Raw genomic sequence first — 55,111 nt, 5'->3', positions numbered from 1 at the left:
CGTCTACCGGTCCTCCGGGCCCGGCGGCCAGTCCGTGAACACCACCGACTCCGCCGTGCGCATCACGCACATCCCCACCGGCGTCGTCGCCTCCTGCCAGAACGAGAAGAGCCAGCTGCAGAACAAGGAGCAGGCGATGCGCATCCTGCGCTCCAGGCTGCTGGCGGCCGCGCAGGAGGAGGCGGAACGGGAGGCCGCGGACGCCCGCCGCAGCCAGGTCCGCACCGTCGACCGCTCCGAGAAGATCCGCACGTACAACTTCCCGGAGAACCGCATCTCCGACCACCGGGTCGGCTTCAAGGCCTACAACCTGGACCAGGTCCTGGACGGCGAGCTCGACGCGGTGATCCAGGCCTGCGTCGACGCGGACTCCGCCGCCAAGCTCGCGGCCGCGTAACGCGTAAGAGGCACCCACGTACGAGGACGACACGGAGGACGAGCGTGCAGCGATCCATTGGGGGGCGACCCCCGAGCCCCCGCAGTCTGCTGCTCGCTGAGGTAGCTCAGGCCACCCAGCGGCTGGCCGACGCCGGCGTGCCCTCGCCGCGCACCGACGCCGAGGAACTCGCCGCGTTCGTGCACGGTGTGAAGCGCGGCGCGCTCCACACCGTGCACGACTCCGACTTCGACGCCCGGTACTGGGAGGTCATCGCCCGGCGCGAACAGCGCGAGCCGCTCCAGCACATCACCGGGCGGGCCTACTTCCGCTACCTGGAACTCCAGGTCGGCCCGGGGGTGTTCGTGCCCCGCCCGGAGACCGAGTCCGTCGTGGGGTGGGCCATAGACGCCGTGCGCGCCATGGACGTCGTCGAGCCGTGCATCGTCGACCTGTGCACCGGCTCCGGCGCCATCGCGCTCGCCCTCGCCCAGGAGGTCCCGCGCGCCGGCGTGCACGCCGTGGAGCTGTCCGAGGACGCCCTGGTGTGGACCCGCAAGAACGTCGAGGGGTCCCGCGTCGACCTGCGCCAGGGCAACGCCCTCGACGCCTTCCCCGACCTCGACGGACAGGTCGACCTGGTCATCTCCAACCCGCCGTACATCCCGCTCACCGAGTGGGAGTACGTCGCCCCCGAGGCCCGGGACTACGACCCCGACCTCGCCCTGTTCTCCGGCGAGGACGGACTCGACCTCATCCGGGGCATCGAACGCACCGCACACCGGCTCCTGCGCCCCGGCGGCGTCGTCGTCATCGAGCACGCCGACACCCAGGGCGGCCAGGTGCCGTGGATCTTCGCCGAGGAGCGGGGCTGGGCCGACGCGGCCGACCACCCCGACCTCAACAACCGCCCCCGCTTCGCCACGGCCCGCAAGGCGATGCCGTGAGCGCCACCCACACTCTCGACCGGCAGTACGTGCACGAGGAGGCCCGCTAGACATGGCTCGGCGATACGACACCAACGACGCGACCGACCGCGTGACCGGTCTGCGCGAGGCCGCGTCCGCCGTCCGCCGTGGCGAGCTCGTGGTCCTGCCCACGGACACGGTGTACGGCATCGGCGCGGACGCCTTCTCCTCGGAGGCGGTCTCCGACCTGCTGGAGGCCAAGGGACGGGGCCGCAACATGCCCACCCCCGTGCTGATCGGCTCCCCGAACACGCTCCACGGTCTCGTCACCGACTTCTCCGAGCTGGCCTGGGAACTGGTCGACGCCTTCTGGCCGGGCGCGCTCACGCTCGTCGCCAAGCACCAGCCGTCCCTCCAGTGGGACCTGGGCGACACCCGCGGCACGGTCGCCGTGCGCATGCCGCTGCACCCGGTCGCCATCGAGCTGCTCACCGAGGTCGGCCCGATGGCGGTCTCCTCCGCGAACCTCACCGGGCACCCCGCGCCGGAGAACTGCGACTCCGCCCAGGAGATGCTCGGCGACTCCGTCTCCGTCTACCTCGACGGCGGCCCGACGCCCGGCATCGTGCCCTCGTCGATCGTCGACGTCAGCCGCGAGGTGCCGCTGCTGCTGCGCGCGGGCGCGATCTCCGCGGACGAGCTGCGCAAGGTCGTACCCGACCTCGAGGTGGCGAATTGACAGCCCCTGACGCGGGGCGTGGCATAGGCAACGGGGTCAGGCCCGCGGAGGAGACGACGACGTTCGGGTTTCCCCGCGACACCTTCCGCATCCTCCACGTCAGCACCGGCAACGTGTGCCGCTCGCCGATCACCGAGCGGCTGACCCGGCATTTCGTGTCGCAGCGGCTCGGGGTGCTGGCCGGCGGGCTGATCGTGGAGAGCGCGGGCACCTGGGGCCACGAGGGCGCGCCGATGGAGGCCAACGCGGAGGCCGTGCTGGCCGACTTCGGCGCGGACGCGTCCGGGTTCACCGGCCGGGAGCTGCTCGACGAGCATGTGATCCGGGCGGACCTGGTGCTGACGGCCACGCGTGATCACCGGGGGCAGGTCATCTCCATGGGGCACTCGGCGGGGCTTCGCACGTTCACGCTCAAGGAGTTCACCCGGCTGGTCAACGCGATCGACCCGGCGACGTTGCCTCCGCTGGAAGAGGGCGTCGTGATGCGGGCCCGGGCACTGGTGCGGGCGGCCGCGGCGCTGCGCGGCTGGCTGCTCGCGCCCACGGCGGAAGCCGACGAGGTGTACGACCCGTACGGCGCGCCGCTGCCGTTCTTCCGGTCGATCGGCGACGAGATACACCAGGCGCTGGACCCCGTGGTCACGGCGCTCACCGGGGTGCCCGCGCGGATGTAGCGGGCCCTACGGCCGGGCGGTGATGGGCGGGCCCGGGACGGGCGGCCTACATTGGACGTACGGCATCGTCGACGGTCCGGAGTGCGTCATGTCGCTCACCCATGTCAGCGCGGCCGCCGATGCGCTGCGGCGGCAGGACCCCGAGCTCGCCGGGGTGTTGCTGGGGGAGCGGGAACGGCAGGCGTCGACGCTCCAGTTGATCGCCGCCGAGAACTTCGCCTCGCCCGCCGTGCTGGCCGCGCTCGGCTCGACGCTCGCGAACAAGTACGCGGAAGGGTATCCGGGGGCCCGCCACCACGGCGGCTGCGAGATCGTCGACGTCGCCGAACGTCTCGCCGTGGAGCGCGCCAAGACGCTCTTCGCCGCCGAACACGCCAACGTCCAGGCGCACTCGGGATCGTCGGCGGTGCTGGCCGCGTACGCGGCGCTGCTGCGTCCCGGCGACACCGTGCTCGCCCTCGGCCTGTCCTGCGGCGGTCACCTCACGCACGGTTCGCCCGCCAACTTCTCCGGCCGCTGGTTCGACTTCGTGCCCTACGGGGTGGACGCCGGGACCGGGCTCATCGACCACGGGCAGGTGCGGGCGCTGGCCCGCGCCCACCGGCCCAAGGCGATCGTGTGCGGGTCCATCGCCTACCCGCGCCACATCGACTACGCCTTCTTCCGGGAGGTGGCCGACGAGGCCGGCGCGTACCTCATCGCCGACGCCGCCCACCCCATCGGCCTGGTCGCCGGCGGAGCGGCGCCCTCGCCGGTGCCGTACGCCGACGTCGTCTGCGCCACCACGCACAAGGTGCTGCGCGGGCCGCGGGGCGGGATGCTGCTGTGCGGCGGCGAACTCGCCGAGCGCGTCGACCGGGCGGTGTTCCCTTTCACACAGGGCGGTGCGCAGATGCACACGATCGCCGCGAAGGCGGTGGCGTTCGGGGAGGCCGCGACACCCGCGTTCGCGGTGTACGTCCATCAGGTGGTCGCCAACGCGCGGGTGCTCGCGGCCGGGCTGGCGGGGGAGGGTCTGGCCGTCACGACCGGCGGCACGGACACGCATCTGATCACCGCCGACCCCGCGCCCCTGGGCCTCGACGGGCGCACCGCGCGCGGCCGGCTCGCGGCGGCGGGCCTGGTGCTGGACTGCTGCGCCCTGCCGCACGCCGAGAGCCGCGGTCTGCGTCTGGGCACGGCCGCGCTGACCACGCAGGGCATGGGGGAGGGGGAGATGGGGCGGCTCGCCAAGGTGATGGCGGGCGTGCTGAGGGACGAGGTGGAGCTGAAGAGGGCGCGTGAGGAAGTGAGGGAGCTCGCAGGGGCGTTTCCGCCGTATCGGGACTGAACCGGGGTAGGCGCGCTCCCGTACACAGCCACACATGCAACCATCGTGGCTACCCGTAAGTCCCCAACCATATGCGGCCGTCGCTAGGGTGTGGGGCTGTGATGGCCAGCGAGACCTGTGGGGAAGCCCGTGCGTGAATACCTGCTGACGCTCTGCATCACGGCCGCGGTGACGTATCTGCTGACAGGGCCGGTGCGCAAATTCGCGATCGTGGCCGGAGCGATGCCGGAGATCCGGGCACGTGACGTGCACCGGGAGCCCACTCCGCGGCTCGGCGGGATCGCGATGTTCTTCGGCCTGTGCGCCGGACTGCTGGTCGCCGACCATCTGACGAACCTCAACGAGGTCTTCGACAAGTCCAACGAGCCGCGGGCGCTGCTCTCGGGGGCGGCCCTGATCTGGCTGATCGGCGTCCTGGACGACAAGTTCGAGATCGACGCCCTGATCAAGCTGGGCGGTCAGATGATCGCCGCCGGTGTGATGGTCATGCAGGGTCTGACGATCCTGTGGCTGCCTATCCCGGGCGTCGGCAACGTGGCGCTCACCCAGTGGCAGGGCACGCTGCTGACGGTGGCGCTGGTCGTCATCACGATCAACGCGGTCAACTTCGTGGACGGCCTGGACGGTCTGGCCTCCGGCATGGTGTGCATCGCCGCCACCGCGTTCTTCCTGTACGCCTACCGCATCTGGTACTCGTACGGCATCGAGGCCGCCGCCCCGGCGACGCTCTTCTCGGCGATCCTGATGGGCATGTGCCTGGGCTTCCTGCCGCACAACATGCACCCGGCGCGGATCTTCATGGGCGACTCCGGCTCGATGCTGATCGGGCTGGTGCTGGCCGCCGGCGCGATCTCCATCACGGGGCAGGTCGACCCGGACGTGATGAACCTGTTCTCCGGTTCGGAGCGCGAGACGGTGCACCAGACGGTGCCGGTCTACATCCCGCTGCTGCTGCCGCTGACGATCATCGCGATCCCGGCCGCGGACCTGATCCTGGCGATCGTGCGCCGTACCTGGCGGGGCCAGTCGCCGTTCGCGGCGGACCGCGGGCATCTGCACCACCGGCTGCTGGAGATCGGTCACTCGCACAGCAGGGCTGTGCTGATCATGTACTTCTGGTCGGCGCTGATCGCCTTCGGCGCGCTGGCCTACTCGGTCAACTCGGCGTCCATGTGGATCGTCCTGGGCGTGGTGTTCCTCAGCGCGATCGGTCTGGGGCTGCTCCTGCTGCCGCGGTTCACCCCGCGCGCCCCGCGCTGGGCGGAGGCGTTCGTGCCGCCGCGCTACCGGCGCCGCAAGGTCCTGCCGGCCCCCGCGGCGACGCTCGCCGCGGGCTCGGGGGAGCCGGGGGCCTCCGGGGAGTCGGGCGAGGGGGAAGAGCAGGAGCCGCGAACTCCTGTGACGATCGGGGTCTCCGGGGTCAACGGGGCGACTGCCGTGGGCCCTCGTTCGCGTACGGCAAGGTAAGAATCTGACGAGAGCATTGCCAAGTCGTGGGGAAGCGGACGGGTGGCAAAGCGCCCAATACCAGACAAGTGGGCGCGGTTTCTGCACAGACGCGCACTGTCACTCTCATGTGTGACAGCAAGCACACCATCCAGGTAAAGACCTCATCAAATAGTTTGTGATACGGTTCACGAGAACCCGGGATAGAGCCGAAGGACCGCAGTGCGACGGTCCATTGGTGTGAGGTCTTCACCCTGTCGGACCGGGACTACGCTCGTCCATGACGACACCCTGCCCCCTGCGAAAGCGGAGTTGCCGCCATGCCGTCCAATGACGTCCGGATCCTGGCCCAGGCCGCCGTGCCCACAGTTGCCGCCGGCGCGATCGCAGCCGTCGTCAGCGGTGTGGTCGCGGGCGGAAAGGGAGCCATCGGCGCCGTCGTCGGCACGGTCATCGTGATCGCCTTCATGGGGATCGGTCTCTACGCCCTGCAGCGCACCGCCAAATCGCTTCCGCAGCTGTTCCAGATGATGGGCCTGATGCTCTACGCGGCTCAGATCCTGCTGCTGTTCGTCTTCATGGCCGCGTTCAAGAACACGACGCTGTTCAACCCCCGGGCCTTCGCCATCACGCTCGCCGTCGCCACGATCGCCTGGATCGCCGCGCAGACCCGTGCGCACATGAAGGCCAAGATCCTTTACGTCGAACCCGATTCGGTCTCCTCCTCGCGTTCCTCGAAGAGCGAGAAGCCCGAAAAATCGGGGCACTCGTCGTGAGGGGTAGGGCCGGGATAAAGACGTCTGAGATCTCCTGCTATCGTCCGGTGCCAACTGCGGCATCGCGGGCGCGGGCATCCCAGCTGACGCCTGCTCAAGCGCGAGGCGAGATGCCCCTCAGCCGCCCCCACATCCGAAACACCAGTCCCGTGCCGAAACGCGGCCGTGCGCCGCGCCGACACAACGAGGTTGCCGTACCTATGCGCCACGACGAAGGAGCCCGCGGTGAGTGCTGACCCGACGCAGGTGCTCGCTTTCGAGACCGACTGCCACCTGTTCGACGGTTGTGGCTTCCCGGCTCCGGGCCTGCACTCGTTCCTGTTCGAGCCGCTCTTCGGCGACGCGGACGGCAACTCGTACTTCAACAAGACGATGCTGCTGGCGCTGCTCGGCTCGATCATCATCGTCGGCTTCTTCTGGGCCGCCTTCGCCAAGCCGAAGGTCGTCCCCGGCAAGCTCCAGATGGTCGCCGAGGCGGGCTACGACTTCGTCCGCCGCGGCGTCGTCTACGAGACCATCGGCAAGAAGGAAGGCGAGAAGTACGTCCCGCTCATCGTCTCGCTCTTCTTCTTCGTCTGGATGATGAACCTCTGGTCGATCGTTCCGGTCGCCCAGTTCCCGGTCACCGCGATCATCTCCTACCCCGCGGTCCTCGCCGGTATCGTCTACATCCTGTGGGTCTCGCTGACCTTCAAGCGCCAGGGCTTCGTCGGCGCCTGGAAGAACTTCACCGGCTACGACAAGTCCCTCGGTGGGGTCCTCCCGCTGTCGATGACGATCGAGCTGTTCTCGAACCTCCTCGTGCGGCCGTTCACCCACGCCGTGCGGCTCTTCGCGAACATGTTCGCGGGTCACACCCTCCTGCTGCTCTTCACGATCGCCAGCTGGTACATGCTGAACGGCATCGGCATCGCCTACTCCGCCGTCTCGTTCGTGATGGTCATCGTGATGACGGCCTTCGAGCTCTTCATCCAGGCGGTGCAGGCGTACGTCTTCGTCCTGCTGACCTGCAGCTTCATCCAGGGCGCGCTCGCCGAGCACCACTGAGCACTCCCGACCCCCAACCAGACATCCGGTGGCCAACCCCCACCGGTCCTTGAAAGAGAAGGAAGAACCGGCATGTCCGCTCTCCAGACCCTTGCCGCCGGCGTCGAGATCAAGGGCAACCTCGGCTCGATCGGTTACGGCCTCGCTGCGATCGGCCCGGGCGTCGGCGTCGGCATCATCTTCGGTAACGGCACCCAGGCGCTCGCCCGTCAGCCCGAGGCTGCCGGTCTGATCCGCGCCAACCAGATCCTCGGCTTCGCCTTCTGTGAGGCGCTCGCCCTGATCGGTCTGGTCATGCCGTTCGTTTACCCGACCACCGTCTCCTGATCCGTCGGACTGCCCCTTTCGACGAAAGGCACTGATATGAGCCCCCTGGTCCAGCTGGCGGCCGAGGAAGCGGAAAACCCGCTCATCCCGCCGATTCCGGAGCTCGTGATCGGCCTGATCGCCTTCGTCATCGTCTTCGGCTTCCTCGCCAAGAAGCTCCTCCCGAACATCAACAAGGTTCTGGAAGAGCGTCGCGAGCAGATCGAGGGCGGTATCGAGAAGGCCGAGGCCGCTCAGACCGAGGCCCAGAGCGTGCTCGAGCAGTACAAGGCTCAGCTCGCCGAGGCCCGCCACGAGGCCGCGCGCCTGCGCCAGGAGGCTCAGGAGCAAGGCGCCACGCTCATCGCGGAGATGCGCGCGGAAGGCCAGCGGCAGCGTGAGGACATCGTCGCCGCCGGTCACGCCCAGATCGAGGCCGACCGCAAGGCCGCCGCGTCCGCGCTGCGTCAGGACGTCGGCAAGCTCGCCACCGAACTGGCCGGCAAGCTCGTCGGAGAGTCCCTCGAGGACCACGCCCGGCAGAGCCGCGTCATCGACCGCTTCCTCGACGAGCTCGAGGAGAAGGCCGAGGCGTCGCGATGAACGGAGCGAGCCGCGAGGCCCTGACAGCCGCACGCGAGCGTCTCGACGCGCTGACGGACTCCACGTCCGTGGACGCGACGCGGCTCGCCGCCGAGCTGGCGGCCGTCACCGCGCTGCTCGACCGCGAGGTGTCGCTGCGTCGGGTCCTCACCGACCCGGCGCAGGACGGCGAGGCCAAGGCCGGACTGGCTCAGCGCCTGCTCGGCAGCCAGGTCAGCGGCACCACCGCCGACCTGGTGGCCGGACTGGTGCGCTCCCGCTGGTCGCAGTCGCGCGACCTGGCGGACGCGCTGGAGGAGCTGGCGAACACCGCCGACCTCACAGCCGCGCAGAAGGCCGGCACGCTCGACGACGTCGAGGACGAGCTGTTCCGCTTCGGGCGGATCGTCACCTCGAACACCGAGCTGCGCGCCGCGCTGACGAACCGGAAGGCCACCGCCTCTGCCAAGGGCGAGCTGCTGCGCAGCCTGCTGGGTGGCCGTGCGGACGCGGCCACCGAGCGTCTGGTGACGCGCCTTGTGACCGCGCCGCGAGGCCGTAGCCTGGAAGCGGGACTCGAGTCCCTGTCCAAGCTCGCCGCAGAGCGCCGCGACCGCGTCGTGGCCGTCGTCACGTCGGCCGTGCCGCTGAGCGACACGCAGAAGCGACGCCTCGGCGCCGCCCTCGCGAAGCTCTACGGCCGCCAGATGCACCTCAACCTCGACGTGGACCCCGAGGTCCTCGGAGGGATCCGGGTGCAGGTCGGCGACGAGGTGATCAACGGCTCCCTCGCGGACCGCATCGAGGACGCCGCCCGCCGCATGGCGAGCTAGCAGCAAGAAGACCGCAGTACGTACGCAAGCGGCCCTGGTTGGGCCGTGCAGAGGATTCACCTCTTTCAGGGGGGAGTCCGGGATTCAGACATCCCCCCAAAGTGAAACTTCGGGCCCAACAAGGAGAGCAGGGAACCCAGATGGCGGAGCTCACGATCCGGCCGGAGGAGATCCGGGACGCGCTGGAGAACTTCGTCCAGTCGTACAAGCCGGACGCGGCCTCGCGCGAGGAGGTCGGTACGGTCACCCTTGCCGGCGACGGCATCGCGAAGGTCGAGGGCCTGCCCTCGGCCATGGCCAACGAACTGCTGAAGTTCGAGGACGGCACCCTCGGCCTCGCGCTCAACCTGGAAGAGCGCGAGATCGGCGCCATCGTCCTCGGTGAGTTCAGCGGCATCGAGGAGGGTCAGCCGGTCACCCGTACCGGCGAGGTCCTGTCCGTGGCCGTCGGCGAGGGCTACCTCGGCCGCGTCGTCGACCCGCTCGGCAACCCGATCGACGGCCTCGGCGAGATCGAGACGACCGGCCGCCGTGCCCTGGAGCTTCAGGCTCCCGGTGTCATGGCCCGTAAGTCGGTGCACGAGCCGATGGAGACCGGCTACAAGGCCGTCGACGCGATGACGCCGATCGGCCGTGGCCAGCGTCAGCTGGTCATCGGTGACCGCCAGACCGGCAAGACCGCCCTGGCCGTCGACACGATCATCAACCAGCGCGACAACTGGCGCTCGGGCGACCCGAAGAAGCAGGTCCGCTGCGTCTACGTCGCCATCGGCCAGAAGGGCTCGACCATCGCCTCCGTGCGTGGCGCCCTCGAAGAGGCCGGCGCGCTGGAGTACACGACCATCGTCGCCGCCCCGGCGTCCGACCCGGCCGGCTTCAAGTACCTGGCGCCGTACACCGGTTCGGCCATCGGTCAGCAGTGGATGTACGAGGGCAAGCACGTCCTCATCATCTTCGACGACCTGTCGAAGCAGGCCGACGCCTACCGCGCCGTGTCGCTGCTGCTGCGCCGCCCGCCGGGCCGCGAGGCCTACCCGGGTGACGTCTTCTACCTGCACTCCCGTCTGCTGGAGCGTTGCGCGAAGCTCTCCGACGAGCTGGGCGCCGGCTCGATGACCGGTCTGCCGATCGTCGAGACGAAGGCCAACGACGTCTCGGCGTTCATCCCGACCAACGTCATCTCCATCACCGACGGCCAGTGCTTCCTGGAGTCGGACCTGTTCAACGCCGGTCAGCGTCCCGCGCTGAACGTCGGTATCTCGGTCTCCCGCGTCGGCGGCTCGGCCCAGCACAAGGCGATGCGCCAGGTGTCCGGCCGTCTCCGCCTCGACCTGGCCCAGTACCGCGAGCTGGAGGCGTTCGCCGCCTTCGGTTCCGACCTGGACGCCGCGTCGAAGTCGCAGCTGGAGCGTGGTCAGCGACTGGTCGAGCTGCTCAAGCAGCCGCAGTACCAGCCGATGCCGACCGAGGACCAGGTCGTCTCCGTGTGGGCCGGCACCACCGGCAAGATGGATGACGTCCCGGTCTCCGACATCCGCCGCTTCGAGAAGGAGCTGCTGGAGTACCTGCACCGCAAGGAGCAGGGCCTCATGACCTCCATCAAGGAGGGCGCGAAGATGTCGGACGACACCCTCACCGCTGTGGCCGACGCGATCGCCGAGTTCAAGAAGCAGTTCGAGACCTCGGACGGCAGGCTTCTCGGCGAGGACGCCCCCGCCGCGGCCAAGTGACGTAGGAAGGGACCTGACTCATGGGAGCCCAGCTCCGGGTCTACAAGCGTCGCATCCGATCCGTCACCGCGACCAAGAAGATCACCAAGGCGATGGAGATGATCGCCGCCTCGCGCGTCGTCAAGGCGCAGCGCAAGGTGGCGGCCTCCACGCCGTACGCGACCGAGCTCACCCGCGCGGTCACGGCGGTCGGCACCGGCTCGAACACCAAGCACGCGCTGACCACGCAGGCCGAGACGGTCGTGCGGTCCGCGGTGCTGCTCCTGACGAGCGACCGCGGTCTCGCCGGCGCCTTCAACTCCAACGCCATCAAGGCCGCGGAGCAGCTGACGGCGCGCCTCGAGGCCGAGGGCAAGCAGGTCGACACGTACATCGTCGGCCGGCGTGGTCTCGCGCACTACAACTTCCGTGAGCGCAAGGTCGCCCAGTCGTGGTCGGGCTTCACGGACGAGCCGACGTACGCGGACGCCAAGAAGGTCGCGGCCCCGCTGATCGAGGCCATCGAGAAGGAGACGGCGGACGGCGGCGTGGACGAGATCCACATCGTCTTCACCGAGTTCGTCTCGATGATGACGCAGACGGCGCTCGGCGACCGTCTGCTGCCCCTCAGCCTCGACGAGGTCGCCAAGGAGGCCGCCCCCAAGGGCGAGATCCTCCCGCTGTACGACTTCGAGCCGTCGGCGGAGGACGTCCTCGACGCCCTTCTGCCGCGCTACGTCGAGAGCCGCGTCTACAACGCGCTCCTCCAGTCGGCAGCCTCGAAGCACGCCGCCACGCGGCGCGCGATGAAGTCGGCGACCGACAACGCGGGAGAGCTCATCGAGACGCTCTCACGCCTTGCCAACGCGGCCCGCCAGGCCGAAATCACCCAGGAAATCAGCGAGATCGTCGGTGGCTCCGCAGCCCTGGCCGACGCGACCGCGGGGAGTGACAGGTAATGACGACGACAGTTGAGACGGCCGTTGCCACGGGCCGCGTCGCCCGGGTCATCGGCCCGGTCGTCGACGTGGAGTTCCCCGTCGACGCCATGCCGGAGATCTACAACGCCCTTCACGTCGAGGTGGCCGACCCGGCCCAGGACGGCGCGAAGAAGACGCTGACCCTGGAGGTCGCCCAGCACCTGGGTGACGGACTGGTCCGCACCATCTCCATGCAGCCCACCGACGGTCTGGTCCGCCAGGCCCCGGTCACCGACACGGGCACGGGCATCACCGTCCCCGTCGGCGACTTCACCAAGGGCAAGGTGTTCAACACCCTCGGTGAGGTGCTGAACGTCGACGAGCAGTACGACGGCGAGCGCTGGTCCATCCACCGCAAGGCCCCGAACTTCGACGAGCTCGAGTCGAAGACCGAGATGTTCGAGACCGGCGTCAAGGTCATCGACCTTCTCACCCCGTACGTCAAGGGTGGAAAGATCGGTCTGTTCGGCGGCGCCGGCGTCGGCAAGACGGTGCTCATCCAGGAGATGATCTACCGCGTCGCCAACAACCACGACGGTGTCTCCGTGTTCGCCGGCGTCGGTGAGCGCACCCGTGAGGGCAACGACCTCATCGAGGAGATGGCCGACTCGGGCGTCATCGACAAGACCGCCCTGGTCTTCGGTCAGATGGACGAGCCCCCGGGCACCCGTCTGCGCGTGGCCCTCGCCGGTCTGACCATGGCGGAGTACTTCCGCGATGTGCAGAAGCAGGACGTGCTGTTCTTCATCGACAACATCTTCCGCTTCACCCAGGCCGGTTCCGAGGTGTCGACCCTGCTCGGCCGTATGCCCTCCGCGGTGGGCTACCAGCCGAACCTGGCCGACGAGATGGGCCTCCTCCAGGAGCGCATCACCTCGACCCGTGGTCACTCGATCACCTCCATGCAGGCGATCTACGTCCCCGCGGACGACCTGACCGACCCGGCCCCGGCCACCACGTTCGCCCACCTCGACGCGACGACGGTTCTCTCCCGTCCGATCTCCGAGAAGGGCATCTACCCGGCCGTGGACCCGCTGGACTCCACGTCCCGCATCCTGGACCCGCGCTACATCGCGGCGGACCACTACGCCACCGCGATGCGGGTGAAGAACGTCCTGCAGAAGTACAAGGACCTCCAGGACATCATCGCCATCCTCGGCATCGACGAGCTCGGCGAGGAGGACAAGCTCACCGTCCACCGCGCCCGTCGTGTGGAGCGCTTCCTGTCGCAGAACACCCACGTCGCCAAGCAGTTCACCGGCGTCGACGGGTCGGACGTCCCGCTGGACGAGTCGATCACCGCGTTCAACGCGATCATCGACGGCGAGTACGACCACTTCCCGGAGCAGGCGTTCTTCCTGTGCGGTGGTATCGAGGACCTGAAGAAGAACGCGAAGGAGCTGGGCGTCTCCTGAGCTGACAGCTCTTGAGTGGGCCTCGCGCTCACGCCCGTGAGCCGGAGGCTCACACCGGAGGGGGCGGGCTTCGTCCCGCCCCCTCTTTCACGCCCCTTAGACTTGTAACCAACACCCGGCAGACGCGCCGGGTGGTGACCCGAGGAGCCACCTTGGCTGCTGAGCTGCACGTCGCGCTGGTCGCGGCCGACCGAGAGGTCTGGTCCGGCGAGGCCACCCTGGTCGTCGCGCGCACCACGTCCGGCGACATCGGCGTCATGCCCGGTCACCAGCCGCTGCTCGGTGTGCTGGAGTCGGGCCCGGTGACCATCCGTACGAGTGACGGTGGGACGGTCGTCGCCGCGGTGCACGGCGGTTTCATCTCGTTCGCGGACGACAAGCTGTCGCTGCTGGCCGAGATCGCCGAACTGTCGGACGAGATCGACGTCCAGCGCGCGGAGCGCGAGCTCGAGCGTGCGAAGGCGGAGGGCGATGCCACCGCCGAGCGCCGCGCGGACGTACGACTGCGCGCAGCGGCGGCGAGCTGATCCAGCTCACCGTGTGATGACGTCACTCAGCCGCGGCCGGCACCGGAGCGATCCGGAGCCGGCCGCGGCTGAGGCAGATCTGGATGTTTTTTCCGTTCCGTTACCTGTCGAAGGTACCTAGGAGACGAGGAGGTCGGTGTCGATGGTCCTCGCTCTGACTGTGTGCGGAATCGTCGTGGCGCTGGTGGCGCTGGGGCTGTTCGTCTTCGGCCTGCGCCGCAGACTCATCCAGCGCTCCGGCGGCACCTTCGACTGTTCCCTGCGCTGGGACGTGCCGGAGAAACCGGACCCGAGCGGAAAAGGCTGGAGCTACGGCGTCGCCCGCTACAACGGCGACCGCATCGAGTGGTACCGCGTCTTCTCCTACGCCTACCGTCCGCGCCGCGTCCTGGAGCGTGCCTCGATCGAGGTGGCCGGCCGCCGCCTTCCCGAGGGCGAGGAGGAGCTGGCGCTGCTGTCCGACGCGGTGATCCTCGCCTGCGTCCACCGAGGCACGCGACTGGAACTCGCGATGAGCGAGGACGCGCTGACCGGTTTCCTCGCATGGCTGGAGGCGGCCCCGCCCGGACAGCGAGTGAATGTGGCGTAGCCGCATCCACTCGCTGGGTGGGGTCTCCCCCGGACGGTGGTCCGGGGGAGCGTCGACGTCGCTCGAGCGACTACAAGTTGTTGCTGATGGCGTTCACGAGTTCGCCGTTCGCGGTGTCGCCGCTGAACTCCCAGAAGAACGCGCCGCCCAGGCCCTGGTTCTTCGCCCAGTTCATCTTCGTGGCGATGGTGGCCGGGGTGTCGTAGGACCACCAGTTGCCGCCGCACCTCGCGTAGGCCGTTCCGGCGATCGTGCCGGTGGCCGGGCAGGACGTCTTGAGGACCTTGTAGTCCTCGATGCCCTGCTCGTAGGTGCCCGGGGCCGCTCCCGTGGCGGTGCCGCCCGGCGCGTCCTGGGTGACGCCGCTCCAGCCGCGGCCGTAGAAGCCGATGCCGATGAGCAGCTTGTTCGCCGGTACGCCCTTCGCCCTGTACTTGGCCATCGCGTCGGCCGTGGTGAACCCGGCCTGCGGGATGCCGCTGTAGGAGGTGAGCGGCGAGTGCGGGGCCGTCGGTCCCTGGGCGGCCCAGGCGCCGAAGAAGTCGTACGTCATCACGTTGTACCAGTTGACGTAGGCCGCGGCGCCCCCGTAGTCGGCGGCGTCGATCTTGCCGCCGGAGGAGCCGTCGGCCGTGGTGGCCGCGGTGACCAGGTAGTTCGCGCCGAACTCGGCGCGCAGTGCCGCCATCAGGTTCTTGAAGGCCGCGGCGCCCGAGGTGTCGCAGGACAGCCCGCAGGCGTTGGGGTACTCCCAGTCGATGTCGATGCCGTCGAAGACGTCGGCCCAGCGCGGGTCCTCGACCAGGTCGTGGCAGGACCGCGCGAACGCGGCGGGGTTGGCGGCGGCCTGGCCGAAGCCTCCGGACCAGGTCCAGCCGCCGAAGGACCACAGCACCTTGATGTGCGGGTACCTGGCCTTCAGCTGGCGCAGCTGGTTGAAGTTGCCGCGCAGCGGCTGGTCCCAGGTGTCGGCGACGCCGCTGACCGACTGGTCGGCGGTGAAGGCCTTGTCGTGGTCGGCGAAGGAGTCGCCGATCGCGCACCGGCCGTTCGTGACGTTGCCGAAGGCGTAGTTGATGTGGGTGATCTTGGCGGCCGAGCCGGATGTGACCAGGTTCTTGACGTTGTAGTTGCGGCCGTAGATGCCCCACTCGGTGAAGTAGCCGAGCTTGACCTTGTCGCCGGTGGGCGGGGGCTCGGTGGTGCCGCCGGTGGTGCGCACGGCGCGGGCGCCGCTGACCGGGCCGCTCTGGTCGGCGGTGTCACGGGCGCGGACGGTGTAGGAGTAGTCGGTGCCGGCCGTCAGCCCGTTGTCGGTGTAGGCGGTCGTCGTGACGGTGGCGACCTTGGCGCCGTCACGCAGCACGTCGTAGTTCTTGACGCCCTTGTCGTCGGTGGCGGCCGACCAGCTCAGTCGCACCGAGGTGTCGGTGACCGAGGAGGCCGTGGGGGTGCCCGGGGCGGAGGGGGGTGCGTCGCCGGGGACCGAGCCGCCGTCGCAACTGCCGCCGTTGAGCTTGCAGCCGGCGGGGGATCCGGAGCCGGTGCCGTTGAACCCGAAGGAGACGGAGGCGCCGGGGGCGAGGGTGCCGTTCCAGGACTTGTTCTTCGCGGTCCAGTGGGCGCCGGAGGAGGTGACGTCGGCGTCCCAGGCGGAGGTGACGGACGTGCCGGAGGGGAAGTCCCACTCGACGGTCCAGGAGGTGAGGGTGGTGGTGCCGGTGTTCTTCACCGTCCACTTGCCCTCGAAGCCGGTGCCCCAGTCCTGGGGCTTGGCGTAGGAAGCGGTGGCGGACGGGGCCGCCTCGGCGGGGCTCGCGAGAGCGACCAGTCCGGCGAAGGGGAGCAGCAGGGTGACCAGCCCTGCCGCGACTCGGTTCCTGAAGCGCATCGTGCGCCTCCTCGGGGGGAGTTGTGGGGGGCGTGACTGAGCCTCACGCCACGGTGCCGCGAGAATAGAAAGGTCTGGACCACAGGTCAATAGGTCTGGACCACTCTGCTCAGGCCGGTCGTATCCCGGGCCTAGATCCCCAACTCCTGCGCCAGCACGGCCGCTTGCACTCGGCTGCGCAGTTCCAGCTTCGCCAGCAGCCGGCTGACGTGCGTCTTCGCCGTCGCCTCGGCCATGTCCAGCCGCTCGGCGATCCCCGCGTTCGACAGCCCCTCGCCCAGACAGGCCAGCACCTCGCGCTCGCGCCGGGTCAGTGACTCCAGCATCGCCGGATCGGCCTTCGGCGGCCGGGCCGGCCGGGCCGCGAACTCGGCGATGAGCCGGCGTGTGACGGCCGGCGCGACGACGCCCTCGCCTGCCGCGACGGTCCGTACCGCCGTGATCAGGTCCTTGGCCTCGGTGTTCTTCAGCAGGAACCCGGCGGCCCCGGCGCGCAGCGCCCCGAACACGTACTCGTCCAGGTCGAAGGTGGTCAGCACCAGGACGTCCGCGAGGCCCTCCGCGACGACCGCACGGGTCGCCGACACCCCGTCCATCCGCGGCATCTGAACGTCCATCAGCACCACGTCCGGTCGCAACTCCCGTGCCAGCGCGAGCGCTTGCTCCCCGTCCGCCGCCTCTCCGACCACCTCGACGTCGGGCGCGCTGCGCAGGATGAGGACGAGTCCGGCGCGTACGGCGGACTGGTCCTCGGCGACGAGCACGCGGATCATGCGGGGCCTCCTCGGACGGCGGTGCGGGCGGGGTCGGTGGTGGCGATCGTGTCGGTGAGGGGCAGGGCGGCGCGCACCGACCAGAGTCCGCCGTGAGCGGCCGTGGCCGGGCCGGCCTCGAAGGTCCCGCCCAGCAGTTCCGTCCGTTCCCGCATCCCGATCAGCCCCGCGCCCGAGCCGGGGGCCCGCGGCCCGTCCCGGTCGCCGTACGGACTCGTCACCTCCACGGTGAGCGAGCCGTCCCGCCGGGTGAGACACACGGTCACACGGCCGGGACAGGCGTGCTTGAGGGCGTTGGTGAGGGACTCCTGCACGATCCTGTACGCCGCCAGCCCCACCGGGGCGGGGACAGGTTCGCCGGCGGCGTCCGGGGCGGCGCCGAACTCGACGTCCAGGCCGTTGGCGCGGGCGCCATCGACCAGCGAGCCGAGGCCGTCGAGGGTGGGCGCCGCGACCGGTTCCAGGTCACCGCCGCTGTCGCGCAGGATCCCGATCAGCCGCCGCATCTCCGCCAGTCCCTCGACGCTGTTCTCCCGGATCACGCCGAGGGCCTCCCGGGAGGTCTCAGGTCTGTCGATGGAGAGCGCGGCCGTGGAGTGGATGGCGATGGCGGACAGGTGGTTGGCGACCATGTCGTGCAACTCCCGGGCCATCCGGGCCCGCTCGGCGCCCACCGCCTGCGCCCGGTCCATCTCGGCGAGCAGCGCGGTCTGTTCGGCGCGCAGCCGGGCGGCCTCGGCGGCGTCCCGGTGATTGCGGACGATCAGGCCGGTGGACGCGGGCGCGAAGGACACGACCCCGACGGCCACGCCGATCAGCAGCGCCTCGGGCACCCGCCAGACCGCGAACGGCACCACCGTCGCGAGCACCGTGACCAGCCCGGTGATCCACGGGATGCGCCGCGCCGAAGCGGGCGTGCCGTACAGCACGGCCGCGTACACCACGTCCGTGAACATCAGCAGGGTGCCGAGGCTGCCCTGGGTCATCGTGTCCAGGGTCAGCGCGGCCGTGGCGGTCAGCAGGGCGACGCGCGGCGCGGTCCGGCGCAGCAACTCGCAGCCCGCCGTCACGAAGAGCGGCAGGAGGACGGGCCAGCGCCCGTCGAGAAGGACGATGGGGTCGCTCGCCCGCCGGGTGCCCAGCCCGATGCCCCACAGCAGCAGCCCGCCGAGCAGCCCGCCGGCCGCCGCGTACACGTCGAGCCGGTGCGGATGGGGGAGTCGGCGGGTCATGTCTCCATCCAACACGGCCCACCGCATCGGCGGGTGATGCCTCGGAAGGGTCCGGGACTGCATCGTTCGATGTATCGAAGGTTCGTCACCGGTGACGAGGAGGACCGCGGATCCCGACGGGAGCCTGGAAGGGTGACCGAAGGGAGTCCGTCGTGATCGTCGCGTTGATCGTCGCCTGTGAGGTCGGCTTCTGGGTGCTGCTGGCCCTCGGCCTGGCCGTGCGCTACCTGCTGGGGTGGCGCCGGACCAGCGTGGCCCTGCTGCTGTGCGAGCCCCTGCTGGAGGTGGTCCTGTTCGTCGTTACGGCGATCGACCTGAGGAACGGCGCCGAACCGAGCTGGGAGCACGGCCTGGCCGCGCTGTACATCGGCTTCACCGTCGCCTACGGCCACTACATGATCCGTTGGCTCGACGGCCACGCCGCCCACCGGCTGTCCGGAGCGCCCAAGCCCACGGGACCCCCGCGCCACGGCCGGGCCCGCGCCCGCCATGAGGCTGGGCTGTGGCTGCGCGCGGTCCTCGGCGCGGCCGTGGCCCTCGTCCTGCTCCAGCTCGCCGTCTGGTACGTCGGTGACTCCGGGGACGTCAGTTCCCTGCGGGGCTTTCAGTGGGTGGCCCTGCGCACGGTCGGCATCTACGGGCTGATCACCCTGTCGTACACGATCTGGCCGAGGAAAGGCCCGGCCGGCGAGCCGGAACGGAGCGAGCCCCGGAAGGAGAGGGCCGGCCGATGAACCGCGCGTCGAGGAACCTGCTGGAGGGCGCCGCCACCTTTGCCGTCGGCCTGGTGCTGTGGCGGTTCACCGGGGGAGTGGAGGTCCCGGTGGTCACCCTGACGAAGGTCGGTGTGGCGATGATGTGCGTCGGGGCCGCACTGGCCGCGACGGGCCTGTACCAGGCGACCCGCCGCTGAGGTCAGTGCTCCCCACCCGGCACCCGGCGACGCCCGGACCCCCGGCAGGGGGCCGGTTTCCTCAGCGTTCGCCGCCGGGCACCCACAGCACGTCACCCTCGGCCTTGTTCGCCGTCCTCGCCAGAATGAACAGCAGGTCCGACAGCCGGTTGAGGTAGGTCGCGGTGAGCGGGTTCATCGCCTCGCCGTGGACCTCCAGCGCGGCCCACGTCGAGCGCTCCGCGCGGCGGACCACCGTGCACGCCTGGTGCAGCAGGGCCGCACCGGGCGTGCCGCCGGGCAGGATGAAGGAACGCAGCTTCTCCAGCTCCGCGTTGAAGCGGTCGCAGTCCGCCTCCAGCCGGTCCACGTAGAACTGCTCGACCCGCAGGGGAGGGAACTCGGGGTTCTCCACCACCGGTGTCGACAGGTCCGCGCCCACGTCGAAGAGGTCGTTCTGCACGCGGGTGAGGACGGCGACGACCTCCGCGTCGAGCCCGCCCAGCGCGATCGCCGTGCCGAGCACCGCGTTCGCCTCGTTGGCGTCCGCGTACGCGGCGATCCTCAGGTCGGTCTTGGCGACCCGGCTCATGTCGCCGAGGGCGGTCGTGCCCTGGTCGCCGGTCCTCGTGTAGATGCGCGTCAGATTGACCATGCGGCCAATCTAGTGCCCCGGCAGACCGTCCCCGCCGATCCGTTCCGTCGTCTTCGTCACCCCTGCTCAGCACGGGGTCAATCGGTGCGAATCAGACAGGATTTGACGACGTGACCGGTGTCTCACGCGCTGAGACGTGAAACGCGTTACTAACCGGTCACACAGCGCCTCAGGCCCGCTAGTGTCCGGCCGAGAGCCGTGAGGAAGCGGTCGATGCGCCGGATGGCTGACGCCGGTGACATCGGGCGTGCGAGCGGGCAGGGCTTCTACAGGCACGGAATCCGCACAGGCCTCACCGGCCTCACCCCTGCGGGTGAATCTGCTATCGGTTCGCTCACAGACGGCAACCTCCGACCGCTTCACGCAGTCAGAGGGGGCAACACCGGACATCACACCGCGGAGCACGAGACGCACGCTTAGGGGAGCGCTATGTACATCAGGGGCGACCACGCCGAGCTGGTCGTCGGGGGCCGTCTCGACGTCCGCACCGCGGCGGACGCCCGTACGGCCCTGCACACGGCGGTGGACGGCGGCGTAGGCGACCTCGTGCTCGACCTGTCCGCGCTGGACTCCTGGGACGCCACCGGCCTCGGCGTCATCATGGGCGCCCACCGCCGCGCCGGCCGCTGCGGCCGCCGCCTCGTCCTGCGCGGCGTACCGCCCCAGATGCAGCGCCTGCTGGTCGCCACCCGGCTGCACCGCATCCTCGCCATCGAGGGCGGCATCGGAGTGGAGTCCCTGCCCCGGGTGTGAAACGCGCCGACGGGGGACCCGGAACAGGGCGCGCGGACCGGCACGGTTGCGGTCGCTGACCTCTGCGTGACGAACCGCGCGCCGCACGCAATCCTCACCGGACTGTGACGTCTCGGGCGGCGCGGCCCCCCGGACTGTCGTAGATACTGTGCGAAGGTTTACGGTTCGTCTGCCCGCCGCGCGCATCCCTCAGGCGGGCACCGGACCAGAAGCGACAGCGCAGTGTGCAGCAAGGCCGGGAGGGGCTACGCCACACGACGCTTTTGGGGGGACCCATGGACCCGACGAACCGGGGACCCGAGGAGTACGGCCACGACGACGCCGAAGGCTCCCGCCCGGCCGACGCCGACACCGGGCAGGGCCACGCGCCGCGCCCGCGCTCCTCCAGGGACCCCCTGGCGCCCGACTTCGCCCCGCACGGCCCGGCGCCCGCCCGCACCGCGCGGCTGCACACAGGCGAGCACCTCCTGACCGTCAACCCCGTCGACGGCAGCGAGATCGAGCTGTGCCCGCCCACCGAACGGCCCGAGCCGCCCGCCAGGCGCACCCTCGAGGAGCGCGCCGAGGCCGACCGCGCCGCCCGTCCCCCCGCACCGGCGGGAACCAATCGCACCCCCGCACAGCCCCTGCTCGGTCGCCAGGACGAACGCGAACAGCTCGTCCGCCTGCTCGCCCGGGGCCGCACCGTCCGCCTCACCGGCCCCTCCGGCTCCGGCCGCACGAGTCTGCTGGATCTCGTCGCCGAGGACTGCGAGGACCTCGCGCCCGACGGCGTCGTCCGCCTCACCGGCTACCGCCGCACCCCCTCCGACCTGCTGCACGACCTCTTCCACACCGTCCACGACGCCCCCCGTCTGCGCCCCGAGGACGACGAGCTGCTCGCCCACGTGCGCGAGATCGGCGCGGTCGTCGTCGTCGACGACCTGGAGTTCGGCGGCGCCGCCCTCGACGAGCTGCTCGACGCGACACCCGAGTGCGCCTTCCTCCTCGGCGCCACCCCCGACGTGCCCACCCCCTCCGCGGGCTCCGCCGTCGAGGAGGTCGTCCTCGGCGGCCTCGACCGCGCCGGCGGCGTCGAGGTGATCGAGCGGGCCGTCGGCCGCGTCCTCACCGAGGAGGAGGCCAACTGGGCCGGCGACCTCTGGTTCGAGTCCGAGGGCCTGCCCCTGCGGTTCGTCCAGGCCGGCGCTCTGCTGCGCCAGCGCGACCAGCTCCGGGCCGGCGTCGACGCGGTCGACGAGTTCGGCGTCTTCGAGGACGCCCGCCCCTTCACCGCGTCGCTGGACGCCGGTGCGGGCGAGGCCGAGGAGATACCCCTGCCCTCCCTCGGCGAGGCCGCCGCGCCCGCCCCCCTCCTCGCCGCACGTCTCAGCGCCTCCGCCCGCACCGCCCTGCGCTTCGCCGTCGCCCTCGGCGGCGAGGTCCCGCACCAGGCCCATCTGCCGGCCCTGATCGGCGACACCCACGCCGACGCCGCCCTCGGCGAACTCGCCGCCTGCGGGCTCGTCTCCCCGGTCGGCCCCCGCTACCGGCTCGCCGCCGGCGTCCGCGCCCAGCTCGAGGCCGCCGGATACGCCGACGACGTCGACGGCCGAGCCCACACCGCCGCCGAGCACTACGCCTGGTGGGCCGCACACCCCTCGGTCACCCCGGAGCGGGTGTGCGCCGAGGCCGACGCCGTCCTCACCGCCCTCGCCCTGGTCGTGCCCGGCACCACCCGGCCCGCCGAGGGCGAGGACGAGCCCACCTCCGTACGACTGGCCCGCGCCGCCGCGCCCGCGTTCGCCGCCGGGCTGAACTGGAGCGCCTGGGAGCAGGCCCTGCACGAGGGCGCCGAGGCCGCCCGCCTGGCCGCCGCCCCGGCCGACCGGGCCTACTTCCACCACGAACTGGGCGTCCTCGCGCTCTGCGCCGGACAGCTCGACCGGGCCCGCTCCGAACTGGAGGCCTCCCTCGCCCTGCGCGGCGCCCTCGCCGACAAGCGGGGCACCGTCGCGGGCCGCCGCGCTCTCGCCCTGGTCGCCGACCGCTCGGGCGACGTGCCGGGCCTGGCCGCGCTCATGGCCGTCGAGGAGGGGACCGAGGCCCGCCGTGAGGAGCCCGGGTCACCGCCGCGCGGCGTCCCCGCGGCCGCGCCCTCTCCGACGCCCACCGCCCCGACCCTCGTCACCGGTGTGCCCTCCGCCGCCCCGGCGTCCGCCCGCCACGGCCGCGGCGGCTTCAGGGCCCTGGCCAAGCGCAACCTCGTCGCGGCCGGCGCGGGCGCCGTGCTCGTCGCGGTGCTCGGCACGGTGGTGACGCTCGGCGCGACCTCCGAGAACGACGCGAACACCCCCGCCGACCGGGTCGGCGTCCGCCCGTCCGTCAGCGCGGGCACCGACGACGGCTCCACGGGCGAGGAGACGCCCGGTGACAACACCGGCCCGGGGGACGCGGGGCCGGTGACCAGCAGGCCGACGGATCCCGGTCCGGACGGCACGATGGGCACCGCCGACGACCCGACGCCGACGGGAGAGGCGACACCGGAGCCGTCGGGGGACCCGAGCGGCACGCAGGGGCCTGGAGGCGGCGGCCCGACCGGGACGCCCAGGCCGTCGTCGTCCAGTTCCACGTCCAGGCCGCCGTCGACGCCGACGGAGGACCCGACCCCCAGCGACGACCCGACGACGCCGACGCAAGAACCGACCACGCCGTCCACGGACACCCCGACCACGCCGTCCAGCACCGCCCCCTCCACGTCGAACTCGGCCAGCGGTTCCGCCTCCACCCCGGGCGGCCCGCAGAGCAGCGGCACAGGCACCCCCAGCGCCGCCGGCTCCCCGCTCGTGTCCCCGGACACGATCATCTGAGCCGAGGGGGTCGCGCCGCCGGCGCCGGCAGGCACGCCGGAGGGCCGGGTCCCGCACGGGACCCGGCCCTCCTCGTCGCTCGGCGTCGTGCCGACGTTCAGAACAGGCGCAGCTTGTCGTCCTCGATGCCGCGCAGCGCGTCGTAGTCAAGGACCGTGCAGCCGATGCCGCGGTCCGTGGCCAGGACGCGGGCCTGCGGCTTGATCTCCTGGGCCGCGAAGACGCCCCGCACCGGCGCCAGATGCGGGTCGCGGTTCAGCAGCTCCAGATAGCGGGTGAGCTGCTCGACGCCGTCGATCTCCCCGCGCCGCTTGATCTCCACCGCGACGGTCTGTCCCTCGGCGTCCCGGCACAGGATGTCGACGGGGCCGATGGCGGTCATGTACTCGCGGCGGATGAGGCTGTAGCCCTCGCCGAGCGTCTCGATGCGGTCGGCGAGCAGCTCCTGAAGGTGCGCTTCCACGCCGTCCTTGATCAGACCGGGGTCGACGCCCAGTTCGTGCGAGGAGTCGTGGAGGACTTCCTCCATCGTGATGATCAGTTTCTCGCCCGCTTTGTTGACGACGGTCCACACGCCGGCGTCGTCGCCCGTGCCCTCCTTCAGCGTGCAGGGCGGGGACATCCAGTTCAGGGGCTTGTAGGCCCGGTCGTCCGCGTGGATCGAGACGCTGCCGTCCGCCTTCACCAGGATGAGACGGGGGGCGGAGGGGAGGTGGGCGGTGAGCCGGCCCGCGTAGTCCACGGAGCACCGGGCGATGACGAGACGCATGGCAGGCAACGCTACTCGACGCCCCGCACGCCACGCGATTCGCCCGAGCGTCACCCTGCACCGGGCTGCACGGGAGCCCGTGGAGCCGCACCTTTTGATCTGGAAAACGTGAGTTCGACAGTGGCCGATTGTGTGCCCACCAGGATTTCCCTATGTGCCCGTTCTCCTGGTGCGGTCACGGGCCGTTGCCTACCGTAGGAACGGGAGGTCGCGATGCGTGTACTCAGCGTGCTCGCATTTCCCGGTGTCTGTGCACTGCGAACTCCCTTTCCCTGTCCGGCAACCCCTGCGCGTCGGGGGTGCGAGAGGAGAACCCATGTCGCTCGACGTCTCACCGGCCCTACTCGAACAGGCCGAGCGAGGCGAGGTCGACGAAGCAGAATTCGTCGACTGCGTCCGGACCTCCCTGCCCTACGCATGGGAGATGGTCAGCTCCCTGGTGGCCCAGCTGAAGGTGGACGGCGGAGACTTCGCCGACAACCAGACGCCCCCGCCGGACGAGCAGGCACGCGGGCAGCTGCTGCGAGCGCTGGCGAGCGACGCCATTCGCGGCGCGCTGCAGCGCCACTTCGGCGTGCGGCTGGCCTTCCAGAACTGCCACCGGGTGGCGGTGTTCCCGTTGGACTCATCGGTCGACGAGAAGCTGTCCCGTTTCACCTCGGTCCGCAGTCAGGTGCTGAATCAGTCTCCGGAGTTCCGGGACTGCTGAGGCGATGTGAGCCTGTCGCTTGCCGCTCCTCGCGCAAGGCGTCGCACAAGGCGCCGATCGGTACGGGAGCGGCAGGCTCCTCGGCGGCGGGGTCGTTCACCGGAGGTGGGGGAGGACCTCCGCGCCCAGCCGCCGCAGGTTCTCCTCGGTGGCCGCCAGATCGCCCGAGCCCTCCACGAGGAGGGCGAAGCGCGAGACGCCGGTCCGCTCGCTCGTCGCGGCGAGCCGGTCCGCGCACAGCCGAGGGGTGCCCACCGGGTGCAGCCCGCAGAGCAGTTCGGTGTACGCGACCGGGTCCCGCATGCCGCGGGCGCGGCCGTCCACCGTCACATGGGCGTCCAGGCCCTGCTTCAGCCAGCCCGGCATCGCCTTCGTCAGCGTCTCCACGGCGTCGGTGCGCCGGTCGGCGATCTGGCAGACGCCCGCCGAGACATGGCCCGCGCCGCGGATCTCGTCCGCCGGCCGCCCGGCCGCGCGCGCGTGCCGCCGCCACAGGGCGATCATCTCGGCCTTCTCCTCGTCCCCGACGTGCATGCCGAGCAGCATCGGCAGTCCGCGCTCCGCGGCCAGCCGCACGCTCGCGGGGGAGGTGCAGGCGACGACCACCTCCGGCCCCGCCGAGTCCGTCAGGGCCTCCGACGGGCGGGGTACGACGGGGACTTCACGAAAGCGGAAGCGCTCGCCGTCCGCACCGACCGAGGGTTCGCGCAGCCAGCGCACCAGCAGATCGAGTGATTCGGGGAACCCCTTCTCGTACGCTTCGAGGCCCGCCCCGAACACCTCCAGGTCGACCCAGGGCCCGCCGCGGCCCACGCCGAGGGAGAAGCGGCCGCCGCTCGTCATGTGCAGCAGCGCGGCCTGTTCGCCCAGGGCGACGGGGTGGGCCGTGGGCAGTACGCTGACCGCCGTGCCGACCCGCAGGCGTCGGGTCCGGCCCAGCAGGAGGGCCGCCAGGGTGATCGCCGACGGGCAGGTGCCGTACGGCACGAAGTGGTGCTCGGCCAGCCAGACCGAGTCCAGGCCGGCCTCCTCGGCGACCTCGGCGGAGCGGACCGCCCGGTGCAGTGCCTCCCCCTGACCCTGGCCCGGGAACTGGGCCGCCAACACGAAACTTCCAACGCGCATGGGACTTTTCCTGCTTCCTCGGCTCCGACGCGGAGCTCCCCCACCCGGCATAACCGTCTGACACGTGCCGAGGACACGGCCTGTCGGAGTATTTTGCGGATTGTCTGCAGAATGGACGGTCCCTGAGGGGGACTTGTGGGGTTCGGCACCCTTCGGATACCCCTGTCCTGGCCGCGTAGGCTGGACGGGAACCCTGCTCCCTGTATAGCCCCGTGAGGTGTCCCGTGTCCCCGCGTCGCAACCGACCCAAGGGTGAGGGCTCGTTCGGCCGCAGCGCCGAGGACGACGGTGCGAGCCGGTACGGCGGCTGGGAGTCCACGGTGAGCTGGCAGGACGAGCGGTGGAGCGTGCGGCATGTGGCCGGGGCGAGCGCCCACGGCAAGGCCTACCGGTGCCCCGGCTGCGACCAGATGATCCCCGACGGCGTGCCGCACGTCGTCGCCTGGCCCGAGCACGCGGGAGTCGACGACCGCCGCCACTGGCACAAGGCGTGCTGGAACGCGCGGGACCGCCGCACCCCGGGGGTGCGGCGGTCCCGTAACGCGCCGAGGTTCTAGCGGCGTCAGACGTCCCGCTTCTCCAGCAGGGCGAAGGCGGCGGCGAAGGCGGCGGCCGTGACGCCGAGCGCGATCCACAGCGGGTCCCAGCCGGACGGGCCGGTGTCGGTCAGTGACGTGGAGTAGAAGACGCTGAGAAGGTTGGGGATCGAGTACTCGAACAGGGCCTCGCGCAGGTCCACCAGGGACTCCGAGAACATGAACAGCGCGATCACCAGCGGCGCGAGCACCAGGCCGATCATGATGGTGATCGCGCCGGCCGAGTGCCGGATGATCGAGCCGACGGCCAGCGAGAGCAGTCCGAGCAGGGCGACGAACAGGGACACGCCGAGCGTCCCCTTGGCCCACTCGCCGCCGGAGGGCTCCCGTGCCTCGGGCATCAGCGCCACGTCGATCATCGCGACGAACACCGACGAGATCAGCGTCACGACGAACGCGACCAGGAAGAACACGATGGCCTTCGCCGCGAGGACGCGCCCCCGGGACGGGCAGGCCACCATCGTGGTCCGGATCATGCCGGTGCCGTACTCGGAGGCGGTGGTCAGCACGCCGAGCGTGATGACGCACATGCTGCCGAGGAGCAGTCCGAAGAAGCCGAACGCCAGCGCGTTCTCGTTCGCCAGGTCGGCTCCGTCGGCGTTCGCGGCCACCAGCGCGGCCGTCCCCACCCCGATGCCGACGACGAGCAGGACGAAGACGCCCAGCGTCCACATGGTGGAGCGCACCGAGCGGATCTTGGTCCACTCCGAGGCGAGGGCGTGCCCGAGGTGGGTGCGCACCACGGGGATCGGCGAGGTGTAGCCGGAGTACGCGGGCGCCGCCGGCAGAGACGTGGGCTGCGGGGTGCTCATCGGACGTCCTCGGTCGTGGTCGTGGCGGTGCCCTGCCCCTGCGGGGCCGCGGGAGCCGGGGCGGTGGGAGCGGCGTCGGCCGGGGCCTGGTCCGCGGGGGCGGCCGCGGGAGCCGCCGGGACCTTGCCCAGGGCGACGGTGGCCGGGCTCGCGGCCGGCGCGGGCCCCTGCGGCGCGGAGGCGGCCGCGGGCGCCGGAGCGACGGGCGCAGCGGCTGCGGGCGGCGTCGCCGGGGCGGCCGGGGCCTGGCCCTGCGACGCGGAGGCCGCCGGAGCCGGAGCCGGAGCCGGCGCGGGCTGGGCCGGGGCCGGCTGGGCCGGGTGGCCCTGCGCGGGTCCGGGCGTCTGCTGGGCGTACGGGTTGGCGCCGTCGTACGGCGCCTGCCCGCCGTACGGGGTCTGGGCGGGCTGCGGCGGGGCGTAGCCCTGCTGCGGGGGCGGCGGGGCGTACCAGCCGGGCTGGCCCTGGCCGGGGACCGGCATGGGGGGCTGGGCGCCGGGCGGCAACGGCTGCTGGAGGCCCGCCTTCTGGTCGATGGTCGACCGGTAGTCGACGGCCCCCTGCGTCATCCGCATGTACGCCTCTTCCAGCGAGGCCTGGTGCGGCGACAGCTCCCACAGCCGTACGTCGGCCTCGTGGGCGATGTCGCTGATGCGGGGGAGCGGCAGCCCGGTGACGCGCAGCGCGCCGTCCTGCTCGGGCAGCACATGTCCGCCCGACTCGGTGAGCGCGGCGGCCAGCTTCTCGCGCAGCTCGGGCTCCGTCTGCGGGGTGCGCACACGTGCGAAGCCGGCGGAGTTGGCCGAGATGAAGTCCCGGACGCTCATGTCGGAGAGCAGCTGGCCCCGCCCGATGACGATCAGGTGGTCGGCGGTCAGCGCCATCTCGCTCATCAGGTGGGAGGAGACGAACACCGTCCGCCCCTCCGCGGCGAGCGACTTCATCAGGTTGCGCACCCAGAGGATGCCCTCGGGGTCGAGCCCGTTGACCGGCTCGTCGAACAGCAGCACCTGCGGGTCGCCGAGCAGCGCGGCGGCGATGCCGAGGCGCTGCCCCATGCCCAGCGAGAACCCCTTGGACCGCCTCTTCGCCACGTCCTGGAGGCCGACCACGCCCAGCACCTCGTCCACGCGCCGGGCCGGGATGCCCGAGAGCTGGGCGAGGCTCAGCAGGTGGTTGCGGGCGTGGCGGCCGCCGTGCACGGCCTTCGCGTCCAGCAACGCGCCGACATGACGGGCGGCGTTCGGCAGCTTCCGGTACGGAAAGCCGCCGATCGTCACCGTCCCCGACGTCGGGTTGTCCAGACCGAGGATCATCCGCATGGTGGTGGACTTCCCCGAGCCGTTCGGCCCGAGGAAGCCCGTGACGGCGCCCGGTCGCACCTGGAAGGAAAGGTTGTACACAGCGGTCTTGTCGCCGTAGCGCTTGGTCAGGCCGACTGCTTCGATCATGCTCCGCACCCATCGACAGGTTCAGGACAGCGGGGCGCACGCCCCCCGTAAGGGTTAGGAGGATATCGAGGCGCTGACGGTTCCGCTCAAATCAAAGTAAAGCCCAAAGGTTCACGCGTCCCGTCGCTTGAGGGTGACGTACCCGCCCAGCAGCGCCGCCGCCACCCAGATCGCCATGATGGCCAGGCCGCCCCAGGGCCCGTAGGGAGCGTCGTCGCCGGTCGGGGCGACCACCTGCATGATCTTGCTGCCGGCCTGGTCGGGCAGATACTGACCGATCTTCTTCGTCGCGTCGACGTTCCCCAGGATGTTGGAGATGAGGAAGAAGAACGGCATCAGGATGCCCAGCGACAGCATCGGCGAGCGCAGGATGGCGGCCACGCCCATGGAGAACACGGCGATGAGCGTCATGTAGAGGCCGCCGCCGATCACCGCCCGCAGCACCCCGGTGTCCCCGATCGACGCCTTGTGCTCCCCGAGCATCGCCTGCCCGAGGAAGAAGGCGACGAAGCTGGTGACGAGCCCGACGACCAGCGCGAGGCCCGCCGCGACCGAGATCTTGCCGAACAGGAAGGCCCCGCGCTGCGGCACCGCCGCCAGCGAGACGCGGATCATGCCGGTGCTGTACTCGTTGGACACCACCAGCACCCCGAACACGATCATCGCCAGCTGGCCGAGACTCATCCCGGCGAAACTGATGAACGTCGGGTCGAAGGAGCTCCGGTCGCCGGCGCTCATCTGGTCGAACTGGCTCTTGGACAGCGCCGAGATGAGCATGCCGAGAGCGATCGTCACCACCGCGGCGAGGGAGAGCGTCCACAGCGTGGACGCGACGGAGCGGATCTTCGTCCACTCGGACCGGATGACCTGGGTCGCCGCCATGTCAGCCCTTCCTCCAGCCGTCGCCCCACTGCTGCCCCGGTTGCTGCGGCGGCTGTGCGGGCGTCGCGTCGGTGTGCGCGTGGTACTCCACCGACTGAGCGGTCAGTTGCATGAACGCCTCCTCCAGCGAGGCACGCTGGGGACTCAGCTCGTGCAGCACGAGCTGGTGGCGCGCGGCCAGTTCCCCGATGGCCTCCGACTTGTCCCCGTCCACCTCCAGGCAGCCGTTGCCGGCCTCCACGACGGTGACCCCGGCCTCGTGCAGCACGTCGAGCATCCGCTCCCGCTGCGGGGTGCGGATCCGCACATAGGAGCGCGAGTTGCGCGCGATGAAGTCGGCCATCGAGGTGTCGGCGAGCAGCCGGCCCTGACCGATGACGACGAGGTGATCCGCGGTCAGCGCCATCTCGCTCATCAGATGCGAGGAGACGAACACCGTCCGGCCCTGCGCCGCCAGCGATTTCATCAGGTTGCGGATCCAGTGGATGCCCTCGGGATCGAGCCCGTTGACCGGCTCGTCGAACATCAGGATCCGGGGATCGCCCAGGAGCGCGCCCGCGATCCCGAGCCGCTGCCCCATGCCCAGCGAGAACCCCTTCGTCTTCTTCCTCGCCACGGCGGTGAGGCCCACGGTGTCGAGCACCTCGTGCACCCGCGAGCCGGGGATGCCGTTGCTCTGCGCCAGGCACAGCAGGTGGTTGAAGGCGCTGCGCCCGCCGTGCACGCCCTTGGCGTCGAGCAGTGCTCCGATGTACTTCAGCGGATCCTTCAGCCGGTCGTAGTGCTGCCCGTCGATGCGGACGTCCCCCGCGGTCGGCCGGTCGAGCCCGAGCATCATCCGCATGGTGGTGGACTTCCCCGCGCCGTTGGGACCGAGGAAGCCCGTGACGATGCCCGGTCTGACGGTGAACGTGAGGTTGTCGACCGCGACCTTGTCGCCGTACCGCTTGGTCAGCCCTTCTAGCTCGATCATGCGGGCCACGCTATGACCGGCGTACGGCCTGTGCCAACCCGGCGGGCGAACGGCGGCCGACGCGCACGGCAACAACACATGCGGAAGGGCGGTGGGGCCTTGCGCCCACCGCCCCTCGGCTCGCCGTGACTACCGGGACTGCTGGGCCGGAACGCCCCGAGAGACCGGCTCGTCCTCGGTCGGGGAACCGGCCGCGGCCACCGCGGCGCCGGTCAGCGTGGCCAGCATCTCGCGGACGTTGGTCAGCTGGGCGTTGATCGAGTCGCGACGGTTGGTGAGAGCCGCGAGCTCGCGCTCCGATTCCGAACGGATGCGGTCGGCCTTGGCGTTGGCGTCGGCCACGATGTCCTCGGCCTGGCGCTGCGCCGTCTCGACGGTCTGGCGGGCGCGGCGCTCGGCGTCCGTGCGCAGCTTCTCCGCCTCCAGCCGCAGCTGCTCCGCGCGGTGCTCGATCTCCGCGAGGCGCTTCTCGGCCTTCTGCTGACGGGACGCCAGGTCGCGCTCGGACTGCTCGCGGCGCTTGGCGAGGTTCGTCTCGAAGTCGGCGGCGGCCTGCGCGGCCTTCGCACGGGTCTCCTCGAAGAGCGCGTCCGCCTCCTCGCGCTTGGACTGCGCGTCCTTCTGCGCGTCCTGGCGCAACTGAGCGGCGTCGCTCTTGGCCTTCTCGACGATCCGGACGCCCTCGTCCTCAGCCTTGGCCTTGCGGTCCGAGGCGAACGACTCCGCGTCGTTGCGCACCTGCTGGGCCGCCGACTCGGCGAGCTCACGGTGCTGCTCGGACGCGCGACGTGCTTCCTCGCGCAGATCCTTGGCCTCCTCCTCGGCGAGGCGGAGGATCTTCTCGACACGCGCGCCGAGACCGGCGTACGACGGCTCGGCGTCGCTTACCTGGGCCTGGGCGTGCTGCGTCTCGAGGTGGAGCTCCTCGATGCGCTTTTCCAGAGCGGTGATGCGGGTGAGAGCGCTGTCACGGTCGGAGACGAGCTTGGAGATCCGTTCGTCCACCTGAGCGCGGTCGTATCCACGCCGCACAAGCTCGAAGCCGTAGGGGGAAGTGTCGCTCATGGGGTTCCTGTCGAATGAGACCGGTGAGGTGATAGGTGGAATCCTAGGGGCCGAAGCGCTGTGTCATCGAGCGGATACGTGTTTGATCTGGAGATTGACACCCCTTTTGGGTGGCTCCCCGCCGGACGGCTTGCCAAAAAGTTGGTCAAAGGCCCCAGATCGCAACGCAATTCTCATGCAGCGCCACGGCCTGTCGACCGGCCCCGGCCCCCCGCACCTACAGCCCTCAGCCCTCCGACGGCTTGCCGCCCGACCGGGGCGCGCCGATCGTCGCCCCCGCCCGGACCCCGCCGTCCTTGGCCGAGGACGGCGCCTCGAACGACTCCAGCGCCTCCAGCACGTCCTGCACCCTGGAGATCTCGGCGTTGATGTCCTCCCGACGCCGGACCAGCACCTCCAGTTCGCGCTTTCCCTCCTCGACGGTGCGCCGCGCCTCGCGGATCGCCTCCGCCTTCAGCTCCTCGGCCTCCCGGACCAGCGTGGCCTTCTTCTGCTCGGCCTCCTTGAGCAGCCCCTCCGCCTTCTTCACCGCGGCGATACGGACCTTGCCCGCCTCCGAATTGGCCTCCGACACCAGTTCCTTGGCCTTCGCCTGCGCCTTGGCGAGCTGCTCCTCGGCCGCCTTGATCAGCGCGTCGCAGCGGTCGCCGGTCGACTTCATCGTCTCCGCGGCCTCCCGGCGGGCCCGCCCGTGCAGCTGCTCGATCTCGGTGGTGATCCGGTCGCGCAGCTCCTCCGCCCGCTCCCTTATGGCGGTCGCGTCCCGGCGGGCCCCGACGAGCAGTTCGTCCGCGTCGGTACGGGCCTTCTCCACACGCGTGTTGCCCTCGCGGGTCGCCTCCGAGACGAGCCGGTCGGCCTCCTTGCGGGCCGCGCCGACCATCGTGTCGGCCTGCGCCTCCGCCTCCGCGGTGGTCTTCAGCGCCTGCTGCTGCGCCTCGGTGAGCAGCTTGTCCGCCTCGGCGGTGGTCTCCGTGATGAGCGTGTCGACCTGCTCGGCCGCCTCCGAACGCCGCTTGTTGGCGTCCTTGCGGGCTTCGTCCAGCGTGTGGTCGGCCTCCTCGCGGGCGACGCTCATCAACCGGTCGGCCTCCGCCGCGGCCTCGGCCTTGACGCGCTCGGCCTCCACCCGGATGCGCTCGGCCTGCTGCCGCGCGGAACCCACCGTCTCGGCGGCCTCGGCGCGCAGCCGCTCCGCGTCGTCGGTGGCGTCCCCGATCAGCTTCTCCGCCTTGGCGACCGACTCGGCCCGCACCCGCTCGGCCTCCGCGGCCGTCTCGGCCTGGAGCCGCTCCGCCTCCGCGAGGGTCTCCGTCTGCAGCCGCTCCGCCTCGGAACGCGCCTCGGTGATGAGCGTGTCGGCCTGCGTCGCCGCGTCCGAACGGATGCGGTTGGCGTCGTCGCGGGCGTCCGCCCGGGTGCGCGAGGCGTCCTGGTCGGCCTGGGCGATTGCGTCCGAGGCCTCGGTGCGCACCCGCTGGGCGTGCGCGGACGCCTCCGAACGCAGCCGCTCGGACTCCGCGATCGCCTCGCCGACGGTCCGCTCGGCCAGCGCCTGGGCGGCCTCCGACTCCTCACGAGCCTCGCGGCGCAGCCGGGCCGCGTCCTCGGCGGCCCGCTCACGCTCGGAGTAGGCGTCGGCGCGGACCCGGTCCGCCTCCTCCTCGGCCTCCCGGCGGGTGCGGTCCGCCACGTGCTCGGCGGCGCTGCGCAGCCCGGTGATCTCCTCCTGCGCCTGCTCGTGCAGCCCGGCCACGGAGTCCCGCACCTGCTGCGCGTGCTGCTCGGCCGCCGACACCATCTCCGAGGCGCGCCGGTCGGCCTCCTCGACCAGCCGGACCGCCTCGGCCTGCGCGTCCTCCACCCGGCGGCGCGCCGACGCCAGCAGCTCCTCGCTCTGCTCGCGGGCCCGCTCACGCTCCTGGTCGGCCTCCTGACGGGCCCCGCCGAGGTACTCCTCGGCCTCCCGCAGACGCCGGGCGGCCTCCTCCTGGGCGGCGGCCAGAGTCTCCGACGCCTCCGTCTCCAGCCGCTCCGCGGCGGCCTGCGCCTCCGCGCGCACCCGGTCGGCGGTGTCCTGCGCCTCCGTCTTCAGCCGCTCCGCCTCCGCGGCGGCCTCCGACCGCAGCCGCACGGCGACGGCCTCGCCCTCGGCCCGGGACGCGGACGCGTCGGACGCGGCCTCGGTGCGCAGCCGCTCGGCCTCCGTCTCCGCCTGCTGCTGCAGCGTACGGATCCGCTCGGCGGCCTCGCCGCGCAGCCGCTCGGTCTCCTCGCCGGCCTCCCGGCGGATCCGTGAGGCCTCCTCACGGGCGTCGGTGAGCGCCTGCTCGGCGGAGGCGAGCCGCTGCTCGGCCTCGGAGTGCAGCCGCGCCAGCTCCTCGGCGGCGTCCGCCTGCCGGGCCTCGACGGCGCGCTCGGCCTCCTCGCGCAGCTCGCGCGCGGCCTCCTCGGCGTTGGCGGTGATCGTCTCCGCGAGGTCGACCGCCTCGTCGCGCTGCCGCTCGGCCTCCTTGCGGGTGCGCTCCAGGGTGTCCTCGGCCTGCCGGCGCAGCGTGGTCGCCCGCTCGATGGCCTCCGTGCGGACCTTCTCGCTGTCCGTGGTGGCCTTCTGGCGCAGCTCGTCCGCGTCGGCCTTCGCCTTGGACAGCAGCTCCTCGGCGGTCCTGGCCGCCTCCTCGATCTGCTGGACGGCCTCCCGGCGGGCCTCCGCGCGGATCTTCTCGCCCTCGGCGACCGCGTCGGCGCGCAGCTGCTCGGCCTCGCCGCGCAGCCGGCGCGCCTCCTCCTGCAGCTCGACCGTCTTGGCGCGGTACTCCTTGGTGTCGTCCTTCGCGGAGCCCTTCAGCTCCTCGGCGATGTCGTGCGCCTCGGCGCGCAGCCGGTCCGCCTCGGTCTCCGCCTCCCGGCGGATGCGCTCGGCCTCCTCGGCGGCGGCCTTCGTGGTGCGCCGCGCGTCCTCCTGGGCCTTGTTCAGGACGTCCTCGGCGGTCTTGGCCGCCTTCGACAGCTGGGTCGCGCTCTCCTCGGCGGTGACCGTGCGCGCCTTCTCCGCGGCGTCACCGAGGATCTTCTCCGCCTCGGCGCGGGCGTCGGCGACGAGCTGCTCGGCGTCCGCCTTGGTGGTCTCGGCCTCCTTGGTGGCCTCGCTGACCAGCCGGGCGACCTGCTCCTTCGCCGTACGGGTGCGCTGCTCGTTGGTGGACTCGGCGCTGCTGAGCGCCTTCTCGGCGGCCGACTTCGCCTCGGTGACGAGCTTCTCCGCCTCCGCGCGCGCCTCACGCAGCGCGGTCTCCGCCTCGGCCATGCGCTGCTCGGCGGCACGGCTCAGCTCACCCGCCTGGCGGCGGGCCGCGTCGGACTCGTTCGCCGTGGAGCTGCGCAGCGCCTCGGCGTGGTCGCTGGCCTCCTGGGCCTGCGTCGAAGCCGCGTTCAGCAGCCGCTCGGCGTCCGCGCGGGCGCGCAGCAGCAGCTGCTCGGCCTCCGCCCGGGCCGACTCGGCCTCGCTCTGGAGCCGCTGGCGGGCCTGCTCGGCCACCCGTTCGGCCTCGGCGCGCGCGGCCGTCAGGGCCTGCTCGGCCTCGGCGCGCGACTCCTCCAGCAGTCGGCGGGCCTGCGCCTCGGTGCGGGCCCGCAGCTGCTCGGCCCAGGCCACGTTGTCGTTGACGTGCGACTCGACGGTCTGCCGGCGCTCCGAAAGCTCCTGGTCGAGCTGCTGACGCCGGGCCACGGCCTCCGCGTGCAGCTCCGCCTGGAGCCGGGCCGCCTGCTCGGCGTGCTCCTGGAGGATGCGCTGGGTCTGCGCCCTCGCCTGGCTCAGCTCCCGCTCGGCGTCGGAGCGGATCTGGTCCGCCTGCATCTGCGCGTTGCGCAGCAACTGCTCGGCCTGGTAGCCGATGTCGCCGCCGTCGAACGCGGGCCGGGACATGATGGTGCGCCGCGCCTCGTGCAACTTGGCGCGCAGCACCTCGACCTGGTAGCCGAGGTCCTCGGCATGCTGGATCGCCTTTTCCCGCTCGGTCTTCAGCCGTTTCATCTCGGCTTCGAACCGAGTGAGGTGGTCGACGTCAGCCGCCGGTTCCCGCTCCTGGCTCTCGTAGCCCCGCACTGCGCGGTCCCATCCGTCCCCTGGTCGCAAGCTTTTCCACGAGCTCCGTCCATCCGCCGGACGGGGCCCCCGGGGAATGGTGTCAGATCAACGGCGGAGCACGGGCTGCTGCCCCGACGCTCGTCCCCCGAAACCCGGACCCCGGCTGGTCCTGCCGCCGAGACGGCAGGACGTCGGTCGCCCGTCAAGAGCGGCGACCGACCCCAACCCTACCGGCCCCTCTGTACGAGGGTCAGTGCTCAGGGGACTCAACTGGGGCCGATGTGACCAGTTCTGTCAGTACTCCGTGGCAATCCTTGGGGTGCAGGAAGGTGATTCGTGACCCCATGGAGCCACGTCGCGGCTCTTCGTACAGAACGCGTACGCCCTTGTCCCGGATGTCCGCCGCGTCGGCGTCCACATCCGCCGTACCGAAAGCGATGTGGTGGACGCCCTCGCCGTTCTTGGCCAGCCACTTCGCGACCGTGGAGTCCTCCCTGGTCGGCTCCAGGAGCTGGAGGTAGGTGGCGCCCCCATCGGACGTCTCGTTGATCTTGAGCATGGCCTCGCGCACGCCCTGCTCCTCGTTGACCTCGGAGTGGAACACTTCGAAGCCGTACGTGGAACGGTAGAACTCGACGGTGGCGTCGAGGTCGTGGCAGGCGATCCCGATGTGGTCGATTCGCGTCAGCATGTTGTTAGTGGAGCGTCCCGGAGGTGGTTGCGCAACGTGCGGGCGATCACACCGACAGCGAGGTGACGGGGCGCACTACCGCTCAGTACATTCGAAGTAAACCCTCGTTCACTCCTCGGCCCGTGCAGGCCGGTAAGGGGATCGCAGCTCATGACTGGATCGACAGGTTCCAACGGCACGACCTCGGTGATCGTCGCGGGCGCGCGTACGCCCATGGGACGACTGCTGGGCTCGCTGAAGTCCTTCTCCGGAGCCGACCTCGGCGGCTTCGCCATCAAGGCCGCCCTCGAACGCGCCGGGATCGAAGGCGACCAGGTGCAGTACGTGATCATGGGCCAGGTGCTCCAGGCCGGCGCGGGCCAGATCCCGGCCCGCCAGGCCGCCGTCAAGGCCGGCATCCCGATGAACGTCCCGGCGCTCACGGTCAACAAGGTGTGTCTGTCGGGCCTGGACGCCATCGCGCTCGCCGACCAGTTGATCTGTGCGGGTGAGTTCGACGTGATCGTCGCGGGCGGCCAGGAGTCCATGACCAACGCCCCGCACCTGCTGCCGAAGTCCCGCGAGGGCTTCAAGTACGGCGCGATCGAGATGCTCGACGCGATGGCGTACGACGGGCTGACCGACGCCTTCGAGGGCATCGCCATGGGCGAGTCCACCGAGAAGCACAACACCCGCCTCGGCATCGAGCGGCCCGCGCAGGACGAGTTCGCCGCCCTCTCCCACCAGCGCGCCGCCGCCGCCCAGAAGAACGGGCTGTTCGACGCGGAGATCACCCCGGTGTCGATCCCGCAGCGCAAGGGCGATCCGGTCCTCTTCGGCCACGACGAGGGCATCCGCGCCGAGACCACCGCCGAGTCCCTCGGCAAGCTGCGCCCGGCCTTCGCCAAGGACGGCACGATCACCGCCGGCTCCGCCTCGCAGATCTCCGACGGCGCCGCCGCCGTGGTCGTGATGAGCAAGGCCAAGGCGCAGGAACTGGGCCTGGAGTGGATCGCCGAGATCGGCGCCCACGGCAACGTGGCCGGCCCGGACAACTCCCTGCAGTCCCAGCCGTCCAACGCCATCCTGCACGCCCTGAAGAAGGACGGCCTGGAGGTCGCCGACCTCGACCTCATCGAGATCAACGAGGCCTTCGCCGCCGTCGCCGTCCAGTCAATGGACGACCTCGGCGTTTCCACGGAAAAGGTGAACGTCAACGGCGGCGCCATCGCCCTGGGACACCCGATCGGCATGTCCGGCGCCCGGCTCGTGCTGCACCTGGCCCTGGAGCTGAAGCGGCGCGGCGGCGGCATCGGCGCGGCCGCGCTGTGCGGCGGCGGCGGCCAGGGCGACGCGCTGATCGTGCGGGTGCCCAAGGCCTGAGTTCTCTTTCGTAGGAACACGTGAACGGAGCTGTGATGCAGGACGTCTCCTCGCTGGTCGCCCAGGCCAGGGAAGGCCGGCCCCGGGCCGTCGCCCGGCTGATCTCCCTGGTGGAGGGGGCGTCCCCGCAGCTCAGGGAGGTCATGGCGGCGCTGGCCCCGCTGACCGGCAACGCCTACGTCGTCGGCCTCACCGGCTCGCCGGGCGTCGGCAAGTCCACGTCGACCTCCGCGCTGGTCACGGCGTACCGCAAGCAGGGCCGGCGGGTCGGCGTCCTCGCCGTCGACCCGTCCTCGCCCTTCTCGGGCGGTGCCCTGCTCGGCGACCGTGTCCGGATGTCCGACCACGCCTCGGACCCCGGCGTCTACATCCGCTCGATGGCCACGCGCGGCCACCTCGGCGGGCTGGCCTGGGCCGCGCCTCAGGCGATCCGCGTGCTGGACGCGGCCGGCTGCGACGTGGTCCTCGTCGAGACGGTGGGCGTGGGCCAGTCGGAGGTGGAGATCGCCTCCCAGGCGGACACCTCCGTCGTCCTGCTCGCCCCGGGCATGGGCGACGGCATCCAGGCCGCCAAGGCGGGCATCCTGGAGATCGGCGACGTGTACGTCGTCAACAAGGCGGACCGGGACGGCGCCGACGCGACCGCCCGTGAGCTGAACCACATGCTCGGCCTCGGCGAGTCCCGCGGCCCCGGCGACTGGCGCCCGCCGATCGTCAAGACCGTCGCGGCCCGCGCGGAGGGCGTCGACGAGGTCGTGGAGGCGCTGGAGAAGCACCGGGCGTGGATGGAGGAGCGCGGGGTCCTGGCGGAGCGCCGCCGCGCCCGCGCCGCCCACGAGGTCGAGGCGATCGCCGTCACCGCCCTGCGGGAGCGGATCGGCGACCTCCACGGCGACCGCCGCCTCAGCGCCCTCGCGGACCGCATCGTCGCAGGCGAACTCGACCCCTACGGCGCGGCGGACGAACTGGTGGCGGGACTGACGCAGGGGGAGTGACGCCGGCACCCCGGGTCGCGCCGGGGCGTGCGACGCCGCGACCGCGAGGCCACGAGCCCGACGGGAGCGCCCCGGTGGCCGGCGGTCGCGGCGCGGCACCGCCGTGGCGGCGGCTCATGCGGTGCCGGCTCACGCCGTGGCGTCCCCGCCGGGCGTCAGGCGTCGTCGCCGTCGGCCCGGTCGCCGTCGGCCCGGTCGTCCGCGTCCTCGTCGGCGCCGGTCTCGCGGTCCGGCGTGAGCGTGGCGTCCTTCAGGCCCACGGTCCACTCGTGCTCCTTCGCCGACGGGTCCGTGGTCTCCACGTCCCAGCCGCCCCGACCGTCCTCGTCCAGCTCGACCGAGGTGACGGTTCCCCGGACGGCGGCGGTCCGCGCGGCCTCGGCGGCGCCGACCCGGGCGTCCTTCAGCAGGGCGCGGGCCTCGCGCACGTCGTCCGCGTCGTCGCCGTCGGTCTCCTTGCCGAGGACGCGGCCGTCGGCGGAGTCCACGAGGACGGTGTGGGCCGTCGTGCCCTCGCCCAGCACGTCGATCTCCCAGCCGCGGTCGGCCCCGTCGCCGTCGAGACCGGCGGAGACCACCGTGCCGGGCTGCGCCTTCAGCGCCGCGGCGATCGCCTGCCCGGCGGTGACCTTCGCACCGCTCACGCCGTGTGTGGCGCCCCGCGCGCCGTCGTCCGCGAAGGCGACCGCGGTGCCGCCCCCGATCGCGACGGACGCGGCGACGGCGGCGATGACGAGCTTGCGCTTCATGGTGGTTCCTCCCGAGCGGGGTCGAGTGCGTCTGACGGGAACCACCGTCGCCGACCCATGCTGAGGAGAGTCTGAAGCCACCTGAAGTCCGCTTCAGGTGCGGTCTGAAACCCTGGCGGGCATGCGCCTGCTCATCATCGAGGACGAGAAGCGGCTCGCCCTGTCCCTGGCCAAGGGCCTGACCGCCGAGGGCTACGCCGTGGACGTCGTCCATGACGGCCTGGAGGGCCTGCACCGCGCCGGCGAGTCGCCGTACGACCTCGTCGTCCTCGACATCATGCTGCCCGGCATGAACGGCTACCGCGTCTGCTCCGCCCTGCGCGCCGCCGGGAACGACGTCCCGATCCTGATGCTCACCGCCAAGGACGGCGAGTACGACGAGGCGGAGGGCCTGGACACCGGCGCGGACGACTACCTCACCAAGCCGTTCTCCTACGTCGTCCTGGTCGCCCGCGTGAAGGCGCTGCTGCGCCGCCGCGGCCAGGGCGCCGGGGCCTCGCCCGTGCACGTCCTCGGCGAGCTGAGGGTGGACACCGCGGCCCGCCGGGTGTTCCTGGGGGAGGACGAGGCGACGCTCACCGCCAAGGAGTTCTCCGTCCTGGAGCAGCTGGTGGTGCGGGCCGGCGCGGTGGTGTCCAAGTCCGAGATCCTCGACCACGTCTGGGACTTCGCGTACGACGGCGATCCCAACATCGTCGAGGTGTACGTCAGCGCGCTGCGCCGCAAGCTGGGCGCCGGGCTGATCCGCACCGTCCGCGGCGCCGGGTACCGGCTGGAGCGGCCGGAATCGCCGTCGGGCCCGGCGGCGCCCGGGGAGCCGGGGGAGGGGCGGTGAGGCGTCGGCTCGGCTCGGTCCGCGCCCGGGCCGCCCTGGGCGCCACGCTCGTCGTCGCCGTCGCCCTGGTCGCCGCCGGGGCGGCGGTCCTGCTCGCGCTGGAGTCCAGCCTGAGCGGCCAGGCCGGCGCCCAGGCGGACCGCGCCGCACGGGAAGTGGCCGCCGAGCTCGCCGCCGGGCACGCCCACGACCGGCTGTCCCTGGACGACGAGGACCGGCCCGTCCAGGTGGTCACCGAGGACGGCACCCTGGTCGCGGCCACGGAGGGCCTGGAACGCATCAGCGGGACCGGGACGGACGCGGTGCGCCCGGCGCCGGGCGCGGCCCGAGCGCCGGCACAGGCGGGCCACGCGGCCGCCACCCCGGACGACGATGACGACGACGCCGACGCCTCCGCGCCGCGGCCGGGCGAGATCGGCGAGGACACCGCCTTCCGCGACGGCTCCGCCACCGTCGACGGCGACACCGCGGACTACCGCTTCGCCTCGGTCTCCGTCGAGACCGACGACCGGGGCGCCCTGACCGTGCACGCCGGCGCGCCCCTGTCCAGCGAACACAGCGCGGTCGGCACCGCGCTCACCGTCATGCTGATCGGCTTCCCGCTGCTGCTGGCGGTCGTGGCGGGCGTGACCTGGCTGGTCACCCGGCGGGCGCTGCGGCCGGTCGAGGGCATCCGGCGCGAGATGGCCGCCATCACCGCCTCCGCGGACCTCGCCCGCCGGGTGCCCGAGCCGGACACACACGACGAGGTCGCCCGGCTCGCCCGTACGACGAACGAGACGCTGACGGCGCTCCAGAGCGCGGTGGAGCGCCAGCGCCGGTTCGTCGCCGACGCCTCCCACGAACTGCGCAGCCCCATCGCCTCCCTGCGCACCCAGCTCGAAGTGGGCGCCGCACACCCCGAGTTGCTGGACGTGCCGGGCGCGGTCGAGGACACCGTACGGCTTCAGGACCTGGCCGCCGACCTGCTGCTGCTCGCCCGGCTGGACGCGGGGGAGCGGCCCGCGGACGCCCGGGTCGACCTGGCGGCGCTGGTGCGCGAGGCGACGGCTCAGCGGACGGGGGTGAGGGTGGACGCGGAGCCGGTGGAGGTGGCCGGATCGCGGGGGCAGCTGAGTCGGGTGCTGGCCAACCTGCTCGACAACGCGGGGCGGCACGCCCGGGAGGAGGTCACCGTGTCGGTGCGCAGGGAGCGCCGGCCGGACGGGCGGTGGGCGCTCGTCTCGGTCGCCGACGACGGGGACGGGGTGCCCGAGGCGGACCGTGAGCGCGTGTTCGAGCGGTTCGTACGGCTGGACGCGGCCCGCACCCGGGACGAGGGCGGCGCGGGGCTGGGCCTGGCCATCGCCCGTGACGTGGCCGAACGGCACGGCGGCACGCTCACGGTCCGGCAGGCGCCGGCGGGCGGAGCCCTGTTCGAGCTCCGCCTGCCGGCCGCCTGAGGGCGTGTCGTGCGCAGGGCGCTACAGGCGGCCCCGCTCGCCGCGGAGATGGTCCGCGACGGGCTTCAGGGCCCGGTCGAGCTCCCCGAGGGCCTCCGGGGGGAGGAGGTCGATGAAGTGCCGCCGCACGGACGCCACATGGTGGGGCGCCACCTTCCGCATGGTCTCCATGCCGTGCTCGGTGAGCACCGCGTACAGTCCGCGGCGGTCGGACTCGCAGTTCTCCCGGCGCACCAGGTCGGCGTTCTCCATCCGGGTGATCTGGTGCGACAGGCGGCTCTTGGACTGGAGGGTGGCGGAGGCGAGGTCGCTCATCCGCATCCGGACGTCCTCGGACTCGGAGAGGTTCACCAGGATCTCGTAGTCGTTCATGGTCAGGCCGAACGGCTGCAGGTCCTTTTCGAGCTGGTACGTCAACAGCCTGTTGACCTCCAGGTGGGTGCGCCAGGCGCACTGCTCCGCATCGGTCAGCCAGCGCGTGGCCGTTTCGGTCTCCATAAGTGAAGTCTACCTAAAATGTTGAAAGGCGAACTAGCGAGGGTGGCGTGACGGCGTGCACGCGTTCGACGTCACACTCCGCAGACTACCGCTCACAGCCCGAAGCGACGCTGGAGGTCTCCCAGCTGTCCGGGAAGGCGCGGTACCCCGGGCTGGCCGCCGTGAGCACCGCCGTGCCCGCCCGCGTATCCCCCGCCGGGGACCCCGGGCTCGTGCGGAACCGCGCCCGTCGCCTGCTCCGCCATCAGGGTCTCCGACGACTGGAGCAGCACCGTCCCCGCGCCCACGAACTCGAATTGGTGCTCTTCCCCGGACGCCCCGCCCAGGCCCGTCAGTGCACGTAGACCGCCCATCACGCCGGTCATGTACCCGTGGTCGTAGTGGTGGCAGGGCGAGGGGCAGTCGGCCCAGCCGACGAGCGCCTGGGGGTCCACCCGGATGGGCGGTTCCATGAACACCACCGGACCGTTCGACGCGGCCACGAACTTTCCGGTTCCGATCAATGTGAGGAAGCCCGGCACGATCGATTGCTTCAGCGACAGACTTGGCTGAAAAGCGAGCAGATTGCCTGCGCGAATGGTCAGGTTGCCGTCGGCCAGGTCGTAGGAGTTCACATCGAAGGCCCGGTCGGCCAGCAGCATCTTGCCCGAGCCCTGCGCCACCACCCAGTCGCTCGCGTGCAGAGGCGAATGGAACGAGGTCCGCACCAGACGGTCCAGCCCGCCGTGCCCGACGCCGTTGAACTCCATCGAGCCGTAGTAGGCGATCATCTTCCCCTTCTGCAGGAACCACTGGCTCCCCTTGAGCTCCACGCAGAAGGTGTACGCGTTGACGTTGTCGTCGACGGGCAGCGTCATCGGGTCGAGGACCACGGGACCCGCCCCTTGGGGGCCCGCGCCGGGGTAGGCGGTCACAGCTTCTCCTCCGATGCCTGGACGTACACCACGCCGTTGCCGCTCAGCTCCAGCTGGAACGCCTCGCCGGAGCCCCGGCCCACCATGTCCCGCCAGCCGAGCGCCGTCGACAGCTTGTTGCGCACATCGCCGTGGTGGGCGACGTAGGCCTGGGGGTCGACGTGCACCGGGCGCTGCGGGGTGACGGGGACCTCGAAGACGCCGCCGTGCGCCATCACGGCCACCGAGCCGTGGCCCTGGAGGGTCGTGGTGAACAGGCCCTGTCCGCTGACCTGGCCACGCACCATGCCCATGACGCCGCCCTGCGAGCCCATGAACATCGTGCCCTGCTGGAGCGTGCCCTCGAAGGCGAGCAGGCGGTCCGCCTCCACGTACAGGGTGTCGTCGGCGAGGTTGATGACCTGGACGTGGTGACCGCCGTGCCCGAACAGGACCGTGCCGCTGCCCTCCACCGACATCAGCGGGGTGTCCTCGTTCGCGAGCCGGCGCCCGAGCATCGACATCACCCCGCCCTGCCCGCCCTGCATGTTGGGCGTGAAGGACACCTCGCCCTTGTAGGCGAGCATCGCGCCGCGCTGACTGAACAGCCGCTGCCCCGGCAGCACCGTCGCCTCGACCATTTTGGAGTTGATCTCACGGAAGGGCATGTCACACGTCCCCCGCGATCGTGTTCCGCTCGCTCGGCTGCACGTACACGAGCCCGTCCCCCTCGAACCGGATCTGGAAGGCCTCCCCGCCGCCCTCGCCCAGGAACGTACGGAACGTCACCCCGGACTGGAAGGACTGCCGCACCTCGCCCTGGTGCGCGACGTACGCCCCCGGGTCGACGGTCAGCGGGTACTGGGGGCTGACCCGCAGCACCACCGCCGGACCGTCCGAGGTGATCGCCGCCTGCCCGTGCCCCTCGACGGTCGTCGTGAACAGGCCGTTGCCCTGGGACGCACCGCGCAGCCCGGTGAAGCTCGTGCCCGTCCGCAGCCCGCCGTCCGTCGCGAGCAGGTTGCTCGACTCGACGTACAGCTTGTCGCCGTTGAGCCGCACGAGGTTGATCTCCGAGGCGCGGTCGGCGAACCAGCACGTGCCCTGCCCCCTCACCTCCATCACCGTCATCTGCTCACCGGTGAGCCTGCGGGTCACCATCCCCCGCAGTCCCTCCCCGCCGCCGCTCATCTTCTTGAAGGCCATCTGCCCGTCGTACGCGACCATGGAGCCGTTCTTCGCCTTCACAGCGTCCCCGGTCATGTCGACGGCGAGCACCTTGCTGCCCTGAAGTCGAAACATCGCCACGCAGCGAAGGTAGCCTCCCGAAGCCCCGGCCGACAGGTCCCGAGGGCGGAGATCATCCCTGATCGTCCCCTAAGGGATCCGTGCGGCGATCAGTGCAGCGATCAGTGCAGGACCCCGCTTCCGCCCCGCCTCCCGCCCCGCCCCTCGCGTTTGTCACAATGGGCGAGCGCTTGTGCGTGTGTTCACAAGCGTTTCCCCGATTCCGACGCGACCCCACCGAAGGTGACCCGTGGACCTCAAGACAGCCTCCGCCCTGCGCCGACTGCGCCTGGTCTCCGCCCCCGAGGCCATCTCCTTCCTGCTGCTGCTCGTGTGCTCGGTGCTGAAGCGGACCACGGAATTCAACGCGGTGCCCGTCATGGGCATGGTGCACGGCGTGCTGTTCGTCCTGTACGTGATCTTCTGGGCGGACGCCTGGAACCGCGCGAAGTGGTCCGTCGGCACCGCCGCCGTCTACTTCGTCCTCTCCGTCCTGCCCACCGGCGGCTTCTTCGCGGAGCGCAAGCTGCGCCGCGAGGCCGAGGATGCGGTCATCGCCTCCCGCGCCCGGCCCGAGGGCGTGGTGGAGGCGTCGTGATCGTCGCCTTCTCCGTCACCCCGCTCGGCGTGGGCGAGGAGGTCGGCGAGTACGTCGCCGACGCCGTCCGCGTCGTCCGCGAGTCGGGTCTGCCCCACCGTACGGACGCCATGTTCACGTCCATCGAGGGCGAGTGGGACGAGGTCATGGACGTCGTCAGGCGTGCCGTCGCCGCCGTCGAGGAGCGGGCGCCGCGCGTCTCCCTGGTCCTCAAGGCGGACATCCGCCCCGGGGTGACGGACGGGCTGACGTCGAAGGTGGAGACGGTGGAGCGGCATCTGACCCACCCGGGGGAGCGACGCCAGCCGGAGGAGTGACGTTTCTCCGCGATCCGCCGGGCCGGAAGCCCCGAGCGTTGCCCCGATCGGCTCGGCCGCGTACACCCTTCCGCTCACCGCCGCCACCGGGAGGCGCCGCCGCGACCGACGTCGCAGCCGGTCGGACCCGGCGCACGCCCCCGCGCACAAGCGGCCGTGCACCCGTCCGAGTGATCGCTCGAACGGGTGACATATAGATGGTTTTCAGCTCGCTTCGGACGGCTAACCTCTCCGGGAATCGATCAAGTTCCGCCCGGGTGGCGGACCTTCGGGCGGAGGCGAAGTGACAGGTCGTCACGGGCCGCAACTGGTGGGCCGTATCGGCGCGGTGCTGGTTCTGGCGGTGTCGGGAGCGGTGGTGAGCGCCGGGGACACACCCCCGCGCGCGAGCGGCCGGTGCGTGCTCGCCGACGGGGTGCTGACCGTCGACGACCTGCCCGCCGGCTCCTCCGTGCTGGACTGCGAAGCGGTCGGACGCCTCGTCACCCACGAGGGCGCCGGCGTCACGGTCCCCGAACCGGGCACCAAGGTCGGCGTGGACGCCCTGACGACGGACGGCTCACGCCACGGCTTCACCCTGGAGGTCGCCGCCGACGGAACGGTGTCGTACGACCTGACGGCCCACGGCGGGACCGGGGAGCGCGGCCTGTCCGCCTCCGCCCGCCCGTCGAAGCGGCCCCCCGCCTCCGCCCGCGCCGCGTGCGCCGACAACGCCTACTCCGTTTCCGACCACAAGGAGTACGGCACCTACGACTGGTGGATCGGCGACGGCCCCCTGCCCGGCGGTCTCTCCCCCGCCGAGGCCCGCCGCGCCTTCGAGGACTCCATCAGCGCGATCACCGGCACCCGCAACGACTGCGGCTACGGCGACGCGGTCGCGGCGCGCTCCAAGTACTGGACGGTGACCCACCACGAGGCCGACATCGACCCCCAGGCCCGCTGCACCGCGCGCGACGGGGTGAGCGTCTGGGACGCGGGCGACCTCACCAGCGGAGTCGTCGCCACCACCTGCTCCTGGAGCCGCCCGGTGCCCCGCGGTCCGGACTGGCTGAAGGAGGCCGACGTCCGCTTCAACACCGGCGACTACGTCTTCACCGACAACCCCGGCGGCGACTGCTCCAACGCCTACGACATCCGCAGCGTCGCCACCCACGAGGCGGGCCACGTCTTCGGCCTGGCCCACGTCGGCCCCGGGCACGAGGGGCAGACCATGTACACCAACTCCTTCGCGTGCAGCACGGGCGCCCGCACCCTCGGCCGTGGGGACGTCCTCGGCCTGCGCGCCCTGTACTGAGCGGCGCGGCCGGCCGCGCTCACGCGCCGCCCGACGCCAGCGCCATCCCGAGCGGCGTCCGCTCGTAGAGCACCTGGTGGCCGTAGCGGCGGGCGACCAGCAGACCGGAGTCGCGCAGGACCGTCAGGTGCGCGGAGACCGAGGACGGTGCGAGGCCGAGGCGGTGGGCGAGGGCGGTGGTGGTCGCCGGGTCGTCGAGCGCGGTGAGGACGGCGGCGCGACCCCGCCCCAGGAGCCGTACCAGCGCGTCGGGGGAGCGGCCGGCGGGGTCGGCCCACAAGCCGGCGATGCCGCGCGCCGGGTAGACCAGGGTCGGCTGCCAGGGCGGGTCGAAGGAGCTGACCAGGTCCGGCCACACGAACACGCTGGGCATCAGCACCAGCCCCCGCCCGCCGAGATGCCGCTCGTGCTCGCCGTTGGAGGCGACCGTGAGGGTGCCGGACCGCCAGTCGCAGCGCCGGTGGATCTCCGGCAGCAGCCCTCCGAGGCCGACCTCGGCGAGCCGCCGTGAGTGGAAGGTGATGTCCGCCTCCAGGAGGGCCCGCAGCCGGGGCCAGTCCGGCGCGAGAAGGGTGTGCCAGACCTGTTCCAGCAGGTCGGCGAGGTCCCGGATCATCCGTTCGGGGTCGGCGAGCCAGGCACGGGCCAGCGGATGCTCCAGCGCGCCCGGGGTGTCCGCGAGCGAGCGGGCCGAGTCCTCTCGCGCGGCCCGCGGGTCGGCCGCGCGGACCTGCGCGATCTCCTCCTCGAAGGCGGCCGTCGGGCCGGCCGGCGGTGGGCTCAGCCAGTCCGGGGAGTGACCGCGGCGGGGCATCAGCAGCCACAGCCCGGTCAGGTCGAGCCCCTCGGCCGCCGCCCGGATCCGGCGCAGCCAGGGCGCGTGGTACCCGTGCCGGTCGGGCCGCTTCAGGGTGCGTACGGCGTCCTGCGTCTCCCACAGCGGGGACACCGCGAAGCGGCAGCGCAGGAAGTCGTCCTCCCCGAAGTGCAGACGTGACGGCACGGCCGCGCCCCTCTCCCCGAAGATTCGTCTGGAGCCGAAACTTTAGGCCGCCGCGCGCGGGTCGAGCACGCTGGCGCCCATGCCCGAACAGCTCACGGCCGTCGCCGCACGGCCCCCCGGCTACGCCCGCGTCCTCGCCGTGCGTGAGTTCCGCGCCGTCTTCGCCGCCCATCTGCTGTCCCTGCTCGGGGTGGTCGTCGCCGAGATCGCCCTCTCCGTCCTCGTCTACGACCTGACCGGCTCGCCCCTGATGAGCGCGCTCGCCTTCGCCCTGGGCTTCCTGCCGTACGTCGTCGGCGGCACCCTGCTCGCCGGGACGGCCGACCGCTACCCGGCGCGCCGGGTGCTCGTGGCGTGCGACCTGGTGTGCGCGGCGTGCGTCGTGCCGATGGCCGCGCCGGGCGCGCCCCTGGCCGTCCTCCTCGGCCTGCGCTGCTGCCTCGCCGTGGTGTCGCCCGTGTTCGCGGGGACACGGATGGCCACCCTCGCCGACGTCCTCGGCGACGGCGACCTGTTCGTCCTGGGCCGCTCCCTGCTGAGGATCACGTCGCAGAGCGCGCTCCTCGCCGGCTACGGCCTCGGCGGACTGCTGCTCACCGCGGTGTCCCCGCGCCAGGCGCTGCTGGTCACCGTCGGCACCTTCCTCGCCTCCGCCGCCCTGCTGCGCCTGGGTACCCGGCGCAGGCCCGCCCGGACCCGGCCGGACGGAGCCCTCGTCATGGACTCCCTCAAAGGCGCCCGGCGGATCCTCGGCGACCGCCGGGTGCGCGTCCTGATGCTGCTGTTCTGGGTGCCGCCGATGTTCACGGTCGCGCCGGAGGCGCTGGCCGCGCCGTACGCCGACGAACTCGCCGCGGGACCGGTCGGCCTGGGCCTGCTGATGTGCGCGCTGCCCGTCGGGACCATCGCCGGCGAGCTGTACGCGGGCGCGCGCCTGCGGCCGAGCACCCGGGAGCGGATCGTCCTCCCCCTGGTCTGCCTCACCCTCCTGCCGTACCTGGGCTACGCCCTGGAGCCGGGGCTGCCCCTCTCCCTCCTGCTGCTGGTGCTCGCCGGAGCCGGATCGGCGTACACCCTCGGCCTCGACCAGTGGCTGGTGCGGGCGGTGCCCGAGGGGCTGCGGGGGCGGGCCATGACATTGCTGACCGCCGGGCTGATGACGGTGCAGGGCGTCGGGATGGCGCTCGCGGGAGTGGCGGCCGAGTTCGCCGGGGTGACGGCGGCGGTCACCGGCGCGGGCGTGCTCGGGACGGTGTGCTGCGCTGCGCTGGCGTGGGAGGCCCGGCGTGCCGGGGCGGCGGGCCTCCCGTCCCCGGCTCCCGGCGGACCGGCGGCGCAGGGGACCGAGGGCCGAGACGGAGCTGACCGCGATATGACCGACGGGTAGGGTCTGGTGCCGTGCCGAAGCCGCTCAGCCTCCCCTTCGACCCCATCGCCCGCGCGGACGAGCTCTGGAAGCAGCGCTGGGGAAACGTGCCGTCCATGGCCGCGATCACCTCGGTCATGCGCGCCCACCAGATCCTGCTCGCCGAGGTGGACGCGGTGGTCAAGCCGTACGGGCTGACCTTCGCGCGGTACGAGGCGCTGGTGCTGCTCACCTTCTCCAAGGAGGGCGAGCTGACCATGTCGAAGATCGGCGAGCGGCTGATGGTCCACCCGACGTCGGTCACGAACACCGTGGACCGCCTGGTCAGATCGGGTCTGGTGGCCAAGCGCCCCAACCCCAACGACGGGCGCGGCACCCTCGCCTCCATCACCGCCAAGGGCCGCGAGGTCGTCGACGCCGCCACCCACGACCTGATGGCGATGGACTTCGGCCTCGGCGTGTACGACGCGGAGGAATGCGCCGAGATCTTCGCCCTCCTGCGCCCCCTGCGCATCGCGGCCCACGACTTCGACGAGTGACGACCCCGGGCAAGATCTTCCCGAACGGGTGGTTACGCTCGTTCGCATGAAACGAAGCGTGTTGACCCGCTACCGCGTCATGGCCTACGTCACCGGTGTGCTGCTGGTCCTGCTCACCCTCGGCGTGATCGCCAAGTACCTGTTGTCGATGGACGGCGCGGAGAGCTTCACACGCGTGGTGGGCATCGCCCACGGCTGGCTGTACATCCTCTACCTGGTCTTCGCCTTCGACCTGGGCTCCAAGGCGAAGTGGCCGGTGAAGAAGCAGCTCTGGGTGCTGCTGGCGGGCACGATCCCCGCGGCCGCCTTCTTCGTGGAGCGCAAGGTCAGCCATGAGCTGGAGGGCGAGGTCGCCCAGGACGCCCCCGCGGCCGCCAAAGTCTGAGCCGGCCGCCCCGCCCGGCCGCCACCGCCGTACGGCACGCGTACGGCGGTCTCCCATCGACATTTACTAGGACGTCCTAGTAAATTCGAAGCATGGACGCTGACGCCATCGAGGAAGGCCGCCGACGCTGGCAGGCCCGCTACGACGCCTCGCGCAAGCGGGAGGCCGACTTCACCACGCTCTCCGGCGATCCCGTGGAGCCCGTGTACGGGCCGCGGCCCGGAGACGCCTACGCCGGTTTCGAACGGATCGGATGGCCCGGGGAGTACCCCTTCACGCGCGGGCTGTACCCGACCGGGTACCGCGGGCGGACGTGGACCATCCGGCAGTTCGCCGGGTTCGGCAACGCCGAGCAGACCAACGAGCGCTACAAGATGATCCTCGCCAACGGCGGCGGGGGCCTCTCGGTCGCCTTCGACATGCCGACCCTCATGGGCCGCGACTCCGACGACCGGCGCTCGCTCGGCGAGGTCGGGCACTGCGGAGTCGCCATCGACTCCGCCGCCGACATGGAGGTGCTGTTCAAGGACATCCCCCTCGGGGACGTCACCACCTCCATGACGATCAGCGGGCCCGCCGTCCCCGTCTTCTGCATGTACCTGGTCGCCGCCGAGCGGCAGGGCGTCGACCCGTCCGTCCTGAACGGCACGCTCCAGACCGACATCTTCAAGGAGTACATCGCGCAGAAGGAGTGGCTCTTCCCGCCCGAGCCGCACCTGCGCCTCATCGGCGACCTGATGGAGTACTGCGCGGCCGGCATCCCCGCCTACAAGCCGCTGTCCGTCTCCGGCTACCACATCCGCGAGGCCGGAGCGACGGCCGCGCAGGAGCTGGCGTACACCCTGGCCGACGGCTTCGGCTACGTGGAGCTCGGACTCAGCCGCGGGCTCGACGTCGACGTCTTCGCCCCCGGCCTGTCCTTCTTCTTCGACGCCCACGTCGACTTCTTCGAGGAGATCGCCAAGTTCCGCGCCGCGCGCCGGATCTGGGCCCGCTGGATGCGGGACGTCTACGGCGCGAAGAGCGAGAAGGCGCAGTGGCTGCGCTTCCACACCCAGACCGCCGGCGTCTCCCTGACGGCCCAGCAGCCGTACAACAACGTCGTGCGCACGGCGGTGGAGGCGCTCGCCGCGGTGCTCGGCGGCACCAACTCGCTGCACACCAACGCCCTGGACGAGACCCTCGCGCTGCCGAGCGAGCAGGCCGCGGAGATCGCGCTGCGCACGCAGCAGGTGCTGATGGAGGAGACCGGCGTCGCCAACGTCGCGGACCCGCTGGGCGGTTCGTGGTACGTCGAGCAGCTGACCGACCGGATCGAGGCCGACGCCGAGGCGATCTTCGAGCGGATCAAGGAGCGGGGCCTGCGGGCCCACCCCGACGGCCGGCACCCCATCGGACCGGTGACGTCGGGCATCCTGCGCGGCATCGAGGACGGTTGGTTCACCGGGGAGATCGCCGAGTCCGCCTTCCGCTACCAGCAGGCGCTGGAGAAGGGGGAGAAGCGGGTCGTCGGCGTCAACGCCCACACCGGGTCGGTGACCGGGGACCTGGAGATCCTGCGCGTCAGCCACGAGGTGGAGCGCGAGCAGGTGCGGGTGCTCGCCCAGCGCCGGACCGCGAGGGACGACGCCGCCGTGCGCGACGCCCTCGACGCGATGCTCGCGGCGGCCCGGGACGGGGGCAACATGATCGCGCCGATGCTCGACGCGGTGCGCGCGGAGGCGACGCTGGGGGAGATCTGCGACGTGCTGCGGGAGGAGTGGGGGGTGTACACCGAGCCCGCGGGGTTCTGACGGGCGGGGCGGGGACCGTCGTCCCCGCCCACCCCTTGATCGGGGCCAGGGATCACATCGTCGACCCCAGACCCCCCAGCAACACCTTCGTGAAGCTGCGCACCCACTCCTCGTCCGCCGGTTCGTCGCTCACGAGGGTGCGGTGCACCACCGCGCCCGCCACCACGTCGAAGATGAGGTCGACCGTGCGGGTCGCCTCCAGCGGGTCCGTCTCCGGGGGGAGTTCCCCGCGTCTCTGGGCGCGCGCCCGGCCCTCCAGGACCAGGTCCTTCTGCGGGTCGACGATCGAGGAGCGGATACGGGCGCGCAGCGCCTCGTCGCGGGTGGACTCCGCGACGACCGCCATCAGACCGCTCCTCGCCTCGGGGCGGGCCAGGATCGCCGCGAACTGCAGGACCACGCCCTCGATGTCGGCGGCCAGGCTGCCCCGGTCGGGGAGCCGCAGTTCGCCGAAGAGCTCCGCGACCGCGTCCACGACCAGTTCGTTCTTGCCGGGCCAGCGGCGGTAGAGCGTCGTCTTGGCGACCCCGGCCCGGGTCGCCACGTCCCCCAAGGTCAGCTTGGACCAGCCCAGTTCGACCAGCGCCGCCCGGGTCGCGGCGAGAATCGCGGCGTCCGCGGCCGCGCTGCGCGGCCGTCCGGCGCGGCCGGCGGGGGAACGACTCTGCATGGTTCGACCATAACCGCCCCGTTCCGTGCCGCTTCCAGTGAGGGAGATCACCGGAAAGCGACCCCCGTGCCGGCCCCATGGGTATTACGCTACGACTCGTAGCGAAAGCTCGTGGTGGACGTCCACGAGTCAGGATCGTGCGGCGCGTGGGGTGGGGACCCCGGCGCATTCGCGGATCGTTTTCACGCACGCGCGGGAACGGGGGAGGATAGACGCATGCAGCCACGGAACATGTCCATGAGCGGAGTCGTCGACCTCGCCGCGGTGAAGGCGGCCCAGGAGGCCAAGGCGAAGGCGGAGCAGGCGCGCGCCGAAGCCGCCCGGCAGGGCGGGACGGGGGCGGTGTCCCCCGCGGAACTCGTCATCGACGTCGATGAGGCGGGGTTCGAGCGCGACGTCATCCAGCGGTCCGCCGAGGTGCCCGTCGTCATCGACTTCTGGGCCGAGTGGTGCCAGCCCTGCAAGCAGCTGAGCCCCGTCCTGGAGCGGCTCGCCACGGAGTACGCCGGGCGCTTCCTGCTCGCGAAGATCGACGTCGACGCCAATCAGATGCTGATGCAGCAGTTCGGGGTGCAGGGCATCCCGGCCGTCTTCGCCGTCGTCGCGGGGCAGGCGCTGCCGCTCTTCCAGGGGGCCGCCCCGGAGGCTCAGATCCGCCAGACGCTCGACCAGTTGGTGGCCGTCGCCGAGGAGCGCTTCGGTCTCACCGGCCTGACCGTCGACCCCGACGCCCGGCCCGGCGAGCCCGCCGAGGCCGCCGAGGCGCCGGCCGGTCCGTACGACGCCCTGCTGGAGGCCGCCGTACAGGCCCTGGACGCGGGTGATTTGGGCGGCGCGGTGCGCGCCTACCAGAACGTGCTCGCCGACGACCCGGGCAACACCGAGGCCAAGCTCGGCCTCGCACAGGCCGAGTTGCTCCAGCGCGTGCAGGGCATGGACCCGCAGGCGGTGCGCAAGGAAGCCGCCGACAAGCCGCAGGACGCGTCGGCCCAGATCGCCGCCGCCGACCTGGATCTGGTGGGCGGTCATGTCGACGACGCGTTCGGCCGGCTCATCGACACCGTGCGGCGCACGGCCGGTGACGAGCGGGACGCCGTACGGCTGCGGCTGTTGGAGCTGTTCGAGGTCGTGGGCCCCGAGGACCCGCGAGTGGCCACGGCGCGCAGGGCTCTGGCGCGCGCCCTGTTCTGATCCCCGCCGGGCCCCGGTGCTGACCAGTCGCTAAACGCCGGGGCCTGTGATGCCGGAGTGAAAATTCTGGCGACCGGATGCCCCTGCGGCCGCGTTTTACCAAATCTTGGTAATCGCGGCCGCTGTTACTGCGAGTAAAGCAGAGGCGTGGATCTGTCGGATTCTGTCCAGCGATCAATAGTTTTGTCCTGGGCATGATTGCCACCCAGCGTCGTGGGCCGAGACCTGTGGGTCGTTGTTCGGTTATCCGGCCGTTACTAGCCAGTAACGAACCCCCTTGTGCAGGCGGCGAGAATGCACCACGATCGGCCACGCTCGGTCCAATTCCGTACCCCGACAGCCGGTTGGGTCGACGGGTCCCCTGGGTCCCCACCGAGCAGAGCCGACGACAGTGGCGTCGGCTCTTGGACAGGGGGGTCTTCGCCGCTCGGTGAAGCCTGTCCAGCAGGGTTGTGCGTGATGCGTGTCAGGCGCGACCAGTTGTGTCGCTCGGGGGTGATCGCCGGTGATTCGAAGCGCGGTTCGCGCCTCCGGGTTCGGGCGCTCCCCTTCCCGAGGACGTAGTGCTTCTCCCATCCCTGCCCGGCCGAGCCGCCGCTCCGGAGGCGAGCCAAGGCAGGAGATGTACGTCCGAGAAGGAGGAAATATGGAGTCCCAGGTGCGTGGCGGGACCAGATGGAAGCGCTTCGCTGTGGTCATGGTGCCCAGCGTCGCAGCGGCAGCGTGTGTGGGCGTCGGCCTGGCGCAGGGCGCACTCGCGGCCTCGTTCAGCGTGTCCGGTCAGCAGTTCAAGGTCTCGGCCGAGACCCTGCACGGTGACGGATTCGCGCAGTACGGCGGCATCGACAGCGTCTACACCTCGGTCGACGGCAAGACCAAGACGCAGGTTCCGGTCGCGGTCTCCTCGTTCGAGACCGCGAAGATCACGAACATGTGCCAGTCGGTCAAGACGACGATCCCGGTCATCAACAAGACGTTCTACCTGCGTCTTGACGCGGGCAGGGACCCGAAGAAGCCGGTCACCGCCGAGAACCTCTACATCGACGTCGCCCAGCTCGACGCCGACGCGACGTTCAACAAGATCGACATCGGCGTCGCGGTCAAGGACAAGACCCGCGGCCCCGCCGTCAAGGAAGGCGAGAGCGTGCTGCCGGGCGGCTTCGCCCAGCAGGCCGAGTCGGCCGACCTCTCGAACGTCGAGCAGACGGCGTGGGCGACCACCGCCGGAACGTTCAAGCTCAGCGGGCTGTCGATGCGTCTTGGCGCCGACCCCAAGATGGAGTGCTTCTGACGGCTCGCGCCGCAGGGGTGATCTTGGCAGGCTGAGCCGCCAGGACGGGGCGGGGGGGCGCGCGCGCCACCCCCCCCCCCCCCCCCCCCCCCCCCCCCCCCCCGGCCCCCCCCCCCCCCCCCCCCCCCCCCCCCCCCCCCCCCCCCCCCCCCCCCCCC

55 protein-coding genes (1 of these 55 cut by a window edge) are annotated in these 55,111 nt (G+C 71.5%); 35 read left to right on the top strand and 20 right to left on the bottom strand.

The annotated features are described in order from the left end of the window. The 16 genes from prfA to ACIRS4_RS30940 form a co-directional block, all read left to right on the top strand. Positions 1 to 397, top strand: the final stretch of a protein-coding gene (gene prfA, locus ACIRS4_RS31015; protein ID WP_404202322.1) for a peptide chain release factor 1. The gene continues 671 nt to the left of window position 1, outside the view; only the last 397 of its 1,068 coding nucleotides appear in the window; its start codon lies off the left edge, out of view; its stop codon occupies positions 395 to 397. An 86-nt stretch (positions 398 to 483) separates the two neighbouring features. Beyond that, positions 484 to 1,323, top strand: coding sequence for a peptide chain release factor N(5)-glutamine methyltransferase (gene prmC, locus ACIRS4_RS31010; protein ID WP_358799617.1), 840 nt, complete (start codon positions 484 to 486; stop codon positions 1,321 to 1,323). A gap of 52 nt (positions 1,324 to 1,375) precedes the next feature. Beyond that, positions 1,376 to 2,023: an L-threonylcarbamoyladenylate synthase gene (locus ACIRS4_RS31005; RefSeq protein WP_358799592.1), complete on the top strand. Its 648-nt coding sequence runs from the start codon at positions 1,376 to 1,378 to the stop codon at positions 2,021 to 2,023. Beyond that, complete coding sequence (locus ACIRS4_RS31000) at positions 2,020 to 2,697, top strand: protein-tyrosine-phosphatase (protein ID WP_404202320.1); 678 nt, start codon at positions 2,020 to 2,022, stop codon at positions 2,695 to 2,697. The genes ACIRS4_RS31005 and ACIRS4_RS31000 overlap by 4 nt, the downstream gene beginning before the upstream one ends. Positions 2,698 to 2,785: 88 nt before the next feature. After that, positions 2,786 to 4,027, top strand: coding sequence for a serine hydroxymethyltransferase (glyA, locus tag ACIRS4_RS30995; RefSeq protein ID WP_404202318.1), 1,242 nt, complete (start codon positions 2,786 to 2,788; stop codon positions 4,025 to 4,027). Positions 4,028 to 4,156: 129 nt separating this feature from the next. After that, positions 4,157 to 5,494 carry an MraY family glycosyltransferase gene (locus ACIRS4_RS30990; protein ID WP_404202316.1) on the top strand — a complete coding sequence of 446 codons (1,338 nt, stop codon included), beginning with the start codon at positions 4,157 to 4,159 and terminating at the stop codon, positions 5,492 to 5,494. Between the two features lie 299 nt (positions 5,495 to 5,793). Further along, the gene (locus ACIRS4_RS30985) at positions 5,794 to 6,249 is read left to right on the top strand and encodes a hypothetical protein (RefSeq protein WP_404202314.1); all 456 of its coding nucleotides are present in this window, start codon (positions 5,794 to 5,796) and stop codon (positions 6,247 to 6,249) included. Between the two features lie 225 nt (positions 6,250 to 6,474). Beyond that, a complete protein-coding gene (gene atpB, locus ACIRS4_RS30980) occupies positions 6,475 to 7,296 on the top strand; it encodes a F0F1 ATP synthase subunit A (protein WP_404202312.1) in 822 nt (273 codons plus the stop codon). Positions 7,297 to 7,368: 72 nt separating this feature from the next. After that, positions 7,369 to 7,623, top strand: coding sequence for a F0F1 ATP synthase subunit C (locus tag ACIRS4_RS30975; protein ID WP_404202310.1), 255 nt, complete (start codon positions 7,369 to 7,371; stop codon positions 7,621 to 7,623). Positions 7,624 to 7,659: 36 nt separating this feature from the next. Beyond that, a complete protein-coding gene (locus ACIRS4_RS30970; RefSeq protein ID WP_404202308.1) occupies positions 7,660 to 8,205 on the top strand; it encodes a F0F1 ATP synthase subunit B in 546 nt (181 codons plus the stop codon). After that, positions 8,202 to 9,017, top strand: a complete 816-nt coding sequence (locus ACIRS4_RS30965; RefSeq protein ID WP_404202306.1) for a F0F1 ATP synthase subunit delta — start codon at positions 8,202 to 8,204, stop codon at positions 9,015 to 9,017. The genes ACIRS4_RS30970 and ACIRS4_RS30965 overlap by 4 nt, the downstream gene beginning before the upstream one ends. 140 nt (positions 9,018 to 9,157) lie before the next feature. Then, the gene (gene atpA, locus ACIRS4_RS30960; protein WP_404202304.1) at positions 9,158 to 10,747 is read left to right on the top strand and encodes a F0F1 ATP synthase subunit alpha; all 1,590 of its coding nucleotides are present in this window, start codon (positions 9,158 to 9,160) and stop codon (positions 10,745 to 10,747) included. A gap of 20 nt (positions 10,748 to 10,767) precedes the next feature. Beyond that, on the top strand, positions 10,768 to 11,685 hold the full coding sequence (locus ACIRS4_RS30955; protein WP_404202302.1) for a F0F1 ATP synthase subunit gamma: 918 nt from the start codon (positions 10,768 to 10,770) through the stop codon (positions 11,683 to 11,685). Beyond that, positions 11,685 to 13,121, top strand: coding sequence for a F0F1 ATP synthase subunit beta (gene atpD, locus ACIRS4_RS30950; RefSeq protein ID WP_404202300.1), 1,437 nt, complete (start codon positions 11,685 to 11,687; stop codon positions 13,119 to 13,121). Before ACIRS4_RS30955 ends, atpD begins: the two co-directional genes overlap by 1 nt. 152 nt (positions 13,122 to 13,273) lie before the next feature. Continuing rightward, positions 13,274 to 13,648 (top strand): F0F1 ATP synthase subunit epsilon, encoded by a 375-nt coding sequence (locus tag ACIRS4_RS30945; protein ID WP_130443462.1) that lies wholly within the window; start codon positions 13,274 to 13,276, stop codon positions 13,646 to 13,648. Between the two features lie 142 nt (positions 13,649 to 13,790). Next, entirely contained in the window at positions 13,791 to 14,237 is a 447-nt protein-coding gene (locus ACIRS4_RS30940) for a DUF2550 domain-containing protein (RefSeq protein ID WP_358799585.1), read from the top strand. A 70-nt stretch (positions 14,238 to 14,307) separates the two neighbouring features. On the opposite strand, the gene ACIRS4_RS30935 is transcribed toward ACIRS4_RS30940, so the two are convergent. From ACIRS4_RS30935 to ACIRS4_RS30925, 3 genes are all read right to left on the bottom strand, one after another. Beyond that, positions 14,308 to 16,128, bottom strand: a complete 1,821-nt coding sequence (locus ACIRS4_RS30935; RefSeq protein ID WP_404202297.1) for a glycosyl hydrolase family 18 protein — start codon at positions 16,126 to 16,128, stop codon at positions 14,308 to 14,310. 131 nt (positions 16,129 to 16,259) lie between these two features. Then, positions 16,260 to 16,901: a response regulator gene (locus tag ACIRS4_RS30930; RefSeq protein ID WP_404202295.1), complete on the bottom strand. Its 642-nt coding sequence runs from the start codon at positions 16,899 to 16,901 to the stop codon at positions 16,260 to 16,262. After that, entirely contained in the window at positions 16,898 to 18,133 is a 1,236-nt protein-coding gene (locus ACIRS4_RS30925; protein WP_404202293.1) for a sensor histidine kinase, read from the bottom strand. The genes ACIRS4_RS30930 and ACIRS4_RS30925 overlap by 4 nt, the downstream gene beginning before the upstream one ends. 152 nt (positions 18,134 to 18,285) lie before the next feature. Here ACIRS4_RS30925 and ACIRS4_RS30920 point away from each other — a divergent pair, with 152 nt between their 5' ends. Together ACIRS4_RS30920 and ACIRS4_RS30915 are read left to right on the top strand one after the other, a co-directional pair. After that, complete coding sequence (locus ACIRS4_RS30920) at positions 18,286 to 18,867, top strand: hypothetical protein (protein ID WP_404202291.1); 582 nt, start codon at positions 18,286 to 18,288, stop codon at positions 18,865 to 18,867. Continuing rightward, a complete protein-coding gene (locus ACIRS4_RS30915; RefSeq protein ID WP_404202289.1) occupies positions 18,864 to 19,046 on the top strand; it encodes a DUF5708 family protein in 183 nt (60 codons plus the stop codon). The genes ACIRS4_RS30920 and ACIRS4_RS30915 overlap by 4 nt, the downstream gene beginning before the upstream one ends. A 61-nt stretch (positions 19,047 to 19,107) precedes the next feature. On the opposite strand, the gene ACIRS4_RS30910 is transcribed toward ACIRS4_RS30915, so the two are convergent. Continuing rightward, entirely contained in the window at positions 19,108 to 19,680 is a 573-nt protein-coding gene (locus ACIRS4_RS30910; RefSeq protein WP_130443451.1) for a cob(I)yrinic acid a,c-diamide adenosyltransferase, read from the bottom strand. A 429-nt stretch (positions 19,681 to 20,109) separates the two neighbouring features. Here ACIRS4_RS30910 and ACIRS4_RS30905 point away from each other — a divergent pair, with 429 nt between their 5' ends. Further along, entirely contained in the window at positions 20,110 to 20,433 is a 324-nt protein-coding gene (locus ACIRS4_RS30905; protein WP_404202286.1) for an STAS domain-containing protein, read from the top strand. Between the two features lie 275 nt (positions 20,434 to 20,708). Then, the gene (locus ACIRS4_RS30900; RefSeq protein WP_404202284.1) at positions 20,709 to 23,282 is read left to right on the top strand and encodes an ATP-binding protein; all 2,574 of its coding nucleotides are present in this window, start codon (positions 20,709 to 20,711) and stop codon (positions 23,280 to 23,282) included. A gap of 97 nt (positions 23,283 to 23,379) precedes the next feature. Here the strand turns inward: ACIRS4_RS30900 and nucS are convergent, their stop codons facing one another. After that, on the bottom strand, positions 23,380 to 24,051 hold the full coding sequence (gene nucS, locus ACIRS4_RS30895; protein WP_404202282.1) for an endonuclease NucS: 672 nt from the start codon (positions 24,049 to 24,051) through the stop codon (positions 23,380 to 23,382). A 316-nt stretch (positions 24,052 to 24,367) separates the two neighbouring features. On the opposite strand from nucS, the gene ACIRS4_RS30890 reads away from it, so the two are divergent. Beyond that, positions 24,368 to 24,760, top strand: coding sequence for an SCO5389 family protein (locus ACIRS4_RS30890; RefSeq protein ID WP_130443444.1), 393 nt, complete (start codon positions 24,368 to 24,370; stop codon positions 24,758 to 24,760). A gap of 96 nt (positions 24,761 to 24,856) precedes the next feature. On the opposite strand, the gene ACIRS4_RS30885 is transcribed toward ACIRS4_RS30890, so the two are convergent. Beyond that, a complete protein-coding gene (locus tag ACIRS4_RS30885; RefSeq protein WP_404202280.1) occupies positions 24,857 to 25,885 on the bottom strand; it encodes an LLM class flavin-dependent oxidoreductase in 1,029 nt (342 codons plus the stop codon). A gap of 224 nt (positions 25,886 to 26,109) precedes the next feature. Between ACIRS4_RS30885 and ACIRS4_RS30880 the strand changes: the two genes are divergently transcribed. Further along, a complete protein-coding gene (locus tag ACIRS4_RS30880) occupies positions 26,110 to 26,442 on the top strand; it encodes an ATP/GTP-binding protein (RefSeq protein ID WP_404202278.1) in 333 nt (110 codons plus the stop codon). 5 nt (positions 26,443 to 26,447) lie between these two features. On the opposite strand, the gene ACIRS4_RS30875 is transcribed toward ACIRS4_RS30880, so the two are convergent. The 7 genes from ACIRS4_RS30875 to mce form a co-directional block, all read right to left on the bottom strand. Next, on the bottom strand, positions 26,448 to 27,293 hold the full coding sequence (locus ACIRS4_RS30875; RefSeq protein ID WP_404202276.1) for an ABC transporter permease: 846 nt from the start codon (positions 27,291 to 27,293) through the stop codon (positions 26,448 to 26,450). After that, entirely contained in the window at positions 27,290 to 28,744 is a 1,455-nt protein-coding gene (locus ACIRS4_RS30870) for an ATP-binding cassette domain-containing protein (protein WP_404202274.1), read from the bottom strand. Before ACIRS4_RS30870 ends, ACIRS4_RS30875 begins: the two co-directional genes overlap by 4 nt. Before the next feature lie 111 nt (positions 28,745 to 28,855). Beyond that, entirely contained in the window at positions 28,856 to 29,626 is a 771-nt protein-coding gene (locus ACIRS4_RS30865; RefSeq protein WP_404202272.1) for an ABC transporter permease, read from the bottom strand. 1 nt (position 29,627) lies between these two features. Next, positions 29,628 to 30,599 carry an ABC transporter ATP-binding protein gene (locus ACIRS4_RS30860; RefSeq protein ID WP_404202270.1) on the bottom strand — a complete coding sequence of 324 codons (972 nt, stop codon included), beginning with the start codon at positions 30,597 to 30,599 and terminating at the stop codon, positions 29,628 to 29,630. A gap of 129 nt (positions 30,600 to 30,728) precedes the next feature. After that, on the bottom strand, positions 30,729 to 31,664 hold the full coding sequence (locus tag ACIRS4_RS30855; protein WP_358799570.1) for a cellulose-binding protein: 936 nt from the start codon (positions 31,662 to 31,664) through the stop codon (positions 30,729 to 30,731). A gap of 226 nt (positions 31,665 to 31,890) precedes the next feature. Beyond that, positions 31,891 to 35,772, bottom strand: coding sequence for a polarized growth protein Scy (gene scy / locus ACIRS4_RS30850; RefSeq protein ID WP_404202267.1), 3,882 nt, complete (start codon positions 35,770 to 35,772; stop codon positions 31,891 to 31,893). Between the two features lie 232 nt (positions 35,773 to 36,004). After that, entirely contained in the window at positions 36,005 to 36,445 is a 441-nt protein-coding gene (mce, locus tag ACIRS4_RS30845) for a methylmalonyl-CoA epimerase (RefSeq protein WP_130443426.1), read from the bottom strand. Positions 36,446 to 36,595: 150 nt separating this feature from the next. Here mce and ACIRS4_RS30840 point away from each other — a divergent pair, with 150 nt between their 5' ends. Continuing rightward, entirely contained in the window at positions 36,596 to 37,807 is a 1,212-nt protein-coding gene (locus ACIRS4_RS30840) for an acetyl-CoA C-acetyltransferase (protein ID WP_404202265.1), read from the top strand. 35 nt (positions 37,808 to 37,842) lie between these two features. Beyond that, positions 37,843 to 38,802: a methylmalonyl Co-A mutase-associated GTPase MeaB gene (gene meaB, locus ACIRS4_RS30835; RefSeq protein WP_351099628.1), complete on the top strand. Its 960-nt coding sequence runs from the start codon at positions 37,843 to 37,845 to the stop codon at positions 38,800 to 38,802. Positions 38,803 to 38,957: 155 nt separating this feature from the next. On the opposite strand, the gene ACIRS4_RS30830 is transcribed toward meaB, so the two are convergent. After that, positions 38,958 to 39,551: a PepSY domain-containing protein gene (locus ACIRS4_RS30830; RefSeq protein ID WP_404202263.1), complete on the bottom strand. Its 594-nt coding sequence runs from the start codon at positions 39,549 to 39,551 to the stop codon at positions 38,958 to 38,960. 121 nt (positions 39,552 to 39,672) lie between these two features. Here ACIRS4_RS30830 and ACIRS4_RS30825 point away from each other — a divergent pair, with 121 nt between their 5' ends. Next, positions 39,673 to 40,386, top strand: coding sequence for a response regulator transcription factor (locus tag ACIRS4_RS30825; RefSeq protein WP_404202261.1), 714 nt, complete (start codon positions 39,673 to 39,675; stop codon positions 40,384 to 40,386). Next, a complete protein-coding gene (locus tag ACIRS4_RS30820) occupies positions 40,383 to 41,828 on the top strand; it encodes an ATP-binding protein (protein ID WP_404202259.1) in 1,446 nt (481 codons plus the stop codon). The genes ACIRS4_RS30825 and ACIRS4_RS30820 overlap by 4 nt, the downstream gene beginning before the upstream one ends. Before the next feature lie 21 nt (positions 41,829 to 41,849). Here ACIRS4_RS30820 and ACIRS4_RS30815 read toward each other — a convergent pair whose 3' ends face one another. From ACIRS4_RS30815 to ACIRS4_RS30800, 4 genes are all read right to left on the bottom strand, one after another. After that, on the bottom strand, positions 41,850 to 42,326 hold the full coding sequence (locus tag ACIRS4_RS30815) for a MarR family winged helix-turn-helix transcriptional regulator (protein ID WP_404202257.1): 477 nt from the start codon (positions 42,324 to 42,326) through the stop codon (positions 41,850 to 41,852). A gap of 92 nt (positions 42,327 to 42,418) precedes the next feature. After that, positions 42,419 to 43,183, bottom strand: a complete 765-nt coding sequence (locus ACIRS4_RS30810) for an AIM24 family protein (protein WP_404202403.1) — start codon at positions 43,181 to 43,183, stop codon at positions 42,419 to 42,421. A gap of 53 nt (positions 43,184 to 43,236) precedes the next feature. Next, on the bottom strand, positions 43,237 to 43,887 hold the full coding sequence (locus ACIRS4_RS30805; RefSeq protein WP_404202255.1) for an AIM24 family protein: 651 nt from the start codon (positions 43,885 to 43,887) through the stop codon (positions 43,237 to 43,239). A 1-nt stretch (position 43,888) separates the two neighbouring features. Continuing rightward, entirely contained in the window at positions 43,889 to 44,521 is a 633-nt protein-coding gene (locus ACIRS4_RS30800) for an AIM24 family protein (RefSeq protein WP_404202401.1), read from the bottom strand. A gap of 235 nt (positions 44,522 to 44,756) precedes the next feature. On the opposite strand from ACIRS4_RS30800, the gene ACIRS4_RS30795 reads away from it, so the two are divergent. The 3 genes from ACIRS4_RS30795 (at position 44,757) to ACIRS4_RS30785 (ending at position 46,715) form a co-directional block, all read left to right on the top strand. Next, positions 44,757 to 45,104, top strand: a complete 348-nt coding sequence (locus ACIRS4_RS30795; RefSeq protein ID WP_404202253.1) for a DUF3817 domain-containing protein — start codon at positions 44,757 to 44,759, stop codon at positions 45,102 to 45,104. Next, positions 45,101 to 45,421 carry an MTH1187 family thiamine-binding protein gene (locus ACIRS4_RS30790; RefSeq protein ID WP_404202251.1) on the top strand — a complete coding sequence of 107 codons (321 nt, stop codon included), beginning with the start codon at positions 45,101 to 45,103 and terminating at the stop codon, positions 45,419 to 45,421. The genes ACIRS4_RS30795 and ACIRS4_RS30790 overlap by 4 nt, the downstream gene beginning before the upstream one ends. Before the next feature lie 283 nt (positions 45,422 to 45,704). Further along, on the top strand, positions 45,705 to 46,715 hold the full coding sequence (locus ACIRS4_RS30785) for a matrixin family metalloprotease (protein ID WP_404202249.1): 1,011 nt from the start codon (positions 45,705 to 45,707) through the stop codon (positions 46,713 to 46,715). Positions 46,716 to 46,734: 19 nt separating this feature from the next. Here ACIRS4_RS30785 and ACIRS4_RS30780 read toward each other — a convergent pair whose 3' ends face one another. After that, positions 46,735 to 47,718, bottom strand: coding sequence for a DUF5937 family protein (locus tag ACIRS4_RS30780; RefSeq protein WP_404202247.1), 984 nt, complete (start codon positions 47,716 to 47,718; stop codon positions 46,735 to 46,737). A gap of 79 nt (positions 47,719 to 47,797) precedes the next feature. Between ACIRS4_RS30780 and ACIRS4_RS30775 the strand changes: the two genes are divergently transcribed. The 4 genes from ACIRS4_RS30775 to ACIRS4_RS30760 all read left to right on the top strand — a co-directional run bounded on the left by ACIRS4_RS30775 (position 47,798) and on the right by ACIRS4_RS30760 (position 51,801). Next, positions 47,798 to 49,105, top strand: coding sequence for an MFS transporter (locus ACIRS4_RS30775; RefSeq protein WP_404202245.1), 1,308 nt, complete (start codon positions 47,798 to 47,800; stop codon positions 49,103 to 49,105). Positions 49,106 to 49,116: 11 nt separating this feature from the next. Further along, positions 49,117 to 49,623: a MarR family winged helix-turn-helix transcriptional regulator gene (locus ACIRS4_RS30770; RefSeq protein ID WP_404202243.1), complete on the top strand. Its 507-nt coding sequence runs from the start codon at positions 49,117 to 49,119 to the stop codon at positions 49,621 to 49,623. 46 nt (positions 49,624 to 49,669) lie between these two features. Continuing rightward, positions 49,670 to 50,008, top strand: a complete 339-nt coding sequence (locus ACIRS4_RS30765; protein WP_404202241.1) for a DUF3817 domain-containing protein — start codon at positions 49,670 to 49,672, stop codon at positions 50,006 to 50,008. Positions 50,009 to 50,100: 92 nt separating this feature from the next. Then, positions 50,101 to 51,801: a methylmalonyl-CoA mutase gene (locus ACIRS4_RS30760; protein WP_404202239.1), complete on the top strand. Its 1,701-nt coding sequence runs from the start codon at positions 50,101 to 50,103 to the stop codon at positions 51,799 to 51,801. A gap of 52 nt (positions 51,802 to 51,853) precedes the next feature. On the opposite strand, the gene ACIRS4_RS30755 is transcribed toward ACIRS4_RS30760, so the two are convergent. Further along, the gene (locus ACIRS4_RS30755; RefSeq protein ID WP_404202237.1) at positions 51,854 to 52,471 is read right to left on the bottom strand and encodes a TetR/AcrR family transcriptional regulator; all 618 of its coding nucleotides are present in this window, start codon (positions 52,469 to 52,471) and stop codon (positions 51,854 to 51,856) included. A 216-nt stretch (positions 52,472 to 52,687) separates the two neighbouring features. Between ACIRS4_RS30755 and ACIRS4_RS30750 the strand changes: the two genes are divergently transcribed. Then, positions 52,688 to 53,662, top strand: a complete 975-nt coding sequence (locus ACIRS4_RS30750) for a tetratricopeptide repeat protein (RefSeq protein WP_404202235.1) — start codon at positions 52,688 to 52,690, stop codon at positions 53,660 to 53,662. A 646-nt stretch (positions 53,663 to 54,308) separates the two neighbouring features. Beyond that, entirely contained in the window at positions 54,309 to 54,953 is a 645-nt protein-coding gene (locus ACIRS4_RS30745; RefSeq protein WP_404202233.1) for a DUF6230 family protein, read from the top strand. The last annotated feature ends 158 nt before the right edge of the window (positions 54,954 to 55,111 follow it).

The organism is Streptomyces sp. NPDC101166 (assembly GCF_044768125.1).
In the GTDB taxonomy this organism is placed as follows: Bacteria; Actinomycetota; Actinomycetes; order Streptomycetales; family Streptomycetaceae; genus Streptomyces.
The sequence above is the reverse complement of the archived record's forward strand: the minus strand, read 5'-3'. Positions and strand labels throughout refer to the sequence as shown.

Bases quoted from the DNA above. Each gene is read 5' to 3' on its own strand.
- ACIRS4_RS31005 (WP_358799592.1), top strand. From the start codon at position 1,376: ATGGCTCGGCGATACGACACCAACGACGCGACCGACCGCGTGACCGGT.
- glyA (WP_404202318.1), top strand. From the start codon at position 2,786: ATGTCGCTCACCCATGTCAGCGCGGCCGCCGATGCGCTGCGGCGGCAG.
- ACIRS4_RS30985 (WP_404202314.1), top strand. From the start codon at position 5,794: ATGCCGTCCAATGACGTCCGGATCCTGGCCCAGGCCGCCGTGCCCACA.
- ACIRS4_RS30975 (WP_404202310.1), top strand. From the start codon at position 7,369: ATGTCCGCTCTCCAGACCCTTGCCGCCGGCGTCGAGATCAAGGGCAAC.
- ACIRS4_RS30970 (WP_404202308.1), top strand. From the start codon at position 7,660: ATGAGCCCCCTGGTCCAGCTGGCGGCCGAGGAAGCGGAAAACCCGCTC.
- ACIRS4_RS30965 (WP_404202306.1), top strand. From the start codon at position 8,202: ATGAACGGAGCGAGCCGCGAGGCCCTGACAGCCGCACGCGAGCGTCTC.
- atpA (WP_404202304.1), top strand. From the start codon at position 9,158: ATGGCGGAGCTCACGATCCGGCCGGAGGAGATCCGGGACGCGCTGGAG.
- ACIRS4_RS30955 (WP_404202302.1), top strand. From the start codon at position 10,768: ATGGGAGCCCAGCTCCGGGTCTACAAGCGTCGCATCCGATCCGTCACC.
- atpD (WP_404202300.1), top strand. From the start codon at position 11,685: ATGACGACGACAGTTGAGACGGCCGTTGCCACGGGCCGCGTCGCCCGG.
- ACIRS4_RS30940 (WP_358799585.1), top strand. From the start codon at position 13,791: ATGGTCCTCGCTCTGACTGTGTGCGGAATCGTCGTGGCGCTGGTGGCG.
- ACIRS4_RS30935 (WP_404202297.1), bottom strand. From the start codon at position 16,128: ATGCGCTTCAGGAACCGAGTCGCGGCAGGGCTGGTCACCCTGCTGCTC.
- ACIRS4_RS30930 (WP_404202295.1), bottom strand. From the start codon at position 16,901: ATGATCCGCGTGCTCGTCGCCGAGGACCAGTCCGCCGTACGCGCCGGA.
- ACIRS4_RS30925 (WP_404202293.1), bottom strand. From the start codon at position 18,133: ATGACCCGCCGACTCCCCCATCCGCACCGGCTCGACGTGTACGCGGCG.
- ACIRS4_RS30915 (WP_404202289.1), top strand. From the start codon at position 18,864: ATGAACCGCGCGTCGAGGAACCTGCTGGAGGGCGCCGCCACCTTTGCC.
- ACIRS4_RS30910 (WP_130443451.1), bottom strand. From the start codon at position 19,680: ATGGTCAATCTGACGCGCATCTACACGAGGACCGGCGACCAGGGCACG.
- ACIRS4_RS30905 (WP_404202286.1), top strand. From the start codon at position 20,110: ATGTACATCAGGGGCGACCACGCCGAGCTGGTCGTCGGGGGCCGTCTC.
- ACIRS4_RS30900 (WP_404202284.1), top strand. From the start codon at position 20,709: ATGGACCCGACGAACCGGGGACCCGAGGAGTACGGCCACGACGACGCC.
- nucS (WP_404202282.1), bottom strand. From the start codon at position 24,051: ATGCGTCTCGTCATCGCCCGGTGCTCCGTGGACTACGCGGGCCGGCTC.
- ACIRS4_RS30890 (WP_130443444.1), top strand. From the start codon at position 24,368: ATGTCGCTCGACGTCTCACCGGCCCTACTCGAACAGGCCGAGCGAGGC.
- ACIRS4_RS30885 (WP_404202280.1), bottom strand. From the start codon at position 25,885: ATGCGCGTTGGAAGTTTCGTGTTGGCGGCCCAGTTCCCGGGCCAGGGT.
- ACIRS4_RS30875 (WP_404202276.1), bottom strand. From the start codon at position 27,293: ATGAGCACCCCGCAGCCCACGTCTCTGCCGGCGGCGCCCGCGTACTCC.
- ACIRS4_RS30870 (WP_404202274.1), bottom strand. From the start codon at position 28,744: ATGATCGAAGCAGTCGGCCTGACCAAGCGCTACGGCGACAAGACCGCT.
- ACIRS4_RS30865 (WP_404202272.1), bottom strand. From the start codon at position 29,626: ATGGCGGCGACCCAGGTCATCCGGTCCGAGTGGACGAAGATCCGCTCC.
- ACIRS4_RS30860 (WP_404202270.1), bottom strand. From the start codon at position 30,599: ATGATCGAGCTAGAAGGGCTGACCAAGCGGTACGGCGACAAGGTCGCG.
- ACIRS4_RS30855 (WP_358799570.1), bottom strand. From the start codon at position 31,664: ATGAGCGACACTTCCCCCTACGGCTTCGAGCTTGTGCGGCGTGGATAC.
- mce (WP_130443426.1), bottom strand. From the start codon at position 36,445: ATGCTGACGCGAATCGACCACATCGGGATCGCCTGCCACGACCTCGAC.
- ACIRS4_RS30840 (WP_404202265.1), top strand. From the start codon at position 36,596: ATGACTGGATCGACAGGTTCCAACGGCACGACCTCGGTGATCGTCGCG.
- meaB (WP_351099628.1), top strand. From the start codon at position 37,843: ATGCAGGACGTCTCCTCGCTGGTCGCCCAGGCCAGGGAAGGCCGGCCC.
- ACIRS4_RS30830 (WP_404202263.1), bottom strand. From the start codon at position 39,551: ATGAAGCGCAAGCTCGTCATCGCCGCCGTCGCCGCGTCCGTCGCGATC.
- ACIRS4_RS30825 (WP_404202261.1), top strand. From the start codon at position 39,673: ATGCGCCTGCTCATCATCGAGGACGAGAAGCGGCTCGCCCTGTCCCTG.
- ACIRS4_RS30815 (WP_404202257.1), bottom strand. From the start codon at position 42,326: ATGGAGACCGAAACGGCCACGCGCTGGCTGACCGATGCGGAGCAGTGC.
- ACIRS4_RS30810 (WP_404202403.1), bottom strand. From the start codon at position 43,183: ATGACGCTGCCCGTCGACGACAACGTCAACGCGTACACCTTCTGCGTG.
- ACIRS4_RS30805 (WP_404202255.1), bottom strand. From the start codon at position 43,887: ATGCCCTTCCGTGAGATCAACTCCAAAATGGTCGAGGCGACGGTGCTG.
- ACIRS4_RS30800 (WP_404202401.1), bottom strand. From the start codon at position 44,521: ATGTTTCGACTTCAGGGCAGCAAGGTGCTCGCCGTCGACATGACCGGG.
- ACIRS4_RS30775 (WP_404202245.1), top strand. From the start codon at position 47,798: ATGCCCGAACAGCTCACGGCCGTCGCCGCACGGCCCCCCGGCTACGCC.
- ACIRS4_RS30765 (WP_404202241.1), top strand. From the start codon at position 49,670: ATGAAACGAAGCGTGTTGACCCGCTACCGCGTCATGGCCTACGTCACC.
- ACIRS4_RS30760 (WP_404202239.1), top strand. From the start codon at position 50,101: ATGGACGCTGACGCCATCGAGGAAGGCCGCCGACGCTGGCAGGCCCGC.
- ACIRS4_RS30755 (WP_404202237.1), bottom strand. From the start codon at position 52,471: ATGCAGAGTCGTTCCCCCGCCGGCCGCGCCGGACGGCCGCGCAGCGCG.
- ACIRS4_RS30750 (WP_404202235.1), top strand. From the start codon at position 52,688: ATGCAGCCACGGAACATGTCCATGAGCGGAGTCGTCGACCTCGCCGCG.
- ACIRS4_RS30745 (WP_404202233.1), top strand. From the start codon at position 54,309: ATGGAGTCCCAGGTGCGTGGCGGGACCAGATGGAAGCGCTTCGCTGTG.